This window comes from Sphingopyxis sp. PAMC25046 (genome assembly GCF_004795895.1).
Lineage (GTDB): Bacteria > Pseudomonadota > Alphaproteobacteria > Sphingomonadales > Sphingomonadaceae > Sphingopyxis.
The window spans coordinates 4,119,498-4,173,900 of record NZ_CP039250.1 but is presented as its reverse complement, the minus strand read 5'-3'; the positions used below and the strand labels follow the sequence as shown (position 1 = coordinate 4,173,900).

Below are 54,403 nucleotides of genomic sequence, written 5' to 3'. Positions count from 1 at the left end.
GCTTCGACCGCAGCAGCATCGGCCGCCTTTTCGTCGCCGCGCCCGATCAGCTTCGCGGCGGCGATCGCCGCGGCTTCGGTGACGCGCACCATTTCGAGCACGAGCACCCGGTCGAGGTTGCTGCCGCTATCCGTCATCTTTCGCACTCTCCGTCTTTACTTGCTGCGCCGCGTCGGCATGGTGGGCGCCATATGGTCGCCCGCGCCACTTGTCGAGAACGCTTCGCCCGATTCGGTGCCGCTTTCGCCCTGAGCTGTGTCGTCACGATGACGTTGGCGGCGCCCGCCGCCGCACAGGTGCAGGGCCCGCCCGCCCCGCCGCCGCCGCGCGACGCCGAAAGTGCCGCGGCCAACGCGAAGGAGCTGGTCGATCCGATCCGGCGCTGCAAACCCGCCGAAGACGGTTCGATCAACGTCTGCGGCACCGACACCGAACGCCACCGCCTGACCCCCGAATTGCGCGCGATCGCGAACGAGGGGCGCGAGGCGCCGCCGAAGCTGCCGCGCGCCGAGGCACGGGCGATGACGCTCGACAAGCTGCCCTATAACTGGATCTCGATCGGCGGCCGGATGAAGCCGGGCCCCGAATATAATGCGCTCTATGAAATGGCGAAGGAGCGCACCGATCCCGAGACGGGCGATCCGCCGCCCGCGGAAGAGGAGCCTTAAAGCGCCAAGATCGGCATGTGCATCGGCGCGCCGACGACATGGTCCGACGCGCCCAGGATATCGAGCGCGGCATGGATCGCGCTTGCCGGGCTTTCGTGCGTTACAAGCACGATCACGACGCCGTCGCCGTCCTCGCTGCCGCGCTGGATCAGGCTTTCGATCGAGACGCCGGCGTCGCGCATCGCCGTCGCGATTTCGGCGAGCACGCCGATGCGGTCCTCGACGATCAGGCGGACATAATGTTTGCCGACGCGCGCGCCGGCATCCGCCGGGGGGGCCGCGTCGAGCGCGTCGACGGGCATCGCGAAAGCGGGGCCATATTCGTCGCGCGCGATATCGATGATGTCGGCGACGATGGCGGACGCGGTCGGCCCCGCGCCAGCGCCCGCGCCTTCGAAGAAGAGGCGGCCGACGAAATTGCCCTCGGCAACCACGGCGTTGAGCGCGCCGGGGACATAAGCGAGCGGGTGGTCGGCGGGGACGAGGCACGGCTGGACATGCTGGTAGAGGCCGCCGCCTTCGCTGGCGCCGCCGCGTTCGGCCATGCCGATCAGGCGTACCCGGTGGCCGAGCGCTTCGGCTTCGCGAATGTCGGCGGCGATCAGGCCGCGAATGCCGTTCGCCGTCACCGCGCCGATGTCGAGCTGCGTCCCGAAACAGAGCGCGGCGAGGATCGACAATTTGTGCGCGGCGTCGATCCCGTCGACGTCGAAGGTGGGATCGGCTTCGGCATAACCCTCGGCCTGTGCGGCGACGAGCGCGTCGGCAAAGCTTGCGCCGTTCCGTTCCATTTGTGTCAGGATATAATTGCAGGTGCCGTTGAGGATGCCATAGACGCGCGCGATCTCGTTCGCCGACGCGCCCTCGCGGATCGCCTTGATGACGGGAATGCCGCCCGCGACCGCGGCCTCATATTTCAGCGGCGTGTCCTTTTGCTCGGCCAGCCGGGCGAGGTCGAGCCCGTGATGCGCGATCATCGCCTTGTTTGCGGTGACGAGCGCCTTGCCCGCGCCGAGCGCGTGGCGCGCGAGCGTCAGCGCCGATCCGTCGGCGCCGCCGATCATCTCGACGACGACATCGACGTCGTCCGCCGCGACGATCGCATCCATATCGTCTTCCCAGCGATAGCGGGAAAGATCGACGCCGCGGTCCTTGTGCCGGTCGCGGGCCGATACCGCGACGATTTCGATCGGGCGGCCGGCGCGGCGCGCGATCAGCTCGCGGTTCGCCTCGAGCAGCCGGACGACGCCGCCGCCGACGACGCCAATCCCCGCGAGCGCGACGCGAAGCGGCGGGCGGGGGGCGGTCGGGGCGGAATAGGGGGACATGCGAAGACTCCATAAAGCTACGGAGCTGCGCCCCGTCATCGCGAGCGCCCTATCGGCTTTTCCGGGCGAAACAAGGAAGCTTTTCTGTTGCTGCTGCGCGAAAACGTGCGGCACCGGCCCGCTCCCCCGCCGCGCGTCGTATTCGGGCGGCGAGGGCCGGCGCCGCCCCGGAAGGCAGCCGGAGAATGAAAATCAATCGGCCGGCGGCTTGCGCGTCCGCGTGCAGTCGCCGAGCGCGCCGAGGATGACGCCATAGTCCGCCGCCGCCTTGCGCCGGTCCTCGGGCGGCGTTCCCGCGAGCTTGTTGAGCGGCAGCTGGCGCGGCAGGCCGCAGGCGAGGCGGTACCAGGCGAGCGTGTCGCGCGCGGGCACCGCCGCGGACCCATCGACGATTTCGCCGAACGCTGCCGCCCAGCGCCGCGACCCGTTGGCGGCGGTCAGCACGGTGAGCGATACGGGGTCGCCGGTTTCGGTGTTCAGGAACAATTGCGTCTCGCCCTCGCCGGGAAGCGTGCCCGGGACGTGGAAGCCGTTGGCGATGCCGGTGATCGCGGGCGGAGCTCCGGGTTTGACGAGTTCGGTCAGGATCGCGCGCAATTGCGCTTCGGTCGCTGGATCCCACGGGAGCTGGGCGTCGGGGGCGACCAGGCGGACGCTGCCGGTGCTGTTCGTGCCCGCCGCCGAACCGGCAACGGGTCCGGCGAAGAGCAGGACCGGCTGTTTCCGCTTGAGCTTCGGCGCCTTGCCGCGCGCATCGACCGGAAGGTCGACGAGATAGGAGATTCGCGACGCGAGCGGCCCGCTGCCGCGAATCAGGCTGACGACGTCGGCTTCGACGTAGAATCGGACATGACCTGCCGCGACTCCGGGCGCGCGCTCGGGTTTCAGATCGGTCGCTTCGCGGATGCGCGCGTGCAGAACGATCGGCGCCGTGGTCGCCAGATCGGCGATGTCGGCATAGGTGTAGGGACTCGCCGCCGCGGCGCCCGCTGGCGCCTGCATTGCGGAAACGCTTGGGATTCCAAAGCTCAAGGTCAATATGCCGGCGATAGCGGCCGGGTGAGGGAGGCGCATGATCGATCTACTTTCCATCATCTGTGACACCGGTATCGGCGCCTGAATCCCCATCATGGGGCATGGCACATTAACCGCTGATAAAGGGTTTGCGAATGTGCCGCCACCGCGATAGGACGGGCCGCGAAGCGTCCGGCGAAAACATAATAAGCCGGATGTAGCGCCGTCGGGTCTGTGGAAACGCATCGGAAATCATCCGGGCATTTGGCAACCGTCCCGAGGGTTGGGAATTGGTGTCAGGATGATCTAGCAAGGAGCGTCGTCCCTGAATGGCTTATGGTGATAATGTCGACCCTAAAAACAGGGTAGTGGCGATTGTCTTGGTTGGTCTGTTTACGGCAGTTCTGGGCTATGGCCTGGTCAACGGCTTGAATATCAGCATCGTCAAGAAGATCGCCGAAAAATTGGATGTGGTGGACGTCGAAGAGCCGCCGCCGCCGGAGGAGCCGCCGCCGCCGCCGCCGCCGGACAACAAGCTGCCGCCGCCGCCGCCGGTCGTGACGCCGCCGTCGCCGATTCCGCCGCCGGTGACGACCAATACGGTCCAGTCGGTGCCGAAGGCGCCGCCGACGCCGCCGCCGCCCGTCTTCACGCCCCCGGCTCCACCGGCTCCGCCGGCGCCGGACCTCAGCCAGGCCGGTACGCCGCGAGGCAACCCGGGCCGCTGGGCGACGAACGACGACTATCCGGCACGCGCCATGCGTGAAGAACGCGAAGGCACGACGGGTTTCCGCGTGACCTATAATGTCGAGGGCCGCGTGACCTCGTGCGACGTCACGTCGTCGAGCGGGCACGCCGATCTCGATGCCGAAACCTGCAAGCTTATCCAGCGCCGTGGCCGGTTCAATCCGGGCAAGGATCGCGCGGGCAATCCGACGGGCGGCACTTACAGCAACCGTATCCGTTGGCAGATTCCGCGCTGATCGGCGCCGGACCACCTGTTTTCGATTTTGAATATTTTGAGAGGGAATTTCCTATATGTTTAATCTGATCGCAAATGCCGCCGCTGCGGCGCCGGCTGCCGCTCACGACGCAGGCATGAGCCTGATGCCCGCCTCGATGTGCGTGAAGGAAGAAGGCCAGAACCCCTACGGCCTCGTCCCCGCGCTCTGCGAAGGCGGCATCGTGTCGCAGGTGACCTTCCTCGTCCTGCTGATCATGTTCATCGGCACGCTCTACATCCTGTTCACCAAGCTGTTCGAACAGAACAAGGTGATCAACCAGGGCAAGGCTGTCGACGCCAATTTCTGGCGCGCGCCGACGCTCGCCGACGGCGCGTCGAAGCTCGAAAAGAACAGCGCCTATCGTCAGGTCGTCGAAGACGGTCTGCGCGCCAACGAAGAGCATAACAAGCTGACTGACCCCGTCGAAGCCCACGACTGGATGCACGGCACGCTCGAGCGTTCGCAGAACCACATCAACTCGAAGCTGAACTCGGGCCTCGCCTTCCTCGCGACCGTGGGTTCGACCGCGCCGTTCGTCGGTCTGTTCGGTACCGTTATCGGTATTCTTCGCGCGCTCGTGAAGATCGGTGCGTCGGGTCAGGCTTCGATCGACACCGTCGCCGGTCCGGTCGGTGAAGCGCTCATCATGACCGCCATCGGTCTGATCGTCGCGGTTCCCGCGGTGCTCGCGTTCAACTGGCTGCAGAGCCGCAACAAGTCGATCGCCCGTCGTCTGTCGACCTTCTCGAACGACGTGCTCGGCTCGATCATGTCGAACGGCCAGGTGAAGCCGGCGACGCTCGCTCCGGCGAAGGCCGCTGCTCCGGCCGCGGCGCCGAAGAAGGCCTGATTGGTTCCTGGATCTCCGCTCTTCGCCGCTCGGCGAAGGGCGGGGTCCGCTGGACGAGGGCGCGGCGCCGGTGGCGCGACGACCCAAGTCCGTGACAGTAATTTTGTGACAGGATGCTAATCCTATGGCGATGAGTGTAGGCGACAGTGGCGGTGAAGACGCCCCGATGTCCGAAATCAACACGACCCCGCTCGTGGACATCATGCTTGTGTTGCTCATCATCTTCCTCATCACGGTTCCCGTGGTGCTGGAGACGGTGAACCTCAAGCTGCCCGACGTGGTCTTCGAGCCGACGACGACGAAGCCCGAAAATGTGCTGCTGTCGATCCGTTCGGCCGACACCGACGGTGACGGTGAGCCCAATTCCGACAGCAGCTCGTGCGAAGTCTATTGGGGCCAGACCCCGGTCGATTCGCGGCAGTTGCTCGAGCGCGGGCAGCAAAAGCTCGAAAAGCTGCTCGAAGATATCGGCGGGCCGCAGAACATCACCGAAGAGAACTTCCCCGAAGTGCATATCCGCGGCGACGTGAACACGCCGTACCAGTGCATCGGCGGCGTGATCTATACGATGCAATATGCCGGCTTCCAGAAGATCGGGTTCATTTCCGAACCGGCTCCTGGCTCGGGCACGGTGGGTCGCCTCTAAGGCGGCCTTCCGTTTAGGAATGAAGGAATAATCGCATGTCCATGGCAGTTGGAGATCGGGACGAAAACGAACCGATGATGGACATGAACACGACGCCGCTTATCGACGTCATGCTCGTGCTCCTCATCATGTTCATCATCACCATCCCGGTCCAGACCCACGCGGTGAAGATCGACCTGCCGGTCCCGACCGACAGCCAGAGCAATGTCGACCCCGAGAAGAACAAGGTGATGATCGACCCCGCGGGGACGATCACCTGGAACGGAACGCCGGTCGACCTTGCGCAGCTGGCGCAATATCTGGAACAGACCAAGGCACTGCCGGTCGAGCCCGAACTGCAGGTCCAGCCCGACCCCTATGCGCGCTATATCGTCGTCGACAATGTTATGGCGGTGATCAAGCGCAGCGGCGTCGGCAAGCTCGGCTTTGTCGGCAACGAACAATATGCCCGCGTCTTCTGATTTCTGATCGGAAGCCGTCAGGCGAAAATGGATGGGGGCCGCGAAGCAATTCGCGGCCCTTTTCCTTTGTCGGCGCGGAGTGACTGCTTTCGACCGTTTGCTGCCGTCTCATTATTCGTCACCCCGGACTTGATCCGGGGTCCCGCTTGATGCCGAAGACCGGTCGACGCCCCAAAAAAGCGGGATCCCGGGTCAAGCCCGGGATGACGGAAGTGGAGGAGAGCAACTACAGCTCACCACCCCGAAGCGGACGAAATCTGTCCGCATCGGGAGGGGCGTGGGCTCAATAGCCGAGCGTTGCCTCGAGGAACCAGATGCGCTGCTGCGTTTCGTCGGCCCAGCCGTCGACCAACCCGCTGGTCGCGATGTCGCCATCGGCTTCGGCGGCGGACTTCACTTCCTTGAGCTGGCCGAGCAGCAGCTTGTTGTCGTCGGCCAGTCTTCGGATCATCGTCTCTGCATCGGCGCCAGCGCTGTCGTCGTCGCGGATCGACGCCCGGCGGCCGACGTCGCCGATCGAGCGCAGCGTCGGCGCGCCATTCTTGCGCACGCGCTCGGCGATCAGGTCGGTCGTCGCGAAGATTTGCGCCGCCTGTTCGTCGAACAGCAGGTGCAGTTCGCGAAAGCGCGGGCCCTGGACGTGCCAGTGATAATTTTTGGTCTTGAGATAAAGCGCGAAGCTGTCGGCGAGCAGCGCGTTGAGTGCGTCGGCGACGGCGGGAGCATTGTTCTTCTTCTCGGACATGGGAGCATCCTTTCTGTTACCCCGCCGATATAGCGAAGCGGGATGACATTTTCCCATTGAAGCTTCGGATGAGCATTATCGACAAAAACGATGAAACGTATTCCTATCGATCGATCATCCGATCAGTCCGAAGGCGCCGAGTGCGGTGCGCAGGCCCCAGATCATCAGGATCGCGGCGGCCGCCCAGCGCAGGTTTCGCGCCGCGCGCCGCTCGGCGAGCGCCGGCCCGAAGGCAAGGAAAGGGAGCATCGACAGCGTCCAGCCGACGAGCCCGCCCGCCGCCGCCCATTGCCCCGCACCGCTGGTCGCGGCGAGTGCGGCGATCAGGAAATGGCTGCGGTCGCCGAACTGGTTCGCGAGCATCCGTCCCGCGAATAGCGTCGCCGGCGCGTCGCCGTCTCCTTCCTCCCGAGCGGGCTTCATCGGCCACAATAGCGCCACCGCGGCCGACAGCATCGCGAGCGTGACGAGCAGGGCGGCGACGCCCTGACCGATCATCCGGTTCGCGATCGCCCCGGCGATCGCGGCGACGACCGCATTGACGATAAAGGCACCGAAAGCGATGCCGACGGTGACGCGCCGGTCGCTGCGCGCGCTGACGAGCCGCGACAGCGCGATTCCGCTGCGCCCGTCGGCATTGGCGAGCAGCACCGCCACCAGCGCAAGCATGATTGCGTCCATGACGTCGGATCTGGATCGTCAGGCGTTCGGGGTCAATGCCCGAGCCGGCTCGCCACCGACGCCAGCCACGCCTCGTGCGCGGCCGCCGGCATCGGCCCGCGCGGCGCCTGCGCGGCGTCGCTCATCGCGTCGAGATAGGTCAGGATCGCAGCGCGATAGCCGCCGCCCGCCACAGCCGATTCGAGCCGGCTCGCCAGCGTTTCGACCGCGGCGAAGCCGTTATCGCGCGCGAGGCAGCGAATATCGTCGATCCCCTGCACGATCTGCGCCAGCGCGCAATGCGGCAAGGCTTCGGCGAGTGCGCCGATCTGGCCGGTGATCCGGTCCTGCATGTCGAGATATGGGTCGGTCTGGTTTCGCATCGTCCACCCCCTGTCGTCGGGGAACGATGCGCTTATTTGGTTAATGCGCGGTTAGCGGTGGCGCATTAGCGATGACCCAAGGGCCCACCCTGTTCCTGCTTGCAGCGGTACATGTCGCGATCGGCGGCCGCCAATATATCCGATTCGTTCATTCCCGTCTGGAGCATCGCGACCCCGAAACAGGCCGACAGGGCGATCTCGTGCCCGTCATAATGCGCGGGCGCCGCGGTCAGCACGTCGCACAGCCGCGTCACCTGCGCGCGCGCGCCGTCCTCGCTCGACTGGTCGAGGATCAGTCCGAATTCGTCACCGCCGATGCGCGCCGCGACGTCGGTCGCGCGGATCGATCCCGCGAGCCGCTTGGCGATTTCCATCAGCGCGAAGTCGCCCGCGGCGTGGCCGAAATTGTCGTTGATATATTTGAGCTGGTTGACGTCGATGAAGACGACCGCGGCGCGCTCGGCGTGGCGTTCGAATCGCGCCATGCGATGGTGGATCGCGGTGAGGAAATAGCGGCGGTTGAACAGCGGGGTCAGCGTGTCGCGCTCGGACACGCGCTCCAGTTCGGCGACGGCGATTTTCAATACGCGGTTTTCGCGGCGCAGCGCGTCGCGTTCCCGGCGTATTTCACGCAGCTGGTCCTCGATGGAGTCAACGGGTACAGCGGCGAACTGGTCGACCGCGATCCGTGCCCCCCCTATGCTATCCATGCCTTGTCCCCGGCGTGCCCTACCCAACCGCCGGCGGGATGCCGACAGATATGATGCGGCAACCCTAGCCACGACTTGATACCAATCGGTAAACGCGCCGACATCAATCGCACGGCGTTGCTCGCGCGGGACTCAGCCGCTAGGGGAATGCGGCGGCGATTCATCGCGCGACAAGGCGCGCGATGGGGGCCGAAACAGGAGGGACAGCAATGGGCGAACCGGCCCCGCAAGTCGGCGTTATCATGGGCAGCCAGTCTGACTGGCCGACGATGGCGCACGCGGTCCAGATCCTCGAAGAATTGGGCATCGCGCACGAGGTGCAGATCGTCTCGGCGCACCGCACCCCCGATCGCCTCGTCGCCTATGCCAAGAGCGCGGCCGAGCGCGGTTTGAAGACGATCATCGCGGGCGCGGGCGGCGCCGCGCACCTGCCCGGCATGGTGGCGTCGATGACCCGCGTGCCGGTGCTCGGCGTCCCGGTCCAGTCGGCGGCCCTCTCCGGCGTCGACAGCCTCTATTCGATCGTCCAGATGCCCGGCGGCATCCCCGTTGCGACCTTCGCGATCGGCAAGGCGGGCGCGACCAACGCCGGCCTCTTCGCCGCGGCGTTGCTTGCGAACGAGGATGCCGGCCTCGCCGACAGGCTGAACGGCTGGCGCGAGGCGCAGACGAACAGCGTCGCGCCCGTTCCCGTGCGCGAGGGCTGAACGCTTGCTGCCTCCCGGTTCGACGATCGGCATCCTCGGCGGCGGCCAGCTCGGTCGCATGCTGGGCCTCGCGGCGGCGCAGCTCGGCTACAAGATCCATATCTATGCCCCCGACGCCGAAAGCGTCGCGGCCGAAGTGACCGCGCATCACAGCCAGGCGGCGTGGGATGACGAACCGCGCCTCGCGGCCTTTGCCGCCGCGTGCGACGCGGTGACTTATGAATTCGAAAATGTGCCGGTCGATGCGGTCCGTTTCCTGTCGGGGCATGTCGCGGTGCGCCCCGGCGCGGCGGGGCTCGAAATCGCGCAGGACCGGCTGGCCGAAAAGACTTTCGTCGCCGGGCTCGGCGGTCGTCCCGCGCCCTTCGCCGCGGTGCCCGACCGCGCCGCGCTCGATGCGGCGCTCGAACAGGTCGGCGCGCCCGCGATCCTCAAGACGGTGCGCATGGGATACGACGGCAAGGGACAGGCGCGGCTCGGGACGCCAGCCGATGCCGATGCGGCATGGGAGGCGATCGGCCGCCACGCGGCGGTGCTCGAAGGCTTTGTATCGTTCGACCATGAATTTTCGGTGCTGCTCGTGCGCGGCATCGACGGCGAGGTCCGATTCTGGGACTCGCCGGTCAACGTTCACGAGGGCGGCATCCTCGCCACCTCTAGCCTGCCGCCGCCGCAAATAGTCATGGGTCAGCAGGACGAGGCGCGCGCGCTGATGGCGCAGATCGCCGAAGAGCTCGACTATGTCGGCGTCCTCACCGGCGAATTTTTTGCCACCGACGGCGGTCCCGTGTTCAACGAGATGGCGCCGCGCGTCCACAACAGCGGCCATTGGACGATCGAGGGCGCGGTCGCGAGCCAGTTCGAAAATCACATCCGCGCCGTCGCGGGCCTGCCGCTCGGCGGCACCGCGACGCGGGCGCTGCCCGTCACGATGCGCAATTTGATCGGCGCCGATATCGCGGACATCCCCGCGCTGCTCGCGGACGAAAATTGCCACGTCCATCATTACAGCAAGACCGAGGTGCGCGACGGGCGCAAACTGGGTCACGCCACATGGGTTGGAGCCTCTCCCGCATGAACCGACCGGAGATTACGCTGATCCTCGCCCGCGCGGCCAATGGCGTGATCGGCGCCGGCGGCAAGATGGCGTGGCACCTGCCCGCCGACCTTCGCCGCTTCAAGCAGCTCACGATGGGCCGCCCGATGATCATGGGGCGCAAGACCTTCGATAGCCTGCCCGCGATCCTCGAAGGCCGCCGCCACATCGTCATCACGCGCGATCCCGAATGGCAGGACGAAGGCGCCGAGCCGGTCGGCACGATCGAGGAAGCGCTGAAGCTCGCCAACGCGCCGCATGTGATGGTGATCGGCGGGGCCGAAATCTACCGCCTTTTCCTCCCCCTCGCCGATCGCATCGAGCTGACCGAAGTCGCGCTGGAACCGAAAGGCGACGCGAGCATCGATTATCCCCCCGCCACCGAATGGCGCGAGACGGCGCGCGAGGACCATCCCGCCGACGAGGCCGGCCGCCCGGCGTACAGCTTCGTCACACTGGCGAGGAAATAGGCCGATGCGCCGCTGGATCATCGCCATCCTGCTCATCGTCGCTCTCGCCGCGCTCGCCTTTTTTGCGCTCGCTCCGGGCATGATCGAACGCGGAACGAATCAGATCGACGGCAAGCCGCTGCCGCAGGTCAGCGCACGCGCACAAGCGCTGCACAAGACGCTGACGATCGTCGACCTGCACAGCGATACGTTGCTGTGGAAACGCAGCATCCTCGACCGCGCCGAGCGCGGCCATATGGACCTGCCGCGGCTCGAAGACGGCAACGTCGCGCTGCAGGTACTCGCCAGCACGACCAAGTCGCCCAAGGGACAGAATTACGACGCCAATAGCGGCGACACCGACAATATCACCAGCCTCGTGATCGCGCAGCTCCAGCCGGTGCGGACGTGGAATTCGCTGCTCGAACGCTCGCTCTGGCACGCCGAGAAGCTCCATCGCGCCGTTGCCGCGTCGGAAGGCCAACTTCGCGCCGTCGCCGCGCCCGCCGATGTCGATGCGCTGCTTGCCGCGCGCCGCGGCAAGGCGGCGCCGAACGGCACCGCGACGACGACGGAGGAACGAATTGCAGAATATCGTGCAACCTCGTCGCGACCAGTCGGCGCGATGCTCAGCATCGAGGGGCTGCACGTCCTCGAAGGCAAGCTCGCCAACCTCGACAAGCTCTACGCCGCGGGCTTCCGCATGGCGGGGCTCACCCATTTTTTCGACAATGATCTGGCGGGCTCGATGCACGGCCTCAAGAAAGGCGGGCTGACGCCGCTCGGACGGCAGGTAGTCGAAACGATGGAAGCGAAGGGGATGATCGTCGATATCGCGCATTGTTCGGCCGCCTGCGTCGCCGACATTCTGAAAATGGCGCGCCGCCCGGTCGTCTCCAGCCACGGCGGCGTGCAGGCGACGTGCAAGGTCAACCGCAACCTCAGCGATGAGCAGATCCGCGGGCTGGCCGCGACCGGCGGGCTGATCGGCATCGGATACTGGGACGCCGCGGTCTGCGACACCGCGCCCGCGAGCATCGCCAAGGCGATGAAGCATGTCCGCGACCTCGTCGGCATCGAGCATGTCGCGCTCGGCAGCGATTATGACGGCGCCACCACGGTGCGCTTCGATACGTCGAAGCTTGTGCAGGTGACGCAGGCGCTGATCGACGCGGGTTTTTCCGACGACGAGATTCGGGCCGTCATGGGCGGCAACGCGGTCCGCGTGCTGAAAGCGGGGCTCGTGCCGCTCACCCCGCCCGCCCCATGATCCGCCTCGACGGCCACCAGCGCATCGAAGGCGATTTGCGCGGCGGGGTGATCGCGCTTGGCAATTTCGACGGCTTCCATGCCGGGCATCAGGCGGTCGTCGGCCGCGCGGTGCGCCATGCGAAGGATGAGGGGCGCCCGGCGATCGTCGCGACCTTCGACCCGCATCCGGTGCGCTTCTTCAAGCCCGACGTGCCGCCCTTCCGCCTCACCACGCTCGACCAGCGGCAGGAGTTGTTCGCCGCCGCGGGCGCCGATGCGATGCTCGTGCTTCCGTTCGACGCCGCGCTCGCGGGCACGAGCGCCGAGGATTTCATCACGGGGCTGCTGCTCGATCGCTATGGCGCCGCGGGGGTCGTCACCGGCGCCGACTTCGTCTTCGGCAAGGGGCGCGGCGGCAATGTCGTCACGCTCGCCGACCATGCGCGCCGCCTCGGTTTCTTCACCGAAATGGTCGCGCCGGTCGAAGACGAGGCGGTGATCTCGTCGAGCCGCATCCGCGAGGCGCTGCAAGCGGGCGACTGCGCAACCGCGACGCGTCTGCTCACGCGTCCCTTCACGGTGCGCGGCATCGTCCAGCACGGCGACAAGAATGGCCGCCTGCTCGGTTTCCCGACCGCGAATATCGAAATGGGGCAATATCTGCGCCCGCGCTACGGCATTTACGCCGTCACCGGAAAACTCTCCGACGGGCGCATGCTGAAGGGCGCCGCCAACCTTGGCATCCGTCCCAGCTTCGATCCGCCGAAGGAATTGCTCGAACCGCATTTCTTTGATTTCGCCGAAGACCTCTACGGGCAGGAAATCGACGTCGCCTTCCACGCCTTTATCCGGCCGGAAGCGAAGTATGACAGCATGGATGCGCTGATGGGGCAGATCGCGGCGGATTGCGACGCGGCGAAAATGTTTCTCGCCGACTTATAACATCATCGTCACCCCGGACCTGATCCGGGGTCCATGCAGCGAGGCCGGAATGGCTTCCGGATCAAGTCCGGAATGACGAATGGGGCGGGAGTCGCCTTCGGCGCCCATAAGCTTTGCTCCCGCCCGAATCTGCGCTAAGCGCCGCGCACCATGACCGATACGCCCGCAACCGAGCAGCGCGACTACCGCGACACCGTATTCCTGCCCAAGACCGACTTTCCGATGAAGGCCGGCCTGCCGCAGAAGGAACCGCTGATTCTGGCGAAATGGCTCGAAGCCAATCTCGAGGGCCAGATTCGCAAAGCCCGTAGGGGCCGCGACCAGTTCATCCTCCACGACGGCCCGCCCTATGCCAATGGCGACATGCACATCGGCCATGCGCTCAACCATATCCTCAAGGACATGGTCGTCCGCACCCAGACGCTGAAGGGCAAGGATGCTCCTTATGTGCCCGGCTGGGATTGCCACGGCCTGCCGATCGAGTGGAAGGTCGAGGAGCAATATCGCAAGAAAAAGCTCAACAAGGACGAGGTTCCGGTCGAGGAATTCCGCGCCGAATGCCGCGCCTATGCGCAGCATTGGGTCGACACCCAAAGGGAACAACTGAAGCGCCTCGGCATCGGCGGCGACTGGGACCATCCCTATCTCACGATGGATTATGCGGCCGAGGCCACCATCGTGCGCGAACTGCTCAAATTCGCCGCGAACGACATGCTCTATCGCGGCGCCAAGCCGGTGATGTGGTCGCCGGTCGAAAAGACCGCGCTCGCCGAGGCCGAGATCGAATATGAGGATATCGTCTCGACGCAGATCGATGTGGCGTTCGAGATCGTCGAAAGCCCGATCGCCGAGTTGGTCGGCGCGCATGCGGTGATCTGGACGACCACGCCGTGGACGATCCCGGTCAACCAGGCCTTGGCCTATGGGCCGGACGTTTATTATCATCTGGTCGAAGATGCGGAGGATGGTTCGAAATTCCTGATCGCATTTGACTTGTTTGAGAGCTTTCGCGCTCGAACCGGCCGTGATCTCCGTATTCTTTCCCGCGATAGCAGCGGAGACGTCGCAGACGACTTGCGCGATATCACCAAGAAACAGATCAAAGGCGCCGACCTCGCCGGCACCATCGCCCGCCACCCGATGCACGCGCTCGGCGGCTTCTTTGCGCGCCCGCGGCCCTTCCTCGCGGGCGATTTCGTCACCACCGACAGCGGCACCGGGCTCGTCCATATGTCGCCCGATCACGGCGAGGACGACTTCGACCTGTGCAAGGCGAACGGGCTCGACCCCGTCTTCGCGGTCGAGGGCGACGGCAAGTACCGCGCGGACTGGGGCTGGCTCGGCGGTCAGGGATCGGTGATCAACCCGAAGTTCAACGCCCCCGACGGCCCGATCTGCACCGACCTCCGCGAAGCCGGCGCGCTCCTCGCCGCGAGCGCCGATTACAAGCACAGCTATCCGCACAGCTGGCGCTCGAAAGCCAAGGTCATCTATCGCTGCACCCCGCAATGGTTCGTGCCGATGGACAAGGTGATGACGCATATCGAGCCCAAGGCGCCGCGCGAGCAGCGCTGGGAATCCGAAGGCGGCGCGATCAACCCGCATGAGGAGGATCTCTGCGACGCGCCGACCTTGCGGCAGGCCGCGATGCACGCGATCGAGCGCACGCGCTTCGTCCCCGAAAAGGGCCGCAACCGCATCGGCAGCATGGTCAAGGACCGCCCCGACTGGGTGCTCAGCCGCCAGCGCGCGTGGGGCGTACCGATCACGCTGTTCGTCGACCGCAAGACCGGGCAATATCTCAACGACCCGATCGTCAACGACCGCATCGTCGCGGCGGTGCGCGAGGGTGGCGTCGATGCATGGTCGGACGCGCGCGCGCAGGAATATCTCGGCGACGCGTACAACGCCGCCGATTACGAGCGCATCACCGACATTCTCGACGTCTGGTTCGATTCGGGCTGCACCCACGCTTTCGTGCTCGAAAGCGGCAAATGGCCCGCGCTCGTCCGCCACGACGGCGGCACCCACAGCGCCGACCTCTATCTCGAGGGCAGCGACCAGCATCGCGGCTGGTTCCAGTCGTCGCTGCTCGAAAGCTGCGGCACGCGCGGACAGGCGCCGTACAAGGCGGTGCTGACCCACGGCTTCACGATGGACGCCAAGGGCTTCAAAATGTCCAAGTCCTTGGGCAACACGATCAGCCCGATCGACCTGATGCGCGACTATGGCGCCGACATCCTCCGCCTGTGGGCGCTGTCGGTCGACTTCACCGAGGACCATCGCATCGGCAAGGAGATCCTGACCGGGGTCGCCGACCAGTATCGCAAGCTGCGCAACACCTTCCGCTATCTGCTCGGCGCGCTCGACGGGTTCAGCGAAGAGGAACGCGTCACCGACGTTGCGGCGATGCCCGAGCTCGAACGCTATATGCTCTCGCTGCTCGCCGACCTCGACGCGAAGATGGCGCAGGCGGTCGATGACTTCGACTATAACACATACACGCGCTTGCTCGCCGATTTCTGCAACGAGGATCTGTCGGCCTTCTATTTCGACATCCGCAAGGACGTCCTCTACTGCGACCTCGGCCCCGCCGCGCCGCTCGGCACCGATACGCGCCGCGCCTACCGCAGCGTGCTCGACGTGCTGTTCCACGCGCTGGTGCGCTATGCGGCGCCGGTGCTGGTGTTCACCAGTGAGGAAGTGTGGGGGACGCGCTATCCCGATGCGGGCAGCGTGCATTTGCTGGAGTGGCCCGTGCTGCCCGACCTCTCCACCCTTCGTCATCCCCGCGAAAGCGGGGACCCAGAGTCTGCGTCGGCTGACGCCACACTGGGTTCCCGCTTTCGCGGGAATGACGAGTTGAAGGAGAAGTGGGCGCGTGTCCGTAAGATTCGTGAACGCGCTATGCTATCCATTGAGGAGAAGCGGCGCGCTAAGATTCTGGGTTCCAGCCTAGAGGCGGAAGTCGTTATTGCTTCGGCGCATGAATCAGACTTGGAAATTCTTGGATCGATTCCGATCGACGAAATTTTCATTGTCTCGAAAGTCACCGTTGAGCCCATGCCGGAAAATATGATCCAAGCGTTACCCGACACCGGATGGCGCGTGGAGAAAACCGAAAACCACAAATGCGGCCGCTGCTGGCGCCACCTGCCCGAAGTCGAGGCCGACGGCAGCTTGTGCAATCGCTGCGACACGGTATTGACCGCGGCATGAGCAGCCAACGTTCGCCCTATCTGCGCTTCGGCCTGATCTTCGCCGCGGTCGCCTTCGTTCTCGACCAGATTACCAAATGGGTGATCACGGTTCCGCTGTCGCTCGAACCCAAGGGGCAGATTGAGCTCACCAGCTTCTTCAACCTGACCTGGGCCGAAAACTGCGGCATTTCGCTGTCGATGTTCGCGAGCTGCACCGACACGACGCGCTGGACGCTCGTCGCGGTGACCGGGATCGTCGCCGCCGCGGTCGCCTTCTGGATGACGCGCGAACAGGCGAAGGGCGATGTGATCGCGCTCGCGATGATCCTCGGCGGCGCGCTCGGCAATATCGTCGACCGCGTGCGCTTCGGCTATGTCGTCGACTTCGCCGACCTGCATTTCGGCGATTTCCGCCCCTTCATGATCTTCAACGTCGCCGATGCGTGCATCACGCTCGGCGTGCTTTTGCTGGTTGCGCGCGCGCTGCTCTTGGGCGAAAAGGCCCCAGCCGCGGACGCCAAGCCGTCCGCCGAGTAAACGGGGCGCATAGGAGTTTTTTGACGTGAACCGGACCACCGCCATCCTGGCAGCCTCGATTCTTGCCACCACCCTGTCGGCCTGCGGGTCGAACAGCCTGTTCAGCCGCGACCGCCCCGACGAGATGATGGTGTCGCGCCAGGCGCCGCTCGTCGTGCCGCCCGATTTCGCGCTGACCCCGCCCGCGCCCGGCACCGCGCGCCCCGGCGGCGAATCGACCGCCGAACAGACGCTCCGCGCGCTCTTCGGCGGCGCGTCGCAGCGTAGCGCGAGCGAGACGCAGGTCATCGGCGCCGCCGACGGCCAGCGCGCCGACCCCGGCATCCGGAGCGCGGTCGGCAGCCCCGGCACGCAGGTCGTGGACAAGGGCCTCGTCGTCCGCGACATCCTCGCCGCCCCCGAAGGCGACGGCCGCGACGCGCAGGCGTCGATCCCCGGCGCGTAAGGCGTTTAACCCAACTTCGTCATCCCGGACTTGATCCGGGATCCATAACCGCACCGTCGTCGTTGATCCCGGATCAAGTCCGGGATGACGGCGGGGAATCTATCCTCCCTGTAGCGAAGCCATGGGGAGGGGGAGCGAGAGGGGTAAAAGCAACGCGCGGGGCGCGTTGCTTCCCGCGAGGCGCCGCAGGCGATGGTGGAGGGGCCGCGACGGTGTGCCATTAGCCCCTCCGTCAGCGCTACGCCGAAGGCGCAGTTTATCCCGAGCGCCTGCAAGGCAGTCGAAGGGCGCTGCCACCTCCCCATGCCTGCGGCACAGGGAGGATCAACGGCGCCTTCCGGTCGAACCCGACCTCAGATCGGCATGTCTCCATCGCCCATCGCCTCTTCTGCGCGCGGCAGCCATATGTCGCCCCACGCCTTGATCGCGTCATAGGCGGGGCGCAGCGCCTCGCCCGCGGGCGTCAGCCGGTATAGCGCGCGCTTGCCCTCGGGCGGCACGCGTTCGAGGACCCCGGCCGCGACCATCCAGCCGAGCCGCGAGGTCAGCGCGGCGCGCGAAATGTCGAGCCGGCCGAGGAAATCCTCGAAGCGATCGATCCCCAGAAACGCTTCGCGCAGGATCAGCAGCACCCAGCGGTCGCCGAGCAGTCGCGACGCGCGGCCGACGGCGCAGGGCGAACGCGAGGGCACATAGTCCTTCATAAGTCTGGATTTAAGACTTGACGCCATGCGGCGCAACCGGCGATAAAGTCTGCGTTACAGACTAATAGGATGCTCTCCCATGCGCGGCCACCAATTCGCCAATAACGACGAAGCCGTCGCCTATATGAAAAGCGTCGCGGTCGACGCCTCGGGCTTCACCGCCTTCCTCGGCGTCGAACCGCTGCGCTGCTTCGATGGCGAGTCCGAATTGCTGCTCGCGCTGCGCCCCGACATGACCCAGCATCACGGCTATGCGCACGGCGCGATCGTCGGATTGATGGCCGACAATGCCTGCGCCTGGGCGGCGTCCAGCGTCATCGGCGACGTCGTCACCGGCAGCTATACGATCAACTTCCTTGCCCCCGCGAAGGGCAGCCATTTGCGCGCGCGCGGGACGGTGATCAAGGCGGGCAAAAGGCAGGCGATCGTCCGCGCCGACGTCTGGGCTGAAAGCAAAGGCGACGAACCGCGCCGCTGCGCGATCGCGCAGGCGACGATCGTTCCGGTGGGCCAGCGGAAATAAGCTTCGGGAGCCTATGGGCGCGCCACCGACTTCTCGCGGTCAGCGATTCTTCAACGTAACCTATCGCGCCAGTTTCATGCCTTTGCGCAGTTCTGTTCCGTATTTTTCACTGATTCCGGCGGCTATGGCGACTTGATTGGCTGAAGGGCCAATCTCATTTGCTTACTGTATGCCGAACAAGTGGATGGTGACCGCGATGTCGCCCTTGGCTGCCTTCGCTATGCCGTAGCCAGACGCTTTCCCAGTCTTTCAACTTGCATTTTGGCCCCCTCAAGCCCGAACGCCCGCTTCCTCGACCCCCGCGCTGTTGTGACGCAGCGCCTTCAGCACCGTGTCGACGATCTGCGGCGCGTTGAGCCCCGCCGCGTCATATTGCAGCTCGGGCTTGTCCTGGTCCTGGAAGACGTCGGGCAGGCGCATCGTGCGCAGCTTCAGCCCCGCGTCGATCAGTCCCTCGTCGCTCGCGAGCGTCAGCACATGCGCGCCGAGCCCACCGATGCTGCCTTCCTCGATCGTCACGCAGACCTCATGGGCCGCGAGCGTCTTGCGGATCAGCTCCTCGTCGAGCGGCTTGGCGAAGCGGAGGTCGATCACGCTCGTCGACAGGCCCCGCGCTTCGAGCGTATCGGCGGCTTTCAGCGCCTCGGCGAGCCGCGTGCCGAGCGAGAATATCGCGACGGTCTTGCCGCTGCGCACGACGCGCCCCTTGCCGATCTCCAGCTTTTCGGGAACCTCGGGCAGCGCCACCCCGGTGCCGTTGCCGCGCGGATAGCGGAAGGCGATCGGCCCCGCGTCATACTCGGCCGCGGTATAGGTCATATGGACCAGCTCGGCCTCGTCGGCGGCCGCCATCACGACAAAATTGGGCAGGGTCGCGAGATAGGTGACGTCGAACGAGCCCGCGTGCGTCGAACCGTCGGCGCCGACGAGCCCCGCACGGTCGATCGCGAAACGCACCGGCAGGTTCTGGATCGCGACATCATGCACGACCTGGTCATAGGCGCGCTGGAGGAAGGTCGAATAGATCGCCGCGAACGGCCGCATCCCCTGCGCCGCGAGCCCCGCCGCGAACGTCACCGCATGCTGTTCGGCGATGCCGACGTCGAAGCTGCGCGTCGGATGCGCCTTCGCGAACTTGTCGACCCCCGTGCCCGACGGCATCGCCGCGGTGATCGCGACGATCCTCTTGTCGGTCTCGGCAAGCTTGGCGAGCGTTTCGCCGAAGACATTCTGATAGGCGGGCGGCCCCGGCGGCGCCTTCGCCTGCTCGCCGGTGATGACGTCGAATTTCTGCACGCCGTGATATTTGTCGGCGGCGGCCTCGGCGGGGGCATAGCCCTTGCCCTTCTTGGTTACCGCGTGGATCAGCACCGGACCGTGCACGCTGTCGCGGACATTTTCGAGCACCGGGATCAGATGTTCGAGATTATGCCCGTCGATCGGCCCGACATAATAGAAGCCCAGCTCCTCGAAGAGCGTGCCGCCCATCGCCATGCCGCGCGCATATTCGTCGGTCTTTTTCGCCGCCTTGTGCAGCGGCTCGGGCAGCTTGCGCGCAAAGCGCCGCGCGATCTCGCGCAGCTCGACGAAGGGCCGCGAGGACACGAGCTTCGCCAGATAGGCCGAAAGCCCGCCCACCGGCGGCGCGATCGACATGTCGTTGTCGTTCAGGATGACGATCAGCCGGTTGCCCGCCTGCTTGGCATTGTTCATCGCCTCATAGGCCATGCCCGCCGACATCGACCCGTCGCCGATCACCGCGATCGCTCGGCCGGACGCACCGGTCAGCTTGTTGGCGACCGCGAAGCCGAGCGCCGCACTGATCGAGGTCGAGCTGTGCGCGGCGCCGAATGGATCATATTCGCTCTCGCTGCGCTTGGTGAAGCCCGAAAGCCCGCCGCCGGTGCGCAAGGTGCGGATACGGTCGCGCCGCCCGGTGATGATCTTGTGCGGATAGCATTGGTGGCCGACGTCCCACACGATCTTGTCGCGCGGCGTGTCGAACACATAATGGAGCGCGGTGGTCAGCTCGACAACGCCGAGCCCCGAGCCAAGGTGTCCGCCCGTCGTGCCGACCGCCGAGATCATCTCGGCACGCAGTTCGTCGGCGAACTGGCGGAGGTCTTCGGGCTTCAGCTTGCGGAGGTCGGCGGGGACATCCACCGTGTCGAGCAGCGGCGTATGCGGACGGTCGGTCATCGCGCCGTCATACTGGTAACGGCCGATAGTGTCGAACGAAAAGGGATCAGTCGCCGCCCTCGTCCTCGCGTCGCTTCGCCGCATCGACCTGCGCGTAAAGCCCGCGCACCATCAAGTCTGTGAATACCAGCATCACCCCGACCATGCCGAGGAACAGCGCCACCGCGACAATGGGCAGCGGACCGAGCATCGCGACACCCTCCTTCTTCGCGATCGCCGCAAGCAGCGCGGCTGCGGCCATGAAGGCATAGCCGATCAGGCGCGGAATCCGGCTCATGCGCGCGACCGGGCGCGCCCAAGGGAACCAATAGCGCTGCGGGGGAATATGAAAGCGGCGAAGGAGCATCGTGACATGAAAGCCACATGCGGCGAAATGCGTCCCTCCGCAAGACGAAGCCGTTGCAAAGGCGCGTCGTTTACTTACACCCCCGTAAAGAGGGGTATAGACAAAGAAAATATAGGCGGATGTTTATGCCCGATTTGACCGTGTTGTTCCGCTTGGCCCGCCCGGCCCGATCGCTCCCTCTGCTTGCAGTCTTTACCCTCGCCGGTTTGGCCGCGCCCGCCGCCGCCGAGGGTGCCGCGCTTCCCTACGACCTGCCGGCCAGCGCTGACACGACGCTCGCCACCGGCGAGGACGAACAGGCGGCCGCCCATTTTCAGAATACCGAGATCGACGAGAATATCCTGCTGCCCCCCGCGCGGCCGCAGGACGACGATCCCGAACGCACATGGTCGCGCGACTATTTCGCGGTCGCCGTCGGGGTGCTCAACACCCCCAAATATAACGGGTCGGACGACCGACGGACGCTGCCCGCCTTCTATTTTCGCGGACGGATCAGCGGCTATTCCTTCTCGACGCGCGGGACCAATTTCCAGGTTGACCTGATCCGCCAACGGCGCGGACAAAAGACCGATTTCAAATTCGGCCCGACGATCAGTCTGCGCGGCGATCGCACCGGCAAGATCGACGATCCGCAGGTCGCAGCGCTCGGCAAGCGCAAGGTCGCGGTCGAAATGGGGCTGTTCGCCGGGGTCAGCCACACCGGCGTCATCACCAGCGCCTATGACCAGATCAGCTTTCGCATGTCGGCCTCAAAGGATATTTCGGGCCGCCACGGTAGCTGGACCGCCTCGCCGACGATCGATTATGGCACGCCGCTGTCGAAACGCGCCTATATCGGCGTCTCCGCGTCGGTTAATTTCTACGGCAAGGGCTTTGGCCGCTATTATTATGACATCGATGCCGAAGACAGCGCCGCGAGCGGGCTGCCCGTCTATGACGGCGCGGGGCGCAAGGCGACCGCGGGCAAATATACGCTGGGGATCGCCGGCGCCTATGCGCTGTCGGGCGATCTTCGAAAGGGATTCACGCTGATCGGCGGCGCGCAATATGGCCGCATCGCTTCGCGCTTCGCCAAATCGCCGATCGTGTCGGAGGTCGGCAGCGCCGACCAGTGGCTCTTCGGTGGGGGGCTTGCGTATCAATTCTGAAAGGCTATCGGCCGGCTTCGGACATCATTCCCCCGCGACGTGAGGGCGCCTCCGGGCTTATGTCGAAACCAGTACCGTCTTCTTCTCGGCCGTCCGCTTCGCGGGCTTCGGCCGCCTGAACCAGAAGGTCCACACCGCAAGGCTGCCGAGCAGCGTCAGCGACACGCCCGAGATCGTCAGGATGATGCGCCACGTCCAGCCGCCGACCTTCGAGGCGTGGATGGGGAAGGCCTTGTTGAACGCCTGCGCGCCGCTCGGCAGTGCGAGCGCGTCGCGCGCGCCGAGCACCTCGCCCGTCGCGGCGTCGAAAGCTAGCGTCGTGCGCCCGTTGGGCAGCCATTCGGCGGGCTGCTTCATGCGCAGGCCGATCGGGTCGCCTGCCTTGCGCGGCAGGCTGAGGATCCGGAATTCGGCATCGGGAAAGCGCCGCCGCGCTTCGGTCAGCATCGCCGTGTAGTCGGGCTTTTCCGTGAGCGGGCCGCTTTCATATTTCGGCGGCTCCATGGCCTTCGCGGCCTCGGCGGGTGAGCCGAAGGGCGCGATCACCGCCATCGCGAACGGGCGGAAAATCATCATCGTTCCGGTGACGATCGAGATAAGCAGCAGCGGCGCGACGATAATGCCGAGGTCGCGGTGGTGCATAACGATCGCAGGGCGACTCATCCGCCTGGGCCAGAGGCGGAGCTGGAAGGTCCGCCGCGTGCGCCACCACAGGATGACGCCGCTAATCACGAAGAACAGCCCGGCGAGCCCCGCGATGCCGATCACCCATTCGCCATTGTCGCCAGCGAAGAGATGGTGGTGGAAATCGAAGATCCAGAGCTCGGGCCGCTCCCACTGACTCGCCCAGCGCGCGGCGATCTCGCCCGACTGGCTCGCATAGGCGCCCGCGCCTTCCTCGAAGCGCAATTGATGCAGTCCAAACCGATCGTCGGCGTAGATGATGCCCTGCGCGCCGGGCATCGCCATCAGCTTTTCGGTGGTCGCGGCGACCGCCGCGAGGTCGCCACGCAGCGGATCGCCCGTCCCCGGCACACCGACCCACAGATGCTCGTAAAGCAGGATCGTGCCCGACAGGCCGAGCAGCGCGAGCACGAGGCCGATCAGACCTCCCGTCCAGCGGTGCAGCGTGTCGAGCAGTTTCATCATCAGAAGCGGTAATCCCAGCCGAGCGTGAAGGTGCGTCCGCGTCCGGCAAAGTTGAAGAAATTGTCGGTCGGCCGCTGGGTGTCGCTCGCGTAGCTGATATATTGCTTGTCGAACAGATTCTGCACCGCGAGGCTCACGCCGCCGAGGCTCGTCTGATAGCGGATGAAGGCGTCGGTCAGATTGTAGCCCCCGAAGTCGTTGCGCGGGTCGCGCCCGGGCCCGCGGAAGGTGCGCGCGAGGTAGAATTGCGTCTGCACCCGCGCCGAGACGGGGCCGCTGGCATAGGCCGCGGCGAGGTTGAGCCGGTCGGGCGAGATGTTTGCACCGTCGAGGTCGGTATCGACGACGCCGTCCCCGTCATCGTCGAACCGGCCGTTCAGATGCGCATAACCCGCCGACAGCGTCAGCCCGTCGATCGGCATCCTGACCGCGAGGTTGATTTCGAGCCCTTCGATCTCCACGCGCTGGCGCTGCACGTCGAAAATGCCGTCGGGCCGCGCGATGAGCAGCTGCCCCTTCTTGCTCGACGACCAGAAATAGGTTGCGCTGGCATCGAGCGGGCCGCGCTTCACCTCGACCCCCAGTTCGCGATTGTTCGAGACGATGGGCGAGATATCGAGGAAATTGTCGATGTCGGTGCCCGCCGTGCGAACCGCGCGCGTGATGCGGCCGACGTCGGGGACGGTATACCCCTCGGCATAGCTCGCATAGGCGCGGATGCCGGGGACGGGCTCGACGATCACGCCGCCGTTGAGCAACACATCGTCGAATGTAGGGCTGCCGCCGGCGACGGCAACGCCGCCAAAGGTGGATTCGTCGGTGCCGTTGAACGTGGTCGACGCGAGCGTGCGATAATCGTCGATCGTGATCTTCACATTTTCATAGCGAACGCCGCCTGCGAGACGGACAAGGCCGCCCGCAAGCTTGAGGTTCGCCTGGCCGAAGGGCGCAAGGCTGCGGAAATCGGTCGGCGGCACCCAGGCGCGGTCGGTCGCGATCAGCCTTTGCTCGGTCGAATCCCACAGCGCGTCGAAACCCGCGATCAGCGTCAGCGCATCGAGCCCCGGCACCGCGCGCTCATAGCTCAGCTTCCCGCCATATTTGCGGCTGCGGTTCTGCGACTGGTCGAACAAGGTGCCGCGCGGCGCGATCGCCGGATCCTGGAAGGTCGCGATCGGATTGGGTTCGCCGCCGAAGGTGTCGCGGCTGCGGTTCCAGAAAATCTGGCTGATGAAATTCCCGCCGCCAAGGTCGGTGTCGGTGAGCGACAGCGCGACGCTTTCGGTGCGCCCCGTCGCGGGCACGCCCGGCGGGATGCCCGGTTCCGCACTCGTCGGCACGCCGCCGGGCTTGTTGCCCGCGACCGCGGCATAATCGCCGTCACCCTCAAGCTCGAAGCGGCTCGCGGTCAGGTCGAGCCGCATCGTGTCGGTCACCGCATAGCCGAAGCGGCCGAACAGCGAGAGCGTTTCAGAATCTTGCGTTTCGCCCTGCGTCAGGTTGATCCCGACGGGCCGGCCCTCGCCGTCGAAAAAGACGCCGCGCCGTTCCCAGGCGGCGCCGACCGACGCGTCGAATCGCCCCGCCTTATACTGGACGAGGCCGGCGACCTTGCCGCCCATGCCTTCGTCGGAGAAGTCGTTATCGGCGGTTGCCTGGAGCAATGCGCGGCCCGACACGCCCTCTTCGGCCGGTGCACCGACCGTCACCTGGTTGACGATGCCGCCGGTGCCGCCGATTCCCTGCAATGCGTTCGACCCGAAGATCAGCTCGACCCGGTCGACGAAGAAGCCGTCGATCGTAAAACCGTCGCGGCTGCCGTCGCGCAGCGGAGTCGACTGGGGGATGCCGTTGATCGCATAGAGCGGCGAGCGGCCGCGCAGCGTCTCGCCCGCGCCCGAAAGTTTCTGCCGCGTCGGCGAGAAGCTGGGAGTCAGCGTCGCGACCGCATCGGTCACCGAACCCGAGATCGCGATCTGCTGGTCGAGCGCGTCCTTGTCGATCACCTCGATCGTCAGCGGCAGCGCGTTCGGCGGCAGGATCGTGCGCGCGGCGGTGACGACGATCGCGTCTTCGCTCCCGGCCGTATCGGCGGGCGCGGTGTCCTGCGCGAAGGCGGTCGAGGAAAGCGCCGTGCAGGCAAGCGCGGCGAGAGCGAATTTGCGATTCATCATGAACTCCTGTTTCGGAGCGCGCGCTAGTGCGACACATTCGCAAAAGCAAGGAGTTTGTGAGGCGGTGGTGCGATGCGGAGTGAAAGCGGACGCCGTCACCCAACCCGTTCGCATCGAGCGAAGCCGAGATGCCAATCGGGGAGGCGCCACCTTGACGGATGTCTCGACTTCGCTCGACACGAGCGGCAAAGGGAGGTCTGGAAACCACCCCGCCCCACATGATCACCCCGCAAGGGGTGACGCGGCGCATCAAACCCCGCTATCACCCGGCTCATGCGGGAAAAGGAACTGCGCTTCGCCCTGATTTGCTACGGCGGCATCAGCCTTGCCGTTTACATGCACGGGATCACCAAGGAGATCTGGCGGCTCGCCGCCGCCTCGCGCGCTTTTCATGAGGATGCGCCGCCTTCCGGCGCGTGCGGCGTCTATCACGACCTGCTGGCGCAGATCGCTGAAAAGAGCGGGGTCAAGCTCCGCGTTCTCGCCGACATCGTCGCCGGAGCGAGCGCGGGCGGGATCAACGGCATCTTCCTGGCGCGCGCGCTGGCGACGGGCCAGTCGCTCGATCCGCTCACCGGGCTGTGGCTCGATGGCGCCGACGTCGACCGGCTGCTCGATCCCGACGCGCGCGCGCTGTCGGCAGCGACGAAATTCTGGGCGGTGCCGATCGCGGGCTGGGCGATGAAACGGCGCGGCAACGTCATCGACCGCACCGTGGGGGAAGCCGCGCAGGACGAGGTTCGCGCCAAGCTGTCGCGTTTCGTGCGCGCGCGTTGGTTCGAACCGCCTTTCGGGGGCGCGACCTTCTCGAACCTGCTGCTCGACGCGTTCGACGCGATGGAAACGGGACCCAAGGGGCCGCCGCTCGTCCCCGCCGGGCAGCCCATCGACCTCTTTGTGTCGGTGACCGATTTTGCCGGATACAGCGCGCCGCTGTCGCTCAACAGCCCGCCGCGCGTCACCGAGCAGGAGCATCGGCTGATCATGCGGTTCCGCGAGGACCGCCGCACCGGAAAGCGCATCGACGATGTGCCGGGCCTCACCGCCGCGGCGCGCGCGACGGCGAGCTTTCCGGGCGCCTTTCCGCCCTTCACGCTCCGCGAGCTCGACCGGGTGCTCGAAAAGCGACGGATCGACTGGCCGGGACGCGACGCCTTCATCGCTCGGCAGCTTCCGGCGAGCGGCGAGGTCGATCCCGCCGACCGCGTGCTCATCGACGGCTCGGTGCTCGCCAACGCGCCCTTTCGTCCCGCGATCGCCGCGCTCAAGCAGCGGCCGGCGCGGCGCGAGATCGACCGCCGCTTCGTCTATATCGACCCCAAGCCCGATTATCGCTCGATCAGCTTCGGCAAGCCAGGCGAGGCGACCGAAGGCGAGGCGCCCAAGCTGCCGGGTTTCCTCTCTACGATCCTCGGCGCGCTGTCGGAGATTCCGCGCGAACAGCCGATCCGCGACAATGTCGAGGCGATCGAGGGCATGTCGCGGCGGATCCGCCGTATGCAGCGCATCGTCGACGCGATGAAGGTCGAGGTCGAGGAACAGGTCGCGGCGCTGTTCGGCACGACCTTCTTCCTCGACACGCCCACCCCGGCGCGGCTGCAGAAGTGGCGCGCGAAGGCACAGGGTCAGGCGGCGGCGCGCGCGGGCTTCGCCTTTTCGCCTTATGGCCATCTCAAATTATCGGCGGTGGTCGAGGAACTGGTGACGCTGGTCGACCGGCTCGCCCCGGCGGAGGGCGACATCCATCGCCGCAACCGGCGCGGCGCGATTTGGGACGAGGTCCGCGCGCGCGGGCTCGACCGCATTTCGGGCAAGCGCGGGTCGGGCGCGAGCGACGATGCGGTCACTTTCTTCCGCAGCCATGATCTCGGCTTTCGCGTGCGGCGTTTGCGATTCCTCGCGCGCGAACTCGATCGCGTGGTCGAGGCGAAGCGCGATACGCGCGATCCGGCGTGCGACGCGATGCGCGACGCGATCTATACCGCGCTCGGCCTCTATCTCGAACGCGAGGGCGACAATTGGTTCGCGGACATCGATATCGCCGCCGAAGCCGGTCCAGGGGCGTGGATCGACGCGATCGGCGAACGGCGCGACCTGATCGGCGCCGATGCCGAAGCCGACGCGCTGATGGCCGAGGCGCTGGCGCTCTTGCCCAAGGATGACCGGCGGACGCTGCTCCTCGCCTATCTCGGTTATCCTTTTTACGACATCGCGACCTTGCCGCTGCTGCAAGGGGAGGGGTTCGACGAGTTCGACCCGATCAAGATCGACCGCATCTCGCCGTCGGACGCGACCGCGATCCGCACTGGCGGCGCGGCGGCGATGCTCAAGGGGGTCGAATTCAACAGCTTCGGCGCCTTCTTCAGCCGCGCCTACCGCGAGAACGACTATCTGTGGGGGCGGCTCCACGGCGCCGACCGGCTGATCGACATCGTCGCCAGCAGCGTGACCGGCGACGGTGCGCTGACGGCGGACGAGCTGAAGGCGCTCAAGCGCCGCGCGTTCCATGCCATCCTCGACGAGGAGGAAGAACGGCTGCCGAAGGTGAAGGCGCTGATCGCGGAGCTGAGGGGTGAGATCGGGTGACTCAATTCGTCATTCCCGCGAAAGCGGGAACCCAGCTTGAGCAAACTGCTGTGGCAACTGGGTTCCCGCTTTCGCGGGAATGACGAAGATGGGGTGGAGGCGGCGAACCTAATCCGTCAGATCGTCCCACATTTCCTTGATGCGGCCGAAAAAGCCCTGGCTTGCGGGGCATTCCTCGCCGGTCTCGGTCTCGCGGAACTCGCACAGCAATTCCTTCTGACGCGCGGTGAGGCGGGTCGGCGTCTCGACGTCGATCTGGACGACGAGGTCGCCGTGGCCGCGGCCGTTTAATACCGGCATGCCCGCGCCGCGCTGGCGGAGCTGCTTGCCCGACTGGATACCCGCGGGAATATTGATGTCGTGCTTCTTGCCGTCGAGGCCGGGAATGGTGATTTCGCCGCCGAGCGCGGCGGTCGTGAAGCTGATCGGCGCGCGCGTGAACAGCGTGGTGCCCTCGCGCTCGAAAACCTTGTGCCGCGCCATGTGGAGGAAGATGTAGAGGTCGCCCGGCGCCGCGCCGCGCGCGCCGCTCTCGCCCTCGCCCGACAGGCGGATGCGCGTGCCCTCGTCGACCCCCGCGGGAATGTTGACGGTCAGCGTCTTGCGCCGGTCGACGCGGCCTTCACCGTGGCATGAATTGCAGGGGTCGGCGATGACCTCGCCCGCGCCTTGGCAGGTCGGGCAGGTGCGCTCGACCATGAAAAAGCCCTGCTGCGCGCGCACCTTGCCGTGGCCGGCGCAGGTCGTGCAGCGGTTGGTCGACGTGCCGGGCTTCGCGCCCGATCCGTCGCACGTCTCGCAGCGCGCGGCGACGTCGACCTGAATCTCGCGCGTGATGCCCGAGAAAGCGTCTTCGAGCCGGATTTCCATGTCATAGCGCAGGTCGGCACCGCGCGCGGGGCCGCGCTGCTGACGTCCGCCGCCGAAGGCCGATCCGAAGATCGATTCGAAAATATCGCCGATATCGCCGAAATCGGCGCCATTGCCGCCGCCGAAACCGCCCGCGCCGCCGTTGACCCCGGCCTTGCCGAAACGGTCGTAGGCGGCGCGTTTCTGCGGATCTTTCAGGCAGTCATAGGCTTCGCTGATCGCCTTGAAGCGCGCTTCGCTGTCGCCGCAGCCCGGATTCTTGTCGGGGTGATATTTCATCGCGAGCTTGCGGTAGCTCGCCTTCAGCGCCGCATCGTCGGCGGTGCGCTCGACTTCCAGCAGTTCGTAATAATCGACGTCGAGTGACATAGCTCAAAAGGCCCCCTCAACTCCGCCGCACCCGGGGGGTACGGCGGAGAGAGTTTCATTCTTACTTCTTGTCGTCTTCGACTTCGGAGAATTCGGCGTCGACGACATCTTCGTCACTCTTCGCCGCGCCGGCATCGTCGTCGGCGCCGGGGGACGCGGCCGACTGCTGCTCCTTCTCGTAGATCGCCTGGCCGAGCTTCATCGCGACCTGTGCGAGCGCGCCGGCCTTTTCGGTCATCGCGGCGGCATCGCCGCCCTCGATCGCCGTCTTGGTTTCGGCGATCGCGGCCTCGATCTCGGACTTGAGGCCCGCGTCGACCTTGTCGCCATGCTCGGCGATCTGGCGTTCGGTCGAGTGCACGAGGCTTTCGGCGTTGTTCTTCGCTTCGGCCGCCTCGCGGCGCGTCTTGTCCTCTTCGGCGAACTGCTCGGCGTCCTTGACCATCTGGTCGATGTCGGCGTCCGAAAGGCCGCCCGAGGCCTGGATCTTGATCTGCTGTTCCTTGCCGGTGCCCTTGTCCTTGGCGTGGACCGACACGATGCCGTTGGCGTCGATGTCGAAGGTCACCTCGATCTGCGGCACGCCGCGCGGGGCGGGCGGGATGCCGACCAGGTCGAACTGGCCGAGCAGCTTGTTGTCCTGCGCCATTTCGCGCTCGCCCTGGAACACGCGGATCGTCACCGCCGACTGATTGTCGTCAGCCGTCGAATAAACCTGCGACTTCTTCGTCGGGATCGTCGTGTTGCGGTCGATCATTTTGGTCATGATGCCGCCGAGCGTCTCGATGCCCAGCGAGAGCGGTGTGACGTCGAGCAGCAGCACGTCCTTGACGTCGCCCTGCAGCACGCCCGCCTGGATCGCGGCGCCGATCGCGACGACCTCATCGGGGTTCACGCCGGTGTGCGGTTCCTTGCCGAAGAAATCCTTCACGACTTCGCGCACGCGCGGCATGCGCGTCATGCCGCCGACGAGCACGACTTCGTCGATTTCGCTCGCCGAAACGCCGGCGTCCTTGATCGCCTTCTTGCAGGGTTCGAGAGTGCGCTTGACCAGCTCTTCGACCAGCTTTTCGAGGTCGGCGCGGCTGATCGTCTTCACAAGGTGCTTCGGCCCGTTGGCGTCGGCGGTGATGAAGGGCAGGTTGACTTCGGTCGTCGCGGCGGTCGACAGCTCGATCTTCGCCTTTTCGGCGGCTTCCTTCAGCCGTTGCAGCGCGAGCTTGTCGCCGCGCAGGTCGATGCCTTCGTCCTTCTTGAAGCCGTCGGCAAGATATTCGACGATCTTGCTGTCGAAATCCTCGCCGCCGAGGAAGGTGTCGCCGTTGGTCGACTTCACCTCGAACACGCCGTCGCCCACCTCGAGGATCGAGATGTCGAAGGTGCCGCCGCCAAGGTCATAGACGGCGATCGTCTTGTTCTCGGTCTTGTCGAGGCCATAGGCGAGCGCGGCCGCGGTCGGCTCGTTGATGATGCGCAGCACTTCGAGGCCCGCGATCTTGCCGGCGTCCTTGGTCGCCTGACGCTGCGCGTCGTTGAAATAAGCGGGGACGGTGATCACCGCCTGCTCGACCTTTTCGCCGAGATAGGCTTCGGCGGTTTCCTTCATCTTCTGAAGGATGAACGCGCTGATCTGCGACGGCGAATAATCCTCGCCGCCCGCCTTGACCCACGCGTCGCCATTGGCGCCCTTGACGATCGAATAGGGGACGAGCTCCATATCCTTCTTGGTCATCGGATCGTCGAAGCGGCGGCCGATCAGGCGCTTCACCGCAAAAATGGTGTTTTCGGGGTTGGTGACGGCCTGGCGCTTCGCCGGCTGGCCGATCAGGCGCTCGCCATCCTTCGCAAAGGCGACGATCGACGGGGTCGTGCGCGTGCCTTCGACATTTTCGATAACCTTGGGTTTTCCGCCTTCCATCACCGCGACACAGCTGTTCGTGGTGCCGAGGTCGATCCCGATCACTTTGGCCATTGATAATACGTCCTTGTTGCTTCTTCCGGCGCCCTGAAAAGGCACGCCGTCCATGGGTTACATGGGCGCGATATAGGTGCGCTAATCCTTGGCACAAGGGCTTTGACGGCTTATCGAGGGTGCGAATTGTCGCGCTTTTACGGAGTCCTCCCAAAATGAAACCCTTCGCACTTGCCGCTCTTGCCGCCACCGCGCTCAGCCTGACCGGCTGCGGCGAAAATCTGGGTGCGGGGCAGCCGCTCAATGTGGTCAGCGGCCATATCGTGATGGGGGCGACGCCCGACAGGCCCGCGGTCGGTTATTTCCGCGTCGAGGGCGGGCCGGTGCCGGTCGAACTGGTCGCGGTGACCAGCGACCTCGCGCAGCGCGTCGAGATGCACGAGAGCGTGCGCGAGAACAATGTGATGACGATGAAGCCGCTGCTCCGCGCGCCGGTTCCCGCGAAGGGCGAGCTGGTGTTCAAGCAGGGCGGAAAGCATCTGATGATCTGGGGCATCAACGGCGCCGCGGTGCGCGCGGGCAAGCTGCCGATGGCGTTCGTCTTCACCAACAACAATAACGAACGCATCCTCTTCGACATGGTGATCAAGCCCGCCGAAGGTGGCACCGACGCGGCCGATCATGGCGCGATGGACCATGGTTCGATGGAGAAGGGTGCCGATACGGCCGCCCCCGACGCCGCGAAGAAATAAGCATCGGTGCCGCGTCCGTCGCGACCGCTGACGACCGGCGAGATCGCGCTCGCGCGGACGGTGTTCGGCGACGCTATCGCTTATGACCGCGTCCGGGTGAACCACCATAAATGGATCTTCTTCCAGCCGCGCCATATCGTGATGGCGCCGATGGGCAGCCTGCACTTCAATCCGCACGGCGACCTCTATTGCGACGATTTCAGCGCGGCATCGCAGCGGCTCAAGGGGCTGTTCATCCATGAAATGACGCACGTGTGGCAGGCGCAGACGCGCGGCCGCTGGTATCTGGTGCTGATGCGCCACCCCTTCGCGACCTATAGCTACAGCCTCAAACCCGGCTGGCTCCTCGAACGCTACGGGCTCGAACAGCAGGCCGAGATCGTGCGCCATTATTGGCTGCTGACACAGGGGGCGATCATCGGCGGTGCGCCGGGGGTCGAGGCCTATCGCGCGATCCTTCCCGCTTCATGGCGCGCGGCGTGATGGCCCGCGAGAAATAGCGGCTAGCCAGACGGGCCGCGTTCGTCCTATGTTCCGCTCATGGATGGAAGCTCGCTCGTCGTCGCCCTTGTTGCCCTCGCCATCGGCGCGCTGATCGGCTGGCTCGTCGCCGGCCGCCAATCTGGCGCGCTCAAGGCCGAGCGCGACGGGCTTTCGGAACGCTTCAGGAGCGCGGTGACCGACCTCGCGGCCGAGGCTGAGGCGCGCAAGGCGGCCGATATCCAGCTCGCCGCGCTCCTCAGCGAACAGAAAGCGCGCGATGCGGCGCATGAAGCGCAGATCGCGCAGCTCAGGGACGCGCAGGCCGCGCTCACCGCACAATTCCGCGAGGTCGGGCAGGTGATGCTCGATGGCGCGCAAAAGGCGTTCCTCGAACGTGCGGAGCAGCGCTTCAAGCAGAGCGAAGAGACAGCGGGGCAAAAGCTTTCGGCGCTGCTCAATCCCGTCCACGAGCGATTGCAAAAATATGAGGAAGCCGTGGGCAAGGTAGAGGCAGAACGCCAGAATGCCTTCGGCCTGCTCCATGGCCAGATCGCCGCGATGCGCGAGGGCACCGAACGCGTGTCGAGCGAGGCGGCGAAGCTCGTCAACGCGCTGCGCAATGCGCCCAAGGCGCGCGGGCGCTGGGGCGAGCAGCAGCTCCGTAATGTGCTCGAAAGCTGCGGGCTTTCCGAACATGCCGATTTTCAGACCGAGGTCAGCGTGACCGACGGCGACGGCGGACGGTTGCGCCCCGACGTCGTCGTCAAGGTGCCCGGTGGGCAAAGCCTCGTCATCGATGCGAAAGTGTCGCTCAACGCCTATCAGGATGCGTTCGGCGCGGTCGACGAGGGCGAGAAGGCCACGCATCTCGCCACGCATGCCGCGGCGATGCGCGCGCACGTCAACGCGCTCGGCGCCAAAAGCTACTGGAACCAGTTCGACGACACGCCCGACTTCGTCGTGATGTTCGTCCCCGGCGAACATTTCCTCGCCGCCGCGCTCGATCAGGACCACGAGCTTTGGGACTATGCGTTCGAGCGCAAGGTGCTGCTCGCGACCCCGACCAACCTCATTGCGATCGCGCGCACCGTCGCGGCGGTGTGGCGGCAGGAAAAGCTGGCGGGCCAGGCACGCGAGATCGCGGCGCTCGGCAAGGAGCTTTATGCGCGCATGTCGGTGATGGGTTCGCACATCGCGCGCGTCGGCAAGAATCTCGATCAGGCGACGGGCGCGTACAACGCCTTTGTCGGTAGCTTCGAAAGCCAAGTGTTGACGCAGGCGAAACGGTTCGAGGCGCTCGACGTCGAGACCGGCGGCAGGGAGATTCCAACGCTGCCCGTCGCCGAGCAGGCGGCGCGTCCGCTCGCGAAGCTGGCCCCGGCGCCTGCGGCGGTCAACGACGGCGAATGAGATCGTCGCCCCCGCGAAGGCGGGGGCCGCTGGCAGCCTTGCGCTACGCCGACAACGGCCCCCGCCTTCGCGGGGGCGACGTCCGGATTTTAGATCGCCCGCTTCAGCACCGCCGTCTGCCCGTCGCTCCCCGTCAGGATCAACGTCCCGTCGGTCGGAAAGCTCAGGCTCACCGGGCCGCGCATCAGCGCGAAAAAGGCGCCTTCCTGCGTCATTCCCGCCCCGGGACACGCCATCTTGGTTGCCATCAGCGGTTCGGCGGTCAGCGTGCGGTCGGCGAGCGAATAGCCGCCCGAAAACCGGTTGCAGCCCGCGCTGCCGCTCAGCCGGTCGGCTTCGAAGGCGAGCGTGGTCGGCCGATCGGCCGCGACGGGAACGCCGCCGATCGACACGAAGGTCCAGTTGGTTCCCGCAAGCTCGGTCGGCGGCAAGATCCCGCCGCCGCAGCCCTTCACGGTCTTGCCGTCGGCGACCACGGTCACCGTGTCGCGGTAGCGGCGATCACTCATCCCGTCGCTGCATTCGCCGCGCGCAACTTCGACTTTCAGCCGATCGGTCACATAATGTTCGCCGTTCGCCACCGCGCGCGCACCGGGGTTCGGCACCATGATCTTGGTCTCGCCATAATCGCCGTCGTAATTGAGCCGCGACGGCGTGATCTCGAGCGTCCAGCCGGGCTCGGTGCCGATCGCCATATATACGGCGGGCGGTTCGCCGGGGCCGCGCGGCATGTCGCCGGCGGGCGCGCAGGCGGCGAGGGCGGCAAAGGCGGGCAGGGCAATCAGGAGCGGAGTGCGGATCATCGAACGGACCTTTCCTCATCGTCATCCCGCCCCTTCGACAAGCTCAGGGGATCCGGGATCCATTCGGCGTTTGCTTATCGGCCGAAGGAAGAATGGATGCTGAATCAAGTTCAGCATGACGAAGGTTACAGAAAACTCCGACGGAAAACTATCGCCGCCGCTGGTTCAGCACCTCATACGCCATCACCGCGGTCGCAACCGCGGCGTTGAGGCTGTCGGCCTTGCCCAGCATCGGCATCTTGACGCGCACGTCCGCGGCGGCGGCATAGGCGGGCGGCAGTCCCTGCGATTCATTGCCGGTGAGGATGAAGGTCGGCGCGGCATAGCGCACCGCCTGATAATCCTCGGTATCGCCGCCGAGCCAGGTTGCGACGAGCTGGCCGGGGCCCTGACGCAGCCAGGGGAGAAATTCCTCCCAGCGCGCGACCACCAGCTTCTGCGTGAAGATCGCCCCCATGCTCGCGCGCACCGCTTCGACCGCATAGGGGTCGGTGCTGTCGCCCAAGAGGATCAGTCCGCCCGCGCCGACCGCGTCGCCGGTGCGCAGCATCGTGCCGAGGTTGCCCGGATCGCGAAGGCGTTCGGCGACGAGCCAGATCGGCGCCGCGTTGCGGTCGAGATCGGCGAGCGTCGTGTGAGGTTCGGCATAGATGCCGACGACCGTCTGCGGATTGTCCTTGCCCGACAGCTTCGACAGGATCGCCGGCGTCGTGTCGACCACCTCGCCGCCCGCCGCTATCGTATCGGCCGCGAGCGCCTTCGCGAGCGGATGCGCGTCGCTTTCGGGGCCGAGGAACAGCCATTGCGGCAGGACACCCGCCTCGCGCGCCTCGGTCGCGATGCGCAGCCCCTCGGCGAGGAACAGCCCTTCGGCGCGGCGGTGGCGCTTCTCGCGCAGCAGGCGCATCCGCTTGACCAGCGGGTTCGACAGGCTTTCAATAAGGGAACGGCGGGCCGACATGTTTCACTCTTTCGTCGCCCCCACGGAGGCGGGGGCCGCTGGACGTTCGCGCGGCGAAGCAGGTGCCAGGCCGACAGCGGCCCCCGCCTCCGCGGGGGCGACGGGCTATCCTTCGCCGCCCACCTCAATCTTCGCCGAAGCTGTCCTTGACCAGCCCGACCAGCTTGAGCAGCGCCGCGTCGGCGCCGTCGCCCTTCGTATGGATGGTGATCGAATCGCCCTTGGCGGCGCCGAGCATCATCAGGCCCATGATCGAGGTGCCGTTGACGCGGCTGCCGCCCTTTTCGACCTCGACCGACACGCTTTCGGGCAAGCGGCTGACGAAGGTCACGAATTTGGCGCTGGCGCGCGCGTGCAACCCGCGCTGATTGGTGATTTCGACCGTCTCGCTATTTTCGTTCAAGGGCCTACTCCCAGCATCTCCGATGCGACCGAAATATATTTCTGGCCCGCTTCTTTCGCCGCGATCACCGCGGCGCGGAGTTCCATCGTCTTGCGCGCGCTTTCGAGGCGGATCAGCATCGGCAGGTTGACGCCGGCGATCACTTCGGTGCGCCCCGCTTCGAGCAGGCTGATCGCGAGGTTCGACGGCGTGCCGCCGAACAGGTCGGTGAGCATCACGACGCCGCGGCCTTCGTCTACCTTGCGAATCGCATCGGCGATTTCCTTGCGGCGCATTTCCATATTGTCGTTGGGGCCGATGCACACCGTCGCGATGGCCCTTTGGGGACCGACGACATGCTCCATCGCGCGCACCATTTCTTCGGCGAGGCGGCCGTGGGTGACGAGCACCATTCCCAGAAGCGGCAGAGCCTTATCGTTCGCCATGCAGTCGTCGACCCTTATATGTTGCCGCCGGATGCGGGAGACGCGGGCGGGGGCCTGCCCTCAAGCCCATCTTGCGGGGCGGAGTCAAGATTGCGGTGGGTCAGCACTGGCTCATATCCGGACTCGCGCAGCGTTTGGGTCACACGGTTCGCGACATGGACCGATCGGTGCCGCCCGCCGGTACAGCCAAAGGCAATGGTGACATAGCTTTTGCCTTCGGCGCGGTAGCGCGGCAGCAATGTCAGGATCAGCCGCTCGATCTGCGACACGCTATCCTCATAAGCCGGATCGGCGATGACATAGGCGGCGACATCGGCGTCGAGCCCGGTGCCGGGCTTGAGCTTCGGGTCCCAGTGCGGATTGCGCAGATAGCGCATGTCGAACACCAGGTCGGCGTTGCGCGGAAGGCCGCGCGCGAAGCCAAAGCTAAGGATGTTGAGCACCGGCTCACCATCGCCCGCCTCGCCGAACCGCTGACGGATTTCCTGCTGCAGATCGTTGCTGGAATAATTGGTCGTGTCGACGACATTCTCGGCCCAGCGGCGCAGCGGCTCCATCATTTCGCGCTCGCGCGCGATGCCGTCGGCGGCGGGGCGGTCCTCGGCCATCGGGTGGCGCCGCCGCGTTTCGGAAAAGCGGCGTTCGAGCTCGGCGCCCGCGCAGTCGAGGAACAAAGTCTGGATGTCGCGGCGGCCGCTCTCGCGCAATTCCTTGATCCGCCGAACGAGCAGCGCCGGCCGGAAGCCGCGACTCCGGCTGTCGATGCCGATCGCGAGTGGGCGTCCTGCCTCGCCGGGCTTGACGGGGGCGTCGATCAGCGTTTCGAGCAGCGCGAGCGGGAGGTTGTCGACGACCTCCCAGCCCAGATCCTCGAGCACCTTGAGCACGGTCGACTTGCCCGCGCCCGACAGGCCGGTGACGAGCAGCAGCCGCGATTCGGCGTCCCGGCTCATGCCGCGGGCGCCAGCTGTTCGAGCGCGAGCAGAATCTTGATCGGCGCCGACGCCTCGAACGCCGACAAGAGCAGCGCGGGAAGCGGATGGCCCGCGACCGTCTCCACCTGACCCACCGCGGGCATGCGGTCGTAACGGTCGGACAGCCGCACCGCGAGCGCGAGCGGCACCGGCGCCGTCCACGGCCGTTCGATGATCCCGATCCCGCGCACCTCGAGCTTGCCGGCCAGCGTTTCGGGCGGGCGGCACCACAGGCGGCCGCGCTCGAACCAGATGTCGCAGCGATCGTCGGCGACCAGCTTGGCGCCGCGATCGATCAGCCGCAGCGCGAGGTCCGACTTGCCCTGCCCCGAATTGCCGAGAATCAGGACGCCGCCATTGCCCGCCGCGACGCAGCTTGCATGGATGTTGACGATTTCGGTTCTGGTCCGGCTAGGAAGCATAGCGCAAGGCTTACCGGCGCCGAAGCGGGGCCGCAAGGCGATAGGATGAAGGTCGCCCCAGCGAAGGCGGCCGCCGCTGGAGAGGCCGCGCCGAGCTGACGCCTGTCCTCGTTTTCGCGGGGGGGCGATCTAAAGCACCGTGCGCTTAATATGAACCGTTCGCCCCGAGCTTGTCGAAGGGCCGTTCTTTCGTTGCGACGTAGAAAGAAGGACGGTGCTTCGACACGCTCGGCACAAACGGGTGGGGAAGCTGCAGATTAAACCGCTCGACGATCTAGGTGGCAGCGTCCGATCCCTCGCGCGCCGGCAGGGTGATCAGCAGGCTGGCGCCCGGATTGCCGTCGTCGCGATCCCTCGCGCTGATCGTCCCGCTGTGGCCTTCGACGATCGTCCGCGCGATCGCGAGGCCGAGCCCGCTGTGGCGACCGAACGCCTCGCCCGCGGGCCGCTCGCTGTGAAAGCGGCGGAAAATCGCGTCGCGCTGCGCCGGCTCGATCCCGGGACCGTCGTCGTCAACCTTCACATGCACCTCGTCGCCGAGGCGGGTCGCCGAAATGCAAACGAGGCCAGAGGGCGGCGAAAAACTGATCGCATTGTCGATGACATTGTCGATCGCGCGCTCGAGCCGGTGGCCGTCGCCCATCACCACGGTCGTGCCCTTGCGCGGGCGCGCGAAGGCGACGCGTGGGTGCGGCGTACCCGCCTCGACGCGCGCGGCGCGCGCGGCGAGCATCGATTCGATCATGATGCCGACGTCGACGGGCTCGAACAGCGTGCGCGACAGCTGGGCGTCGACGCGGCTCGCCTCGCTGATGTCGCTCACCAGCCGGTCGAGCCGGCGGACATCCTCGTCGGCGATGCGGAGCAATTGCGCGCGTTGTTCGTCGCTCTTGACGCGGCCCAGCCCCTCGATCGCCGAGCGGACCGAGGCGATCGGATTCTTGAGTTCGTGCGTCACATCGGCGGCGAAATGCTCGCCCGCATCGATGCGCTCTCGAAGGGCTTGCGTCATGTCCGAAAGTGCGCGCGCGAGCGTGCCGATCTCGTCGCGGCGGCTTGGCAGGCGCGGCACGACGACTTCGCGCGCGCGGCCGAGGCGGACGCGGACGGCGGCGCGCGCGAGGCGGCGCAAGGGGCGGACGATCGTGCGCGCGAGGAAGAGCGAGAGCAGCACCGATGCCATCAGCACGACGAGGATGACCACCGCGAGGCGGAAGCGTTCGGCGCGCACCGTCCGCGTGATGTCGCGCGCATTGAGCGTCATCAGCACCGTTTGCGGCGCTTCGAGATCGACGACGCGCGCGGCGCTCAAGAGCGGCGTGCGCTCGGGCGCATAGCGGAAGCGGCTCGCCGCGAGGCCGCTTTGCTGCGCCTCGACGACCTCGGGCCAGGATTGCGCCCGGTCGACGCGCGGTTCCTCGAAATCGGGATAGCTCGGCGCGCCGACGATCCAGTCGATGCCGCGATCCATCGCGCGCGCGGCGTCGCGTTTCCATGGCTGGAGCTCGGGATCGCGCAGCGTATAGGTCGGCGGCCCGCTCGCGAAGCTGTCGGAGACGCGCTTCCCGTCGGCGCTATAGAAGCGCAGCCGCGATTCGGTGGCCCTGGTGAATTCGCTGATCAGGCTGGCGCGCTGGTCGGGCCGCGCGGCTTCGAGCGCGCTGTCGAGCATCGCGAGCTGGTCCTTCATCACTTCGATGCGCGTGTCGACCAGCCGGCTGCGATAGGTATCGAGATAATAGAAGCCACCCGCAAGCAGCGCGACGGCGAGGATGTTGACCGCGAGGATGCGCGTGGTCAGCGACCAGCGCGCCGACCAGACGAGCGGCGATTCCTCTTGCTCGGCGATACTCGCGTCGGCTGTCAGCCGGTCGGGTTTCCGGGCGTCAGCTTTCATCGGCAAAGCGATATCCCGCGCCATAGAGGGTTGCGATCGCATCGAACTCGGGATCGACCTCGCGGAACTTGCGGCGCAGGCGCTTGATGTGGCTGTCGATCGTGCGGTCGTCGATATAAACGTCGTCCTGATAGGCGGCGTCCATCAGCTGGTTGCGGCTGCGCACGACGCCGGGGCGGCTCGCGAGCGTTTCGAGAATCAGGAATTCGGTGACGGTCAACGTCACATCCTTGCCGTCCCAGGCAACCTTGTGCCGCGCCGGGTCCATGCTCAGCCGCCCGCGCGTGATCGGCTCGGCGACGGGCTCGTCGTCCTCGCTCGGCGCGCTCCGGTTGAGCTCGACGCGGCGCAGGATGGCGCGGATGCGCGCGATCACCAAGCGCTGGGAAAAAGGCTTGGCGATATAGTCGTCGGCGCCCATCGCGAGGCCCAGTGCTTCGTCGATCTCGTCGTCCTTGCTGGTCAGGAAGATGACCGGCAGCTGGCTCTTCTCGCGCAGCCGGCGCAGCAGCTCGAGCCCGTCCATCCGCGGCATCTTGATGTCGAAAACGGCCAGATCTGGCGGATTGTCGATCAACGGCTTCAGCGCCGCCTCACCGTCCGAATAGACGCGCGTGACGAATCCTTCGGCTTGCAGCGCGATCGACAGCGATTGCAGGATATTGCGGTCGTCGTCGACCAGCGCGATGGTTGCCGTCATGCTCTTTCCATTGGGCGGGCTCCAGGGGAGCGATTAGCCTATCCGGCGTTCAGCGACAACCGCGCGCGCATGGCACCGGTTCCCTTGGTCCTGCGCTCGTCGCACATGCTGCACTGCGCCACGTTAATCTTTTGACCTCGGCCCCCGCCGTCGCTAACGCGGCCGGGATTTCGGAATCGGCGGACACGTCGGCACCCATGTACATGCGGGCCAGCCCATTAGCGCGCTAAGCATTGCATAGGTATGCAAAGACGCTGTCCGGCAAGGAAAGGCGAAGCAAATGACCAAGATTGTGATCGGCAGCGAAAGCGTCGAGACAACGGCGGAGGTGGCCGAAAACTGGGGCACGTCGGCGCTGATCGAGGATGCGGTGCGTCACGATGAAGGCCTGCTCGCCAAGGACGGGCCGCTCGTCGTCCAGACGGGCAAGCACACGGGCCGCAGCGCCAAGGACAAGTTCATCGTCCAGGACGATGAAACGCAGGGCACCATCTGGTGGGGCAAGACCAACGTGCCGATGACCCCCGATCACTTCGCGGCGCTGAAGGCCGATTTCCTTGCGCACCTTGCCGAACGTCCGCGCCTCTATCGCCAGCAATTGTTCGGCGGCTCGCAGCCCGAGCATCGCGTCGCGGTGCAGGTCGTCACCGAATTCGCGTGGCACAGCCAGTTCATCCGCACCCTGCTCTGCCGTCCCACCGCAGCCGAGCTCGCGGATTTCGCGGCCGAATATACGATCATCGACCTGCCGAGCTTCCGTGCCGACCCGGCGAAGCATGGCACGCGCAGCGAAACGGTGATCGCGGTCAATTTCACCGAAAAGCTGATCCTGATCGGCGGAACGCAATATGCCGGCGAGATGAAGAAGTCGGTGTTCGGCATCCTGAACTATCTGCTCCCCGTAAAGGGCGTGATGCCAATGCACTGTTCGGCGAACATCGGCGCGAACGGCGATACGGCGGTCTTCTTCGGCCTTTCGGGCACGGGCAAGACGACATTGTCGGCCGATGCCTCGCGCACGCTGATCGGCGACGACGAGCATGGCTGGTCGGATACCGCGGTCTTCAACTTCGAGGGCGGCTGCTATGCCAAGATGATCCGCCTCTCGCCCGAGGCCGAGCCCGAGATTTTCGCGACGACCAAACGCTTCGGGACGATTCTCGAAAATGTCGTGATGGACCCGGAAACGCGCGAACTCGATTTCGACGATGCGAGCCTCGCCGAAAACAGCCGCGGCTCCTATCCGATCGATTTCATTCCGAACACGTCGGAAAAGAATATGGGGCCGGTGCCGCAGACGGTGATCATGCTGACCGCCGATGCCTATGGCGTGCTGCCCCCGATCGCGAAGCTCACTCCCGATCAGGCGATGTATCACTTCCTTTCGGGCTATACCGCGCGCGTTGCGGGGACCGAGATCGGCGTGACCGAGCCCGAGGCGACCTTCTCGACCTGCTTCGGCGCGCCCTTCATGCCGCGGCATCCGTCGGTTTACGGCAATCTGCTGAAAGAACGCATCGCCAAGGGCGGCGTTCAGTGCTGGCTCGTCAACACCGGCTGGACCGGCGGCATGGCGACGATGGACGGCATCAAGCGCATGCCGATCAAGGCAACCCGCGCGCTGCTCAACGCCGCACTCGACGGCAGCCTCAATGACGCCGAATTCCGCAAGGACCCGAACTTCGGTTTCATGGTGCCCATCGCGGTACCGGGCGTCGATTCGTCGCTGCTCGACCCGCGCGAAGCCTGGGCCGACAAGGCGGCCTATGACCGCACCGCGCAAACGCTGGTCGGCCAGTTCATCGACAATTTCGCGCAATTTGCGGAGCATGTCGACGAAGGCGTCCGCCAGGCCGCACCGCGGGCCGCCGTCGCAGCCTGATTGACCCGGAAACTTCCGGGTGCTCATTCACCCGGAAGGACCGGACCAATGACCACCCAATATTCCCCGCGCCTGTTCGAGCGCGACGAAGAGATACGCGCGATCGGGGAAGGCTTGCTCGCCTGTGCCCTGCCGCGCGAGGCGTGGACTCACGAGGCGCATCTCGGCGCTTGCCTCTGGCTGCTCAGCGAACGTCCCGACATCGACGTCGATGTCGAGATCGCCGGCCTCATCCGCCGCTTCAACGAGAGCGTCGGCGGGGTGAACGACGATCATGGCGGCTATCACGACAGCATTACGCGTGCCTATGTCGCGGGGGTCAGGCTATTCCTGCGCGAGACGGCCGAGACGGGGCTCGCGGCGCGCGTCAACGCGCTGCTGCTGTCCGACGTCGGGCGCCGCGACTGGCCGCTGCGCTTCTACAGCCGCGAGCTGCTGTTTTCCGTGCCCGCGCGGCGCGCCTTCGTTGAACCCGACCTTGTGCCGCTGCCCGGCTAGAGCGCGATTCCCGGCGTCCAGCCGCTCGCCGCGAGGAACGCCGCGGGGTCCTGCATCTCGACGATCGCCTTGATCGCCGCCGCCTTGTCGGGCGTGCGGTCGTAATAGGCTTTGGCGACACGATAACCGACCCAGTAACCCAGGTCGCCGGGCCAGCCATCGGCGCCCTTCTGATTGTATAGCCAGCGCGAACCGATCGCCTTCTGGTCCTTTTCGGCGAGGAAGATCGTCTCGAGCTCCTTCTCGCGCCCCTTCGCCCACTGGTGAAGCAGCGGATAGGCGACCGATCCCGTCATCCGCTCGGCGACGAATTCGGCCGCGCCTTCGACCAGCGCTGCGCGCAGCACCGATTCTTCGCGGTCCTCGACCTGCGCCAGCGGCTGCTGCACATGGATATATTCATGCGCGATGACGTGCACGAAGCGGTCCTCGTCGTCGGCTTCGATGAATTTGGCGGCGCACAGCGCTTCGAGGCCGATGTAGAGCCCCTTCGCATTGGCGGTCCCCGCGGTCGTCGCGCGGCCGATCGCGATGGTGATCGGCGGAAATTTCGCGGCGGGATAGATTTGCGCGAGGCGGTCGGTTGCGGCGACAAGGCGCGTGCGCACCGCGGGAAGATTCGCCGCGCAGCCGCGTGCGTCGGCAAAGACCTGCGGCTTCTTGCCCAGCGCGGCGGCAAGCTTTTCGGGCGTGATCCGGCGCATCACCATGAATTCCGCGAGCCCCGGCGAAGGGGTGGCAAGATAGCGCGCCGCCACCACCTCGGGCTGCGCCGCGAGCGCGGGGTCGTCATAGAGCGCGTAAAAGCGATCGACGTCGCTCGTCGCGATGGTGACGCGCCCCACGCCGGGCGCGTCCGCCGCTTCATGCGCGTGAGCGGGAATCGCGGCGAGCAACACGGCGCCGAACAGCCCCCGCATCATGGGACGGAACCTCATGCCTTCGCCCCCTTCACATATTCATCGACATTCTTCGCGAGCACGTCGAGCGGAACGTTGCCGCCCTTGACCACAACGTCGTTGAAATCGCGGAGGTCGTACTTCGCGCCCAGCGCCTTCTGCGCGAGGCCGCGCTGGCGCACGATTTCGCTGTGCCCCACCTTGTATCCGCACGCTTGCCCGGCCCAGCTGCAATAGCGGTCGACCTCGCTCGCGACCTCAAGCGGGTTAGAGCCATTCTCCTTAACGAAGAAATCGACTCCCTGCTGGCGCGTCCAGCGCTTGGCGTGGAGGCCGGTGTCGACGACGAGGCGGCAGGCGCGGAAGGCGAGCGACTGGAGATAGCCCAAGCGCCCGACCTCGAAATCGTCGTAGAGGCCAAGCTCGTCGGCGAGCTGCTCGGCATAGAGTGCCCAGCCTTCGCTATAGGCGTTGAACGCCAGCATCGTGCGGATCAGCGGCATCGAATGCGCATATTCGCCCTGCCAGGCATGGCCCGGGATCGCCTCGTGCATCGTCAGATCGGGCAGCGAATATTTGCTGTGCAGCTCGGTCGTGCGCAAATTGATCCAGAAGCGTCCCGGAATGCTGCCGTCGATCGACCCCGCGCCGCCATAGGCCGCGGGCGCGCCGGGTTCCTCGGCGAGCGGCAGCCGCTTCACCTCGACATTGCCCTTCACGAGGGTGCGGAAGGCGCGCGGCAGTTCGGCGCGGATCTTGCCGAGCCAGGTCTGGATATAGGCGACGATCTCGGCGCGGCCCCGATCATTGTCGGGGAATTTATATTTGGGATCCTTGGCGAGCGCGTTCATCCGGTCGCCGACCGAGCCCTGCGTATAGCCGAGCTTCTTCAGGATCGGGTCCATCCGGCCGTGGAGTTCGGCGAGTTCTTCGCGGCCCATCGCGTGGATTTCGTCGGGGGTCATGCGCGTCGTCGTCGAGGCGCGGAGGCCCCACGCATACCATTCGTCGCCGCCGGGGCGCGCCCACATGCCGGCGTCCATCGTCGCCTTCGGCCGCTGCGCCTTCAGCTCGGCGAGCTGGCGTTCGAGCGCCGCGGCGACCGGACCCTGCACGATCTTTGCCGAGCGCGCGTTCCAGTCGCCGGCGATCTTCGCGTCGCCGGTGCGCCGTACGAGGCTTTCGACCATCGACCCGCCCGCCTTCGCGTCGGCGACCGTCGCCTCCATCTGCTTCACCGCCTTGTCGATCAGGAAGGCGGGGGCGACCAGCCCCAGCCCGCCCGCCGCCTTCAGCCGCTCGGTTTCGCCGTCGAGCACGCCCGGAAAGGCATTGAGGCGCGCGAGATAGGCTTCGGCATCGGCCGAGCTTTTCACCGGATGATCGCTGTCGAGGAATTTCGGAATGTCGAGATAGGCGCCGACATTCTGGATCACGACATAGGGCGTGTTGCGCCACCCGCCGACCGCAACGTCGCCATAGGGGAGGGCGAAGCCCGCGAGCGCGACGTCGTAGGCGCTTTCGACCACCGCCAGGCTGGTGCGCGCCTGATGGTCGAGCCCGCCCTTGTCAAAGGCGCGGACGCGCGCGACGTCGGTCTTCAGCGTGTCGGCGAGCGCCTGCACGCCCGCCGCCGAACGGTCGCCGAGCTGCCCGCGCATCGCCGCGCGCGCGCCGGTGTCGATGCCGAGCGAGGTCGCGCCCTCGGGCGATTTCGCGAGCAGATTGTCGGCGACTGAGTCGAGCAGTTGCTGCGCATCGCTCCCGGGCGCGTCCTGCAGCGCCGCGGCGGGACCGGCGATGGCGAGTCCGGCGGAGCCCGCGCCAAGCGCGGCTAGCGTGTGGCGGCGGCTGACGGGGGTGGAAAGCGGATGTTGCACTGGCGGCTCCCTGCGACTTGTTTCTGTTGAAACCTGTCTAGGCGGGCGGGCGCGCGGGTCAACGAAAAGGGGCCGGGAAAGCCTCTGCCTTCCCGACCCCCGTCGAAAATTATGGACCGTCTATCAATCGGTAAGGTCGGCGGGCACCTTGCCGCCGTTCGCCGCGAGCTCGCGCATCACCGCCTTGTGCAGCCAGATGTTCATTTCGGCGCTGCCGTCGAGCGCGCCGGTATAGCCGAGTTCCTGCGCCAGCTCCTTGCGGTTGGCGAGGCTCGAATCGATGCCAAGCAGCTTCATCAGGTCGACGATCGACGTGCGCCAGTTGAGATCCTGCCCGGCCTTCGCCGCCTCGGCGGTGAGGATCGCGTCGACGTCGACCGGCGCGGCGGCGGCCGACGCCATGGCCTGCGTCGCGGCGTCGAGCGCGGTGCCGACGGGACTGGGCGCAGCCGGGGCGGCGGGTTCCGCGGCGACAGCCTTCTTGCCGAAAATGGCGTCCTTGATCTTGCCGAAAATGCTCATTGTGTAGCTCCCACTAGAAACCACGGCGCTCCCCGGAAGGGCGAGTCGCACAGGTGCAGGCTAGGACTATGCAATTGAGAATGACAGCCAAATGACGACTCCTCCCGATCCCGCCTGCTGCTATACTGCGGCGCATCGGTGCGGTCCGATCCGTGCCGTAGCGGGAGTATGATCCATGAATCTGACCGATATTTTGGCGCAGGCCGGCGGCATCGAATCGATGGCGAAGGAGCTGGGCATCCCGCCTGCCACGGCGAAACAGGGCGCCGACGCGCTGCTTCCCGCGATCCTCGGCGGTTTCAAGAAACAGGCACAAGGCGGCGGCGGAGTCGAGGGGCTGGGCGGACTGCTCGGCCAGCTTGGCGGCGGCGGATTGCTCGACTCGGTGCTCGGGTCGCAGCCGACGCCGGTGAGCCAGGGCAATGACGTACTCGGCCAGATTTTCGGGTCGAAGGATGTCAGCCGTACGGTCGCCGGACAGGCGGCGGCGCAGACCGGGATCGACTCGGGATTGCTCAAGCAGATGCTGCCGATGCTGGCGATGATGGTCGCGGGCTATATGGCGAAGCAGGGCGGGCAGGGCAGCGCGAGCGGCGGCCTCGGCGGCATGCTCGGCAATGTCCTCGGCGGCGCGATGGGCGGCGGCGCGGCCCCGTCCGCCGGCGGTTTCGGCGGCGGATTGGGCGGCCTGGGCAAGATGCTCGACATGGACGGCGACGGCAATCCACTCGACGACATCATGGGCATGGTCAACAAGATGCGGGGGTAGGAAAGTCGTCGCCCCCGCGAAGACGGGGGCCGCCGGCAACCTTGCGCCAGATCGATAGCGGCCCCCGCCTTCGCGGGGGCGACGCTAACTTTCACGCCGCCATCAGTCTGATATCCTCGCGGAAATCCTCGTCCACCCCGATGCGGCTTCGCATCGGGGTGACGCCGCCATCGGCATCGGCGTCGCCTTCCTCGAACAGCGCGCACGCCGCTTCGCCGCCGCGCGCCAGGCTGTAACGCTGCGCGACCTTGCCGGTGGGCTTAAAACCCAGCTTGCGCAGCACCGCGCCCGACGCCGGATTGTCGAGGAAATGGCCCGCCGACAATCGGGGCAGGTTCATCGCGCGCGCGATGTGGAGGAGCTGGCGCCCCGCCTCGGTCGCAAAACCGAGACCCCAATAGGGCCGCGCGATCCAGTAACCCATTTCGAGTTCGCCTTCCGGACTCGGCGAAATGCCGCAGCCGCCGACGAGGCGCGGCGCGCCGCCGGTACGGGCGAAGATCAGGAAACGCGGTTGATCGGGATTGATCGGCTTCGCCAGAAATTCCTGCGCCTGCGCCTCGCCATAGGGCCAGGGCGCGGTCGCGAGATTGCGGACCACCACCTCTTCGCCGATCGCACGGGCGAGCGCGGGGGCGTCTTCGAGCCAGCCGGGCCGCAGCAACAGTCTTTCGGTACGCGCGAACATCTTTTCAAACTCCCAATGCCAGTCGCCTTGGCGCCAGATGGTGACGCTTTGACGACATTCGATATGGAGGGAGATGGAAGGCCCCGTTTTCGCGCCCATTGCCAACAACGGCCCCGCTAGACTGCGGATTTCGGACAAGAAAAAAGGGAGTCCGGGGTGACCCGTCTCCCTCTTTTCGAACCTTGTTTCCGCTATGCGCGGAAAGGACAGCTCCGGGTCATCCCTTGGATGGACGACCCGTCAGCGATCGTCCTTATTCGGCGGCTTCGGCCATCATGTCGACCGATACATATTTGCGGCCGAGCTTGCCGTCGTGGAATCGGACGCGGCCGTCGGCGGTGGCGAACAGCGTGTGATCCTTGCCCATGCCGACGTTGGCGCCCGGGTACACCTTGGTACCGCGCTGGCGCACGATAATGTTGCCGCCGATCACTTCCTGACCGCCGAACTTCTTCACGCCAAGGCGGCGGCCGGCTGAGTCGCGACCGTTGCGCGAAGAACCGCCTGCTTTCTTATGTGCCATGACTGATGCTCCTTAATTCGTTCGAGAGGCCGAGCGGCGTTTCCGCGCTCAGGCGTCCTTCTTGGGGGCTGCCTTCTTGGCAGCGGGCTTCTTTTCGGCGGTTTCGGCCTTGGGCGCAGCTTCCTTCTTGGGAGCAGCGGCCTTCTTCGGCGCGGCTTCCTTCGCGGGCGCAGCCTTGGCTTCGGCGGCCGGAGCGGCCTCTGCCTTCGGAGCGGCTTCCTTCTTCGGCGCGGCCTTCTTGGCATCGCCGACGGCAAGGATGCGCAGCAGCGTCAGCGACTGGCGGTGGCCGTTGCGGCGGCGGTAATTGTGCCGGCGGCGCTTCTTGAAGACGATGACCTTTTCGCCGCGCGTCTGGGCGATGATCTCGGCCGAAACGACGAGACCCTTCGCATCCTTCACCTCGCCGCCGTCGCCGGCCAGCAGGATGTCGCCCAGCGACACGGTGTCGCCGGCTTCACCCTCGATCTTCTCGACGGCGATCTTGTCTCCGGCGGCAACGCGATACTGCTTTCCGCCCGTGCGCACGATTGCGAACATGGTCTTCCATCCAATCAGAAACTAGAACACCCGCGCTGCCAGTCACCCGCCAGAGCAGGCGATTTTTCCGGCATGCGGGAAAGTCAGCGCCACTAGCGAGCCAGGCCCGTGCTGTCAACCGCATATTTCCGCGCTTTTTATCCGAAAGCGCGGCGGCGGTGCCGATTATTGCGCGCGCGCCCGATTCGGCACTTGCTGCGCCACGGGAGCGACCATATCAGGGGCGGCGATGAAGCGCGTCCTTCTTTTCACCCCGTTGTTTCTGTCGCTGCCCGCCTGTGCCGCGACTCAGTCCAATGACGGCCCTTCGTTGGCGAAGCGCGCGGTCGAGGGGCGATTCGATGTCGCGCCGCCCGCGGTCGTCGTGGCGCCGCCCGGACCGCTCCCCGCCGACCTCGCCGGACGGCTCGACCGCTGGGAGGCTGATGCCGCCGCCGGGCAACAGGCTTTCGCCGCCGAGCGCGCCGCCGCCGCCTCGCTCGTGGCGGCCGCGGCCGGCGCGCCGGTCGCCGGCGAACGCTGGGTCGTCGCGCAGCAGGCGATCTCGCGCCTCGTCGCCGCGCGCGCGCCGCTTACCGCCGCGCTGGCCGACATCGACCGGCTGTATCTCGATCGCAGCGTGGACGAGCAGATCGACGGCCTGCCCGACATCTATGCGCTGCGCGACCGGCTCGCCGACATGGTCTCGACGCAGGACGCGGTGATCGAGGCACTGAGCGCAGGGTTGCCGAACGGGTAATGCGCCATTCGTCATCCCGGACTCGATCCGGGACCCACGCGGCGGCCGCGTTATGGATGCCGGATCGAGTCCGGCCTGACGATGAAGACTAGGCCGGTTACTGATTCAATCCGTGCTTTTTGAGCGCGTGGCGGATCTGGTCGTAACTCAGCCCCAGCGCCTCGGCCGCGACCTTCTGGTTGAAACGGCAGCGCGCCATCGTGTCGGCAAGGATCGCCTTTTCATAGCCGTCGACCGCGGCGCGCAGGTCGCTGACCGGGCCCGATGAGGTGGGGGCGCTTGGCGCCGGATCGGCGGTTGTCGCGGCGGGCGCCTCGGCCTTCGCCGCCGCCTTGCGCACCGCCGGCTGCCACGGGCTCGCGAACGGGTCGAAGCTCAGCGCGTCGACCGGTTTCGATGGGTCGGCCCAACGATAGATGGCGCGTTCGATGACATTGCGAAGCTCGCGGACATTGCCCGGCCAATCATGCCCTTCCATCGCGGCGAGCGCGCGCGGGCCGAAGCCGGGCCATTCGTCCCAGCCGATCACCGCCGCCATGCGCTGGCCGAAATAGGTGGCGAGCACCTCGATATCGCCTTCGCGCGCGCGCAGCGGGGGCAGGGTGATGACCTCGAAGGACAGCCGGTCGAGCAGGTCGGCCCGGAAGCGATTGTCGTCGACCAGCGCGGGCAGATGCTCGTTGGTCGCCGCGACGATCCGCACGTCGACGCGGATCGGGCGCGACGCGCCGACGCGCGTGACCTCGCCATATTCGACCGCGCGCAGCAGCCGTTCCTGCGCGCCCATCGACATCGTCGCGAGCTCGTCGAGGAACAGCGTGCCGCCATCGGCCTCTTCGAAACGCCCCGCGCGGCTGCGCGTCGCACCGGTGAAGGCGCCCGCCTCATGCCCGAAAAGTTCGCTTTCGATCAGCGTCTCGGGCATCGCGGCGCAGTTCATGATCACATAGGGACGATCCCACCGCGTCGACAGCCGGTGGAGGCGCTCGGCGATCAGCTCCTTGCCCGTGCCGCGCTCGCCGATCACGAGCACCGGGCGGTCGAGCGACGCCGCGAGGCTCGCGCGCTCCACCGCGTCCTGAAAGGCGGCCGACTGGCCGATGAACTGTGTTTCGCGCTCCATTCCCAATCATTGGCAAATTTTCCCGCTGATTGGCAAGTCAAATTGCAACGAACAGGCAGTCGCGAGTGAAGTTTCCCACTTTTCTGCCGTTTCCAGCAATTGGCACGCCTCCTGCAAAGATTTCAGCGAACCGGCGCACAGCGCTCCGGTGCAGCAAACAGGAAGGTCGAAACGATGAAAACGAAGATTGCCCAGGCCGCTACTTTCGCGTTCAGCGCGTTGGGTGCGCTGGCCGTCCTCGTCGGCGCGATCGACTATCCTGCCACAGCCGCCAACGCTGCCGGCCTCCCGGTCGTCGGCCTGGTCGGTGCTGCTTCGACCCCGGCGGTCAGTCCGATGGCCTGACCGGCACTGGTGCCGGGGCACTCTCCCCCCTTGCCCCGCCCCGGCACCAGCCTTTTTTATAAACAGACACAGGTCTTACGTTTTCGACAGGAGTTTCAAATGGGTATTTTCTCACGAACCCGCGACATCATCGCCGCCAACGTCACCGATCTGCTCGACCGGGCCGAGGATCCGGAAAAGATGATCCGCCAGATCATCTTCGAGATGAACGAAACGCTCGTCGAAGTCCGCGCCTCCGCCGCCCGCACGATCGCGGACCAGAAGGAGATGCGCCGCCATATCGCCAAACTCGAAAGCCTGCAGGACAGCTGGAAGGAAAAGGCCGAACTCGCGCTGTCGAAGGACCGCGAGGACCTCGCCACCGCCGCGCTCGTCGAAAAGCAGAAGGCGGGCGACATGGCCGAGCGTCTCAAGGCCGAGATCGCCGTCCTCGACGACGCGCTGACCGGCTATGAGGCCGACATCGCCAAGCTGCAGAAGAAGCTTTCGGAAGCCCGCGCGCGCCAGTCGAGCGTGGTCAACCGCCTCGAAAGCGCCGAGAACCGATTCAAGCTGCGCGAGATGACCAACGGCGACCGTGTCGAAGACGCCTTCTCGCGCTTCGAAATCCTCGAACGCCGCGTCGACGAAGCCGAAGGCCGTGCCGATGCGCTGGGTCTCGGCTACAAGAAGTCGCTCGACGAGGAGATCGCCGAACTGCAGGCCGCCGACAAGGTTGCCGACGAACTCGCCGCGCTGAAGGCCGCGCAGGGCAAGAATTGAGGAGCCGGACCGATGGAAGAAGTCATCATTGTCCCGATCGTCATCGGAACGCTCTTCCTCGGTCTGCCCTGGCTGATCCTCCACTACATTACCAAGTGGAAACAGGCCAAGACGCTGACCGGAGAAGATGAACAGCTGCTCGACGAACTCTACGATACGGCTCGGCGGCTCGAGAATCGTCTCCATACTGTCGAACGTATCATCAGCGCCGACCATCCCGACTTCCGCCCCGCGGTACGCAGCGATGAAGAACTGGCGCAGCTCGAAAACATGACGAACCGGAGGAACTGAGATGTCTGCCAGCCGCACCAAATTCTATCTCGACAAGCAGAACGCCAAATGGAGCGGCGTGTGCGCGGGGATCGCGGACTATAGCGGGATCGACGTCCTCTGGGTTCGCGTCGGCGCGGTGCTGCTCACCCTGATGGGCGGTTTTCCCTGGACGCTGATCGCCTACTGGATGGTCGCCTGGATGGGAACGCCGAAGCCCTTCGCGCTCTACGGCTCGACCGAGGAAGCGAAATTCTGGCAGGGTGTGCGCAGCAACCCGACCGCATCGACCCGCGACATCAAGTCGCGCTTCCGCGACATCGACCGCCGGCTTGCCGACATCGAGCAATATTACACCAGCCATAACCGCCGCCTCGCCGACGAGATCGACGCGCTGCGCTGAGCGGGCTGAAGCAACAGGGAGACGTTTCATGAATTTCGGTGGCACCACTTTCGTCCTCGCCATCATCGCCCTGTCGATCGGCGGCTGGATGTTCACCACCTGGATCCGCGCCAAGCACGGCTATCCCGTCGAGAATGAATGGGGTGGCACGGTTCATCGAACCGACCCCGACGCTGATCGAAAAATCGCGCTGCTGACCGATGATAACGCCAAACTGGCGGGGCAGGTCAGCCGGCTGGAGGAGCGGATTTCGGTGCTCGAACGCATCGCGACCGAAGAGGGCGGAAAGGCGGCGCAGCTCGCCGACCAGATCGACCGCCTGCGCTGAGAGGGTAAGATAATGGATTTGGATGTGCTGAACGCTGTTGCTCCCGTCGCCGCGATCGTCGGCCTGGCCGGGGTCGGGGGATGGGTCTTCACCACCTGGCTCCGCGTCAAGAACGGCTATCCGCTTGAAAACAGCTGGGGCAAGGCGGTCTATCCCAAGACCAGCGACGAGGCGATGGAGCGCGTCAAGCTGATCAGTCAGGAAAATGCCCAGCTGCGCGCCGAACTCGGTTCGGTGAAGGATCGCCTTGCCGTGATCGAGCGCATCGTCACCGACGAGGGCCACCGGCTGAGCCACGAGATCGAGGCGCTGCGGCGCTCGGCGAACTGAGGAGAACAACCATGGAAGCCATCGTCATCCTCCTGATCGTCGTCGGACTGCCCGTGACCCTCGGCATCGGCTACGCCGCCTATGAGCGGCACCTGAAGTTCAAGGAACGGCAGTTCAAGGCGATCACCAACGAGACCGCCGAAAAGGCCGCCCAATATGCGGCGCACACCGAACGGCTGGAGGCGCGCGTCCGCGTTCTCGAGCGCATCGTTACCGACAAGGGAATTGATGTCGCCGACGAGATCGAAAAGCTGCGCGACGCCCCGCTCAACTGACAAGAAAAAGAGAGACAGGAAAGGAACCTCCCCATGGGCCCGTTTGAAATGGTCATCGGCATCGTCCTCATCGTGACGATCGGCAGCATCGTCCGCACCAAACACGGCATCCGCCGCGACCGCCATGGCAATGATTATGTCGCCGGGAACGATGCGGAGACCAAGGCGCTGCAGGCCGAGATTCGCGCGCTCAAGGACCGTATCCAGGTGCTCGAACGCATCGCCACCGACAACAACCGCGCGGTCACGCTCGATCAGGAAATCGAGAAGCTGCGCGACAGCAGCAAAATCTGAATGCCGGCAAAGGAGCAACGCTCATGGCTTTCATCACTCCCGACTTCACCGCCGCAGCGGTCGCGCTCAGCGCGCTGAGCATCGTTAGCCTCGTCGCGCTGCGCGGCTGGCGCGACTGGATCCAGCTCAAGCGCGAGGAGTTGGCCGCGGGGCATGTCGCGGCACCGCAGGACCATAGCGTCCCGAACGCCGGGTCGCGGATCGAGATCGCCGACCTCAAGGAACGGCTGCGCAAACTGGAAGCGATCGCGGCGGGGGTCGACCTCTAAACGTCCCTCCATCCGACGCGGCATCGGTCCGCTCCGCTGTCAGCCGCCCTCCATCCGGTGGCTGACAGGGGGGCGGGCCGATGTCGTTTCAAGCCCTTCCAACTTGGCGGCATCTGTGCGAGGGCGCCGCCATGCGCAGTCTCGACGACATCTTCGAAGAATATGATTTTCTCGACGGCGACGATCGTTATCGCCTGCTCATCGAGCTCGGGCGCGAACTGGAGCCGATGCCCGACGCGCTCAAGACCGACGCGACGCTGGTGCGCGGTTGTTCGGCGAGCGTCTGGGTCTATCCCGTGCCGCAGGACCATGGCCGGCTCCACTTCCTTGCCGACAGCAATGCCGCGATCACCAAGGGCATCGTCGCGCTCGTCCTCGCCGCGGTGCAGGACAAACCGGCGAACGAGGTCGCGGCGATGGATGTCGCTGCCGCGCTCGCGCCCTTCGACCTCACGCGCCAGCTCTCGTCGAACCGCACGCAGGGCGTCCCCAACATGATCGCGCTCGTCCAGGACACAGCCCGCCGTATCGCCGCCAGCTGAGGCGCGCCGCGTCGTCGCTAGGCGGGGCTGCGGTTTAAGGACGGTTTTGGCGTGGGGGGAGCGGACGCCGCCTCCTTTCCCTTCGTCATCCCGGACTTGATCCGGGATCCGCGGCGGCGTGGAGTCATGGGGCCCGGATCAAGTCCGGGGTGACGCTGATCGATAGGGCGGCAAACGATCGAAACCCGCCGCTTGACCTCCGCCGTCTGCCCAAAA

The 54,403-nt window shown here is 65.9% G+C and carries 62 protein-coding genes (1 of these 62 running past the window's edge); 33 read left to right on the top strand and 29 right to left on the bottom strand.

Annotated elements, in window-relative coordinates; all coding sequences use genetic code 11:
- A protein-coding gene (gene glpX, locus E5675_RS19665; protein ID WP_136175985.1) for a class II fructose-bisphosphatase crosses the window boundary here: on the bottom strand, positions 1-137 show its 5' portion. 835 nt of this gene lie to the left of the window's left edge; only the first 137 of its 972 coding nucleotides appear in the window; the start codon lies at positions 135-137; the stop codon falls past the left edge of the window.
- Between the two features lie 129 nt (positions 138-266).
- Here glpX and E5675_RS19660 point away from each other — a divergent pair, with 129 nt between their 5' ends.
- Positions 267-668 (top strand): hypothetical protein, encoded by a 402-nt coding sequence (locus tag E5675_RS19660; RefSeq protein WP_247594695.1) that lies wholly within the window; start codon positions 267-269, stop codon positions 666-668.
- On the opposite strand, the gene E5675_RS19655 is transcribed toward E5675_RS19660, so the two are convergent.
- On the bottom strand, positions 665-1,996 hold the full coding sequence (locus E5675_RS19655; protein WP_136175983.1) for a homoserine dehydrogenase: 1,332 nt from the start codon (positions 1,994-1,996) through the stop codon (positions 665-667). The genes E5675_RS19660 and E5675_RS19655 overlap by 4 nt on opposite strands.
- A 192-nt stretch (positions 1,997-2,188) precedes the next feature.
- Positions 2,189-3,070, bottom strand: coding sequence for a hypothetical protein (locus E5675_RS19650; RefSeq protein ID WP_136176592.1), 882 nt, complete (start codon positions 3,068-3,070; stop codon positions 2,189-2,191).
- A 269-nt stretch (positions 3,071-3,339) separates the two neighbouring features.
- On the opposite strand from E5675_RS19650, the gene E5675_RS19645 reads away from it, so the two are divergent.
- The 4 genes from E5675_RS19645 (at position 3,340) to E5675_RS19630 (ending at position 5,971) form a co-directional block, all read left to right on the top strand.
- The gene (locus tag E5675_RS19645) at positions 3,340-3,993 is read left to right on the top strand and encodes an energy transducer TonB (protein ID WP_136175982.1); all 654 of its coding nucleotides are present in this window, start codon (positions 3,340-3,342) and stop codon (positions 3,991-3,993) included.
- 55 nt (positions 3,994-4,048) lie between these two features.
- Positions 4,049-4,864, top strand: coding sequence for a MotA/TolQ/ExbB proton channel family protein (locus tag E5675_RS19640; protein ID WP_247594694.1), 816 nt, complete (start codon positions 4,049-4,051; stop codon positions 4,862-4,864).
- A gap of 124 nt (positions 4,865-4,988) precedes the next feature.
- A complete protein-coding gene (locus E5675_RS19635; RefSeq protein WP_136175981.1) occupies positions 4,989-5,510 on the top strand; it encodes a biopolymer transporter ExbD in 522 nt (173 codons plus the stop codon).
- A 35-nt stretch (positions 5,511-5,545) separates the two neighbouring features.
- Positions 5,546-5,971, top strand: coding sequence for a biopolymer transporter ExbD (locus tag E5675_RS19630; RefSeq protein WP_037555438.1), 426 nt, complete (start codon positions 5,546-5,548; stop codon positions 5,969-5,971).
- A gap of 283 nt (positions 5,972-6,254) precedes the next feature.
- On the opposite strand, the gene E5675_RS19625 is transcribed toward E5675_RS19630, so the two are convergent.
- The 4 genes from E5675_RS19625 to E5675_RS19610 all read right to left on the bottom strand — a co-directional run bounded on the left by E5675_RS19625 (position 6,255) and on the right by E5675_RS19610 (position 8,469).
- On the bottom strand, positions 6,255-6,716 hold the full coding sequence (locus E5675_RS19625; RefSeq protein ID WP_136175980.1) for a DNA starvation/stationary phase protection protein: 462 nt from the start codon (positions 6,714-6,716) through the stop codon (positions 6,255-6,257).
- Positions 6,717-6,830: 114 nt separating this feature from the next.
- A complete protein-coding gene (locus E5675_RS19620; protein ID WP_247594693.1) occupies positions 6,831-7,385 on the bottom strand; it encodes a TMEM165/GDT1 family protein in 555 nt (184 codons plus the stop codon).
- 44 nt (positions 7,386-7,429) lie between these two features.
- The gene (locus E5675_RS19615; RefSeq protein ID WP_136175978.1) at positions 7,430-7,759 is read right to left on the bottom strand and encodes a hypothetical protein; all 330 of its coding nucleotides are present in this window, start codon (positions 7,757-7,759) and stop codon (positions 7,430-7,432) included.
- 65 nt (positions 7,760-7,824) lie between these two features.
- Positions 7,825-8,469, bottom strand: a complete 645-nt coding sequence (locus E5675_RS19610; protein WP_136175977.1) for a GGDEF domain-containing protein — start codon at positions 8,467-8,469, stop codon at positions 7,825-7,827.
- 209 nt (positions 8,470-8,678) lie between these two features.
- On the opposite strand from E5675_RS19610, the gene purE reads away from it, so the two are divergent.
- The 8 genes from purE (at position 8,679) to E5675_RS19570 (ending at position 17,096) form a co-directional block, all read left to right on the top strand.
- Positions 8,679-9,176, top strand: coding sequence for a 5-(carboxyamino)imidazole ribonucleotide mutase (purE, locus tag E5675_RS19605; RefSeq protein ID WP_136175976.1), 498 nt, complete (start codon positions 8,679-8,681; stop codon positions 9,174-9,176).
- A gap of 4 nt (positions 9,177-9,180) precedes the next feature.
- Positions 9,181-10,254: a 5-(carboxyamino)imidazole ribonucleotide synthase gene (locus E5675_RS19600; protein WP_136175975.1), complete on the top strand. Its 1,074-nt coding sequence runs from the start codon at positions 9,181-9,183 to the stop codon at positions 10,252-10,254.
- Positions 10,251-10,742 carry a dihydrofolate reductase gene (locus E5675_RS19595; RefSeq protein WP_136175974.1) on the top strand — a complete coding sequence of 164 codons (492 nt, stop codon included), beginning with the start codon at positions 10,251-10,253 and terminating at the stop codon, positions 10,740-10,742. The genes E5675_RS19600 and E5675_RS19595 overlap by 4 nt, the downstream gene beginning before the upstream one ends.
- A 4-nt stretch (positions 10,743-10,746) precedes the next feature.
- On the top strand, positions 10,747-11,991 hold the full coding sequence (locus E5675_RS19590) for a dipeptidase (RefSeq protein WP_136175973.1): 1,245 nt from the start codon (positions 10,747-10,749) through the stop codon (positions 11,989-11,991).
- The gene (locus E5675_RS19585; protein ID WP_136175972.1) at positions 11,988-12,914 is read left to right on the top strand and encodes a bifunctional riboflavin kinase/FAD synthetase; all 927 of its coding nucleotides are present in this window, start codon (positions 11,988-11,990) and stop codon (positions 12,912-12,914) included. Before E5675_RS19590 ends, E5675_RS19585 begins: the two co-directional genes overlap by 4 nt.
- A 150-nt stretch (positions 12,915-13,064) precedes the next feature.
- Positions 13,065-16,133 carry an isoleucine--tRNA ligase gene (gene ileS / locus E5675_RS19580; protein ID WP_136175971.1) on the top strand — a complete coding sequence of 1,023 codons (3,069 nt, stop codon included), beginning with the start codon at positions 13,065-13,067 and terminating at the stop codon, positions 16,131-16,133.
- Complete coding sequence (lspA, locus tag E5675_RS19575; protein WP_136175970.1) at positions 16,130-16,651, top strand: signal peptidase II; 522 nt, start codon at positions 16,130-16,132, stop codon at positions 16,649-16,651. The genes ileS and lspA overlap by 4 nt, the downstream gene beginning before the upstream one ends.
- Before the next feature lie 25 nt (positions 16,652-16,676).
- Positions 16,677-17,096: a DUF3035 domain-containing protein gene (locus E5675_RS19570; RefSeq protein ID WP_136175969.1), complete on the top strand. Its 420-nt coding sequence runs from the start codon at positions 16,677-16,679 to the stop codon at positions 17,094-17,096.
- 353 nt (positions 17,097-17,449) lie between these two features.
- Here the strand turns inward: E5675_RS19570 and E5675_RS19565 are convergent, their stop codons facing one another.
- Positions 17,450-17,788 carry a helix-turn-helix domain-containing protein gene (locus tag E5675_RS19565; RefSeq protein ID WP_247594692.1) on the bottom strand — a complete coding sequence of 113 codons (339 nt, stop codon included), beginning with the start codon at positions 17,786-17,788 and terminating at the stop codon, positions 17,450-17,452.
- Between the two features lie 91 nt (positions 17,789-17,879).
- Between E5675_RS19565 and E5675_RS19560 the strand changes: the two genes are divergently transcribed.
- Positions 17,880-18,323 carry a PaaI family thioesterase gene (locus E5675_RS19560; protein WP_136175967.1) on the top strand — a complete coding sequence of 148 codons (444 nt, stop codon included), beginning with the start codon at positions 17,880-17,882 and terminating at the stop codon, positions 18,321-18,323.
- Positions 18,324-18,593: 270 nt separating this feature from the next.
- Here E5675_RS19560 and dxs read toward each other — a convergent pair whose 3' ends face one another.
- A complete protein-coding gene (gene dxs, locus E5675_RS19555) occupies positions 18,594-20,522 on the bottom strand; it encodes a 1-deoxy-D-xylulose-5-phosphate synthase (protein WP_136175966.1) in 1,929 nt (642 codons plus the stop codon).
- 46 nt (positions 20,523-20,568) lie between these two features.
- Positions 20,569-20,799 (bottom strand): hypothetical protein, encoded by a 231-nt coding sequence (locus E5675_RS19550; RefSeq protein WP_136175965.1) that lies wholly within the window; start codon positions 20,797-20,799, stop codon positions 20,569-20,571.
- 194 nt (positions 20,800-20,993) lie between these two features.
- Here E5675_RS19550 and E5675_RS19545 point away from each other — a divergent pair, with 194 nt between their 5' ends.
- A complete protein-coding gene (locus E5675_RS19545; RefSeq protein WP_168707938.1) occupies positions 20,994-22,016 on the top strand; it encodes a MipA/OmpV family protein in 1,023 nt (340 codons plus the stop codon).
- A gap of 57 nt (positions 22,017-22,073) precedes the next feature.
- Here E5675_RS19545 and E5675_RS19540 read toward each other — a convergent pair whose 3' ends face one another.
- A complete protein-coding gene (locus E5675_RS19540; RefSeq protein WP_136176590.1) occupies positions 22,074-23,162 on the bottom strand; it encodes a PepSY-associated TM helix domain-containing protein in 1,089 nt (362 codons plus the stop codon).
- Positions 23,163-23,164: 2 nt separating this feature from the next.
- Positions 23,165-25,336 (bottom strand): TonB-dependent receptor, encoded by a 2,172-nt coding sequence (locus tag E5675_RS19535; protein WP_136176589.1) that lies wholly within the window; start codon positions 25,334-25,336, stop codon positions 23,165-23,167.
- Between the two features lie 276 nt (positions 25,337-25,612).
- On the opposite strand from E5675_RS19535, the gene E5675_RS19530 reads away from it, so the two are divergent.
- Positions 25,613-27,925 carry a patatin-like protein gene (locus E5675_RS19530; RefSeq protein WP_136175963.1) on the top strand — a complete coding sequence of 771 codons (2,313 nt, stop codon included), beginning with the start codon at positions 25,613-25,615 and terminating at the stop codon, positions 27,923-27,925.
- A 108-nt stretch (positions 27,926-28,033) separates the two neighbouring features.
- Here E5675_RS19530 and dnaJ read toward each other — a convergent pair whose 3' ends face one another.
- Positions 28,034-29,164, bottom strand: coding sequence for a molecular chaperone DnaJ (dnaJ, locus tag E5675_RS19525; RefSeq protein ID WP_136175962.1), 1,131 nt, complete (start codon positions 29,162-29,164; stop codon positions 28,034-28,036).
- Positions 29,165-29,225: 61 nt separating this feature from the next.
- Entirely contained in the window at positions 29,226-31,136 is a 1,911-nt protein-coding gene (dnaK, locus tag E5675_RS19520) for a molecular chaperone DnaK (protein ID WP_136175961.1), read from the bottom strand.
- 155 nt (positions 31,137-31,291) lie between these two features.
- On the opposite strand from dnaK, the gene E5675_RS19515 reads away from it, so the two are divergent.
- Genes E5675_RS19515 through E5675_RS19505 form a run of 3 tightly spaced genes read left to right on the top strand, consistent with a single transcriptional unit; the run spans position 31,292 to position 33,721 of the window.
- Positions 31,292-31,828 (top strand): copper chaperone PCu(A)C, encoded by a 537-nt coding sequence (locus E5675_RS19515; protein WP_136175960.1) that lies wholly within the window; start codon positions 31,292-31,294, stop codon positions 31,826-31,828.
- A 6-nt stretch (positions 31,829-31,834) separates the two neighbouring features.
- Complete coding sequence (locus E5675_RS19510) at positions 31,835-32,311, top strand: vgr related protein (RefSeq protein WP_136175959.1); 477 nt, start codon at positions 31,835-31,837, stop codon at positions 32,309-32,311.
- Positions 32,312-32,368: 57 nt separating this feature from the next.
- Positions 32,369-33,721 carry a DNA recombination protein RmuC gene (locus E5675_RS19505; protein ID WP_136175958.1) on the top strand — a complete coding sequence of 451 codons (1,353 nt, stop codon included), beginning with the start codon at positions 32,369-32,371 and terminating at the stop codon, positions 33,719-33,721.
- Between the two features lie 89 nt (positions 33,722-33,810).
- On the opposite strand, the gene E5675_RS19500 is transcribed toward E5675_RS19505, so the two are convergent.
- The 8 genes from E5675_RS19500 to E5675_RS19460 all read right to left on the bottom strand — a co-directional run bounded on the left by E5675_RS19500 (position 33,811) and on the right by E5675_RS19460 (position 40,306).
- On the bottom strand, positions 33,811-34,524 hold the full coding sequence (locus tag E5675_RS19500; protein ID WP_136175957.1) for an META domain-containing protein: 714 nt from the start codon (positions 34,522-34,524) through the stop codon (positions 33,811-33,813).
- A gap of 148 nt (positions 34,525-34,672) precedes the next feature.
- Entirely contained in the window at positions 34,673-35,485 is an 813-nt protein-coding gene (locus E5675_RS19495; protein ID WP_136175956.1) for an RNA methyltransferase, read from the bottom strand.
- 124 nt (positions 35,486-35,609) lie between these two features.
- A complete protein-coding gene (locus tag E5675_RS19485) occupies positions 35,610-35,888 on the bottom strand; it encodes an HPr family phosphocarrier protein (RefSeq protein WP_037555414.1) in 279 nt (92 codons plus the stop codon).
- On the bottom strand, positions 35,885-36,313 hold the full coding sequence (locus E5675_RS19480) for a PTS sugar transporter subunit IIA (RefSeq protein WP_136175955.1): 429 nt from the start codon (positions 36,311-36,313) through the stop codon (positions 35,885-35,887). The genes E5675_RS19485 and E5675_RS19480 overlap by 4 nt, the downstream gene beginning before the upstream one ends.
- A 14-nt stretch (positions 36,314-36,327) precedes the next feature.
- Positions 36,328-37,266, bottom strand: coding sequence for an RNase adapter RapZ (gene rapZ, locus E5675_RS19475; RefSeq protein WP_136175954.1), 939 nt, complete (start codon positions 37,264-37,266; stop codon positions 36,328-36,330).
- Positions 37,263-37,709: an HPr kinase/phosphatase C-terminal domain-containing protein gene (locus E5675_RS19470; protein WP_136175953.1), complete on the bottom strand. Its 447-nt coding sequence runs from the start codon at positions 37,707-37,709 to the stop codon at positions 37,263-37,265. Before E5675_RS19470 ends, rapZ begins: the two co-directional genes overlap by 4 nt.
- A 274-nt stretch (positions 37,710-37,983) precedes the next feature.
- Complete coding sequence (locus E5675_RS19465) at positions 37,984-39,606, bottom strand: stimulus-sensing domain-containing protein (RefSeq protein WP_136175952.1); 1,623 nt, start codon at positions 39,604-39,606, stop codon at positions 37,984-37,986.
- The gene (locus tag E5675_RS19460; protein ID WP_037554897.1) at positions 39,596-40,306 is read right to left on the bottom strand and encodes a response regulator transcription factor; all 711 of its coding nucleotides are present in this window, start codon (positions 40,304-40,306) and stop codon (positions 39,596-39,598) included. The genes E5675_RS19465 and E5675_RS19460 overlap by 11 nt, the downstream gene beginning before the upstream one ends.
- Before the next feature lie 280 nt (positions 40,307-40,586).
- Here E5675_RS19460 and E5675_RS19455 point away from each other — a divergent pair, with 280 nt between their 5' ends.
- Together E5675_RS19455 and E5675_RS19450 are read left to right on the top strand one after the other, a co-directional pair.
- Entirely contained in the window at positions 40,587-42,188 is a 1,602-nt protein-coding gene (locus E5675_RS19455) for a phosphoenolpyruvate carboxykinase (RefSeq protein WP_136175951.1), read from the top strand.
- A 48-nt stretch (positions 42,189-42,236) separates the two neighbouring features.
- Positions 42,237-42,686, top strand: coding sequence for a hypothetical protein (locus E5675_RS19450; protein ID WP_136175950.1), 450 nt, complete (start codon positions 42,237-42,239; stop codon positions 42,684-42,686).
- Here E5675_RS19450 and E5675_RS19445 read toward each other — a convergent pair.
- The 3 genes from E5675_RS19445 to E5675_RS19435 form a co-directional block, all read right to left on the bottom strand.
- A complete protein-coding gene (locus E5675_RS19445) occupies positions 42,683-43,624 on the bottom strand; it encodes a DUF2268 domain-containing putative Zn-dependent protease (protein ID WP_136175949.1) in 942 nt (313 codons plus the stop codon). The genes E5675_RS19450 and E5675_RS19445 overlap by 4 nt on opposite strands.
- Positions 43,621-45,465 carry a DUF885 domain-containing protein gene (locus E5675_RS19440; RefSeq protein WP_136175948.1) on the bottom strand — a complete coding sequence of 615 codons (1,845 nt, stop codon included), beginning with the start codon at positions 45,463-45,465 and terminating at the stop codon, positions 43,621-43,623. Before E5675_RS19440 ends, E5675_RS19445 begins: the two co-directional genes overlap by 4 nt.
- Before the next feature lie 123 nt (positions 45,466-45,588).
- The gene (locus tag E5675_RS19435; protein ID WP_037554901.1) at positions 45,589-45,987 is read right to left on the bottom strand and encodes a DUF3597 domain-containing protein; all 399 of its coding nucleotides are present in this window, start codon (positions 45,985-45,987) and stop codon (positions 45,589-45,591) included.
- Between the two features lie 175 nt (positions 45,988-46,162).
- Between E5675_RS19435 and E5675_RS19430 the strand changes: the two genes are divergently transcribed.
- Complete coding sequence (locus tag E5675_RS19430; RefSeq protein ID WP_136175947.1) at positions 46,163-46,756, top strand: DUF937 domain-containing protein; 594 nt, start codon at positions 46,163-46,165, stop codon at positions 46,754-46,756.
- A gap of 91 nt (positions 46,757-46,847) precedes the next feature.
- Here the strand turns inward: E5675_RS19430 and E5675_RS19425 are convergent, their stop codons facing one another.
- The 3 genes from E5675_RS19425 to rplU all read right to left on the bottom strand — a co-directional run bounded on the left by E5675_RS19425 (position 46,848) and on the right by rplU (position 48,507).
- Positions 46,848-47,444, bottom strand: a complete 597-nt coding sequence (locus E5675_RS19425) for a GNAT family N-acetyltransferase (protein ID WP_136175946.1) — start codon at positions 47,442-47,444, stop codon at positions 46,848-46,850.
- Positions 47,445-47,697: 253 nt separating this feature from the next.
- A complete protein-coding gene (gene rpmA / locus E5675_RS19420) occupies positions 47,698-47,967 on the bottom strand; it encodes a 50S ribosomal protein L27 (RefSeq protein WP_037554904.1) in 270 nt (89 codons plus the stop codon).
- Between the two features lie 48 nt (positions 47,968-48,015).
- Complete coding sequence (gene rplU / locus E5675_RS19415; RefSeq protein WP_136175945.1) at positions 48,016-48,507, bottom strand: 50S ribosomal protein L21; 492 nt, start codon at positions 48,505-48,507, stop codon at positions 48,016-48,018.
- A 229-nt stretch (positions 48,508-48,736) separates the two neighbouring features.
- Here rplU and E5675_RS19410 point away from each other — a divergent pair, with 229 nt between their 5' ends.
- Entirely contained in the window at positions 48,737-49,246 is a 510-nt protein-coding gene (locus tag E5675_RS19410; RefSeq protein ID WP_136175944.1) for a hypothetical protein, read from the top strand.
- A 97-nt stretch (positions 49,247-49,343) separates the two neighbouring features.
- Here the strand turns inward: E5675_RS19410 and pspF are convergent, their stop codons facing one another.
- The gene (pspF, locus tag E5675_RS19405) at positions 49,344-50,369 is read right to left on the bottom strand and encodes a phage shock protein operon transcriptional activator (RefSeq protein ID WP_136175943.1); all 1,026 of its coding nucleotides are present in this window, start codon (positions 50,367-50,369) and stop codon (positions 49,344-49,346) included.
- 174 nt (positions 50,370-50,543) lie between these two features.
- Between pspF and E5675_RS21590 the strand changes: the two genes are divergently transcribed.
- The 10 genes from E5675_RS21590 (at position 50,544) to E5675_RS19360 (ending at position 54,187) form a co-directional block, all read left to right on the top strand.
- Positions 50,544-50,714 (top strand): hypothetical protein, encoded by a 171-nt coding sequence (locus E5675_RS21590; RefSeq protein ID WP_168707937.1) that lies wholly within the window; start codon positions 50,544-50,546, stop codon positions 50,712-50,714.
- A 99-nt stretch (positions 50,715-50,813) separates the two neighbouring features.
- A complete protein-coding gene (pspA, locus tag E5675_RS19400; protein ID WP_136175942.1) occupies positions 50,814-51,476 on the top strand; it encodes a phage shock protein PspA in 663 nt (220 codons plus the stop codon).
- Between the two features lie 12 nt (positions 51,477-51,488).
- Positions 51,489-51,767 (top strand): envelope stress response membrane protein PspB, encoded by a 279-nt coding sequence (pspB, locus tag E5675_RS19395; RefSeq protein WP_037554911.1) that lies wholly within the window; start codon positions 51,489-51,491, stop codon positions 51,765-51,767.
- Between the two features lies 1 nt (position 51,768).
- The gene (gene pspC, locus E5675_RS19390) at positions 51,769-52,149 is read left to right on the top strand and encodes an envelope stress response membrane protein PspC (protein WP_062185147.1); all 381 of its coding nucleotides are present in this window, start codon (positions 51,769-51,771) and stop codon (positions 52,147-52,149) included.
- 28 nt (positions 52,150-52,177) lie between these two features.
- Positions 52,178-52,477, top strand: coding sequence for a hypothetical protein (locus tag E5675_RS19385; protein ID WP_136175941.1), 300 nt, complete (start codon positions 52,178-52,180; stop codon positions 52,475-52,477).
- A gap of 12 nt (positions 52,478-52,489) precedes the next feature.
- A complete protein-coding gene (locus E5675_RS19380) occupies positions 52,490-52,807 on the top strand; it encodes a hypothetical protein (protein WP_210727567.1) in 318 nt (105 codons plus the stop codon).
- 11 nt (positions 52,808-52,818) lie between these two features.
- Entirely contained in the window at positions 52,819-53,082 is a 264-nt protein-coding gene (locus tag E5675_RS19375) for a hypothetical protein (RefSeq protein ID WP_037554916.1), read from the top strand.
- 33 nt (positions 53,083-53,115) lie between these two features.
- The gene (locus E5675_RS19370; RefSeq protein ID WP_136175940.1) at positions 53,116-53,376 is read left to right on the top strand and encodes a hypothetical protein; all 261 of its coding nucleotides are present in this window, start codon (positions 53,116-53,118) and stop codon (positions 53,374-53,376) included.
- Positions 53,377-53,399: 23 nt separating this feature from the next.
- The gene (locus E5675_RS19365; RefSeq protein WP_037554919.1) at positions 53,400-53,645 is read left to right on the top strand and encodes a hypothetical protein; all 246 of its coding nucleotides are present in this window, start codon (positions 53,400-53,402) and stop codon (positions 53,643-53,645) included.
- A 131-nt stretch (positions 53,646-53,776) separates the two neighbouring features.
- A complete protein-coding gene (locus tag E5675_RS19360) occupies positions 53,777-54,187 on the top strand; it encodes a SufE family protein (RefSeq protein ID WP_136175939.1) in 411 nt (136 codons plus the stop codon).
- Positions 54,188-54,403 lie beyond the last annotated feature (216 nt).

Coding starts and splice junctions, on each gene's coding strand:
- E5675_RS19660 (WP_247594695.1), top strand. CDS start 267: ATGACGTTGGCGGCGCCCGCCGCCGCACAGGTGCAGGGCCCGCCCGCC.
- E5675_RS19655 (WP_136175983.1), bottom strand. CDS start 1,996: ATGTCCCCCTATTCCGCCCCGACCGCCCCCCGCCCGCCGCTTCGCGTC.
- E5675_RS19650 (WP_136176592.1), bottom strand. CDS start 3,070: ATGCGCCTCCCTCACCCGGCCGCTATCGCCGGCATATTGACCTTGAGC.
- E5675_RS19645 (WP_136175982.1), top strand. CDS start 3,340: ATGGCTTATGGTGATAATGTCGACCCTAAAAACAGGGTAGTGGCGATT.
- E5675_RS19640 (WP_247594694.1), top strand. CDS start 4,049: ATGTTTAATCTGATCGCAAATGCCGCCGCTGCGGCGCCGGCTGCCGCT.
- E5675_RS19635 (WP_136175981.1), top strand. CDS start 4,989: ATGGCGATGAGTGTAGGCGACAGTGGCGGTGAAGACGCCCCGATGTCC.
- E5675_RS19630 (WP_037555438.1), top strand. CDS start 5,546: ATGTCCATGGCAGTTGGAGATCGGGACGAAAACGAACCGATGATGGAC.
- E5675_RS19625 (WP_136175980.1), bottom strand. CDS start 6,716: ATGTCCGAGAAGAAGAACAATGCTCCCGCCGTCGCCGACGCACTCAAC.
- E5675_RS19620 (WP_247594693.1), bottom strand. CDS start 7,385: ATGCTTGCGCTGGTGGCGGTGCTGCTCGCCAATGCCGACGGGCGCAGC.
- E5675_RS19615 (WP_136175978.1), bottom strand. CDS start 7,759: ATGCGAAACCAGACCGACCCATATCTCGACATGCAGGACCGGATCACC.
- E5675_RS19610 (WP_136175977.1), bottom strand. CDS start 8,469: ATGGATAGCATAGGGGGGGCACGGATCGCGGTCGACCAGTTCGCCGCT.
- purE (WP_136175976.1), top strand. CDS start 8,679: ATGGGCGAACCGGCCCCGCAAGTCGGCGTTATCATGGGCAGCCAGTCT.
- E5675_RS19595 (WP_136175974.1), top strand. CDS start 10,251: ATGAACCGACCGGAGATTACGCTGATCCTCGCCCGCGCGGCCAATGGC.
- E5675_RS19590 (WP_136175973.1), top strand. CDS start 10,747: ATGCGCCGCTGGATCATCGCCATCCTGCTCATCGTCGCTCTCGCCGCG.
- E5675_RS19585 (WP_136175972.1), top strand. CDS start 11,988: ATGATCCGCCTCGACGGCCACCAGCGCATCGAAGGCGATTTGCGCGGC.
- ileS (WP_136175971.1), top strand. CDS start 13,065: ATGACCGATACGCCCGCAACCGAGCAGCGCGACTACCGCGACACCGTA.
- lspA (WP_136175970.1), top strand. CDS start 16,130: ATGAGCAGCCAACGTTCGCCCTATCTGCGCTTCGGCCTGATCTTCGCC.
- E5675_RS19560 (WP_136175967.1), top strand. CDS start 17,880: ATGCGCGGCCACCAATTCGCCAATAACGACGAAGCCGTCGCCTATATG.
- dxs (WP_136175966.1), bottom strand. CDS start 20,522: ATGACCGACCGTCCGCATACGCCGCTGCTCGACACGGTGGATGTCCCC.
- E5675_RS19550 (WP_136175965.1), bottom strand. CDS start 20,799: ATGAGCCGGATTCCGCGCCTGATCGGCTATGCCTTCATGGCCGCAGCC.
- E5675_RS19545 (WP_168707938.1), top strand. CDS start 20,994: ATGCCCGATTTGACCGTGTTGTTCCGCTTGGCCCGCCCGGCCCGATCG.
- E5675_RS19540 (WP_136176590.1), bottom strand. CDS start 23,162: ATGAAACTGCTCGACACGCTGCACCGCTGGACGGGAGGTCTGATCGGC.
- E5675_RS19535 (WP_136176589.1), bottom strand. CDS start 25,336: ATGAATCGCAAATTCGCTCTCGCCGCGCTTGCCTGCACGGCGCTTTCC.
- E5675_RS19530 (WP_136175963.1), top strand. CDS start 25,613: ATGCGGGAAAAGGAACTGCGCTTCGCCCTGATTTGCTACGGCGGCATC.
- dnaJ (WP_136175962.1), bottom strand. CDS start 29,164: ATGTCACTCGACGTCGATTATTACGAACTGCTGGAAGTCGAGCGCACC.
- dnaK (WP_136175961.1), bottom strand. CDS start 31,136: ATGGCCAAAGTGATCGGGATCGACCTCGGCACCACGAACAGCTGTGTC.
- E5675_RS19515 (WP_136175960.1), top strand. CDS start 31,292: ATGAAACCCTTCGCACTTGCCGCTCTTGCCGCCACCGCGCTCAGCCTG.
- E5675_RS19505 (WP_136175958.1), top strand. CDS start 32,369: ATGGATGGAAGCTCGCTCGTCGTCGCCCTTGTTGCCCTCGCCATCGGC.
- E5675_RS19500 (WP_136175957.1), bottom strand. CDS start 34,524: ATGATCCGCACTCCGCTCCTGATTGCCCTGCCCGCCTTTGCCGCCCTC.
- E5675_RS19495 (WP_136175956.1), bottom strand. CDS start 35,485: ATGTCGGCCCGCCGTTCCCTTATTGAAAGCCTGTCGAACCCGCTGGTC.
- E5675_RS19480 (WP_136175955.1), bottom strand. CDS start 36,313: ATGGCGAACGATAAGGCTCTGCCGCTTCTGGGAATGGTGCTCGTCACC.
- rapZ (WP_136175954.1), bottom strand. CDS start 37,266: ATGAGCCGGGACGCCGAATCGCGGCTGCTGCTCGTCACCGGCCTGTCG.
- E5675_RS19470 (WP_136175953.1), bottom strand. CDS start 37,709: ATGCTTCCTAGCCGGACCAGAACCGAAATCGTCAACATCCATGCAAGC.
- E5675_RS19465 (WP_136175952.1), bottom strand. CDS start 39,606: ATGAAAGCTGACGCCCGGAAACCCGACCGGCTGACAGCCGACGCGAGT.
- E5675_RS19460 (WP_037554897.1), bottom strand. CDS start 40,306: ATGACGGCAACCATCGCGCTGGTCGACGACGACCGCAATATCCTGCAA.
- E5675_RS19455 (WP_136175951.1), top strand. CDS start 40,587: ATGACCAAGATTGTGATCGGCAGCGAAAGCGTCGAGACAACGGCGGAG.
- E5675_RS19450 (WP_136175950.1), top strand. CDS start 42,237: ATGACCACCCAATATTCCCCGCGCCTGTTCGAGCGCGACGAAGAGATA.
- E5675_RS19445 (WP_136175949.1), bottom strand. CDS start 43,624: ATGAGGTTCCGTCCCATGATGCGGGGGCTGTTCGGCGCCGTGTTGCTC.
- E5675_RS19435 (WP_037554901.1), bottom strand. CDS start 45,987: ATGAGCATTTTCGGCAAGATCAAGGACGCCATTTTCGGCAAGAAGGCT.
- E5675_RS19430 (WP_136175947.1), top strand. CDS start 46,163: ATGAATCTGACCGATATTTTGGCGCAGGCCGGCGGCATCGAATCGATG.
- E5675_RS19425 (WP_136175946.1), bottom strand. CDS start 47,444: ATGTTCGCGCGTACCGAAAGACTGTTGCTGCGGCCCGGCTGGCTCGAA.
- rpmA (WP_037554904.1), bottom strand. CDS start 47,967: ATGGCACATAAGAAAGCAGGCGGTTCTTCGCGCAACGGTCGCGACTCA.
- rplU (WP_136175945.1), bottom strand. CDS start 48,507: ATGTTCGCAATCGTGCGCACGGGCGGAAAGCAGTATCGCGTTGCCGCC.
- E5675_RS19410 (WP_136175944.1), top strand. CDS start 48,737: ATGAAGCGCGTCCTTCTTTTCACCCCGTTGTTTCTGTCGCTGCCCGCC.
- pspF (WP_136175943.1), bottom strand. CDS start 50,369: ATGGAGCGCGAAACACAGTTCATCGGCCAGTCGGCCGCCTTTCAGGAC.
- E5675_RS21590 (WP_168707937.1), top strand. CDS start 50,544: ATGAAAACGAAGATTGCCCAGGCCGCTACTTTCGCGTTCAGCGCGTTG.
- pspA (WP_136175942.1), top strand. CDS start 50,814: ATGGGTATTTTCTCACGAACCCGCGACATCATCGCCGCCAACGTCACC.
- pspB (WP_037554911.1), top strand. CDS start 51,489: ATGGAAGAAGTCATCATTGTCCCGATCGTCATCGGAACGCTCTTCCTC.
- pspC (WP_062185147.1), top strand. CDS start 51,769: ATGTCTGCCAGCCGCACCAAATTCTATCTCGACAAGCAGAACGCCAAA.
- E5675_RS19385 (WP_136175941.1), top strand. CDS start 52,178: ATGAATTTCGGTGGCACCACTTTCGTCCTCGCCATCATCGCCCTGTCG.
- E5675_RS19380 (WP_210727567.1), top strand. CDS start 52,490: ATGGATTTGGATGTGCTGAACGCTGTTGCTCCCGTCGCCGCGATCGTC.
- E5675_RS19375 (WP_037554916.1), top strand. CDS start 52,819: ATGGAAGCCATCGTCATCCTCCTGATCGTCGTCGGACTGCCCGTGACC.
- E5675_RS19370 (WP_136175940.1), top strand. CDS start 53,116: ATGGGCCCGTTTGAAATGGTCATCGGCATCGTCCTCATCGTGACGATC.
- E5675_RS19365 (WP_037554919.1), top strand. CDS start 53,400: ATGGCTTTCATCACTCCCGACTTCACCGCCGCAGCGGTCGCGCTCAGC.
- E5675_RS19360 (WP_136175939.1), top strand. CDS start 53,777: ATGCGCAGTCTCGACGACATCTTCGAAGAATATGATTTTCTCGACGGC.